Consider the following 42,835-nt stretch of genomic DNA (forward strand, 5'->3'; position numbering starts at 1 on the left):
GTGGTCGAGCTCGCCTGTACGGCGACGTCGATCACGGGTGTCACTTCGAGGCGCGGATCGGTGGGGGACGCGTACAACCGCACCGTCACCGGCCACGGGAGGTCGTTGCGCACGGCGATGGGGAGGTCGGCATTGGCCGTGAGGAGCTGGATGGTGCTGGAGTCGGGGATGCTGACGGCGCCGAGCGTCTCGGTGGTGCGCGCGCGATGGGCCGCGACCTTCTCGGTGAAGGCTTCCGCGGAGGAACCGACCGCGATGGTGCGCAGGATCCGGATCCGCTCCGGGCTCAGCAGCACGAGCGGGTCACTGAGGACGGTCGCGAAAGCGGTGAGGGAGCGCTCATCGGCGAGGAGGTTCGTGAGGTCGGACGCCCGGGTCGCCGCGGCCGTCTCCGGCAGTGTCACCGCGACGGCAGGTGCCGCCCGCACCGCCGAGAGCTCGAAGCCGATCGAGTCCGCGGTGGAGATCGCGTCACGAAGGGCCTCTGCGGGACGACTCTCGTCGCGCTCCAGGCCGATGAGGAGCGGAGCGCCAGGCGCCCGGGCACCGGCGAGGAAGAGCCGGGCTGCCGCCTCTGCCAGCAGCCCCTGGCGGGGAGCCGAGGCGGATTCGGTCGCCGCTGCGGAGAGGGCCGCCGACGTGGCCGCGTCGGTGACGAGCAGGTCCTGTCCGTCCGCCGTCGCATGAGCCGCGCTCTGACCGCCGACCGTCTCGGACGACACGACCGTCGTGGCGGTGCCCCCCAGGTAGCCGGTGAACGACGCGAGGTCAGCCTGCGTGAGGTCGCTCTCCGGCCAGACGATTCCCGGGACCGCGCCGTCGATCTCCGCGAGCTCGTCGTCGGTGGGAAGCGCGGGCCCGTCGGTCGGCGTCGCCGAGGGGTCGGCGGTGGCGGCGGGGGTGTTCGTCGGTGTCACGGCGCGCTGCTGCGGGAAGGCCGCGGGATCGAGCAGCGAGGTCAGCGGCAGCGGCGCCAGCGCCTCGGGCAGACCGGCCTGCGCCTGCACCGTGAGGTCGGCATCGCCGAACTGCAGGGCGAAGCGGGCGTTGGGGAGTTCGTCGAGCCTCTGCAGCCAGTCGCTCGCCGTGGAGGGAGCCGCGGTGCCCAGTGCGCGGATCGAGGTGAGGATGGCGGGATCGACCGCGAGCACAGCCGTCGTCCCGGCGACGCCGTCGAGCTGCGCGGTGAGGTCGCCGTCCGGGGCGGTCAGCTCCGTGAGCTCGTCAGCGCTCAGGAGGGCACCGCCGGCCGGGGTGGCGGTGATGGGCACGAGGACGCCGACCGGACTGGTCGGGCTGGAGCTGACCACGAGGACGCTCGTCGCGCTGGTGTCCCAGGTGGTGGTGCGCTCCCCCTCGGCGTCCTCCGTACCGGCATCGCTCAGGGCGGCCCGCAGCGGGTACACCCCCGGTTTCAACGGCTTCAGCGTCTCCTGCGGCACGAACACGGTGGTGGTGGCGGATCCGCCCGCCTCCGCCGGCTTGGTGGCCTCTTCGCCGAGGGGGAGGAAGGAACCGGCGGCCTGTCCCTCGTCCAGCCATTCGGTCACGGCATCGTCGTCGGTCAGTGGCGTGCTCCCGAGCTCGATCTCGACGCGACCCGCGGAGAGCTCCGCCTCGGTCTCGTTCTCGATCGTGACCACGGCCGACGTCGACGTGCCCGGCGCGACGGTGCCGCGCAGACCCGCCGTGACGTGCAGTTCGACACGGTGGTCGTCGTCCGCGGCGGGCTGGTCGGCCGCCATCGCGGGACCGGCGACACCCACCGCGCAGACGCCGGCGGCCACCACGAACGCCGCGAGCCGGCGCGCACGCGCGCGGAGGCCCGTCGGGGAAGTGATCGCGGTCATGAAGGTCTTCCTCGAACGCCGGGGAGAGGCGGATCGTGAGTACTGACCCTGTGATTCTAGGAGGCCGGACGGAGGAGAACCCTGAAGACGCGTAGAGTGACGGCCGTGTCCGACACCCCCGCCCCCCGCCCCGACCCGCTCCGCAGCGCTGCGTTCGCCGCGGATCTCGATGCCGCCGATCTCCGATCCGAGCCGCTGCGACGTCTCTGGGGCGAGGAGGCGGATGATGCACTCGCCCGTGGTCTGCGCGAGCCCATCCTTCGGGCGATCGCCGAGGATGAGGGGGTCCTCGCGACCCTCGGACGCCTCCTGGTGCTCGGCCTTCCCCAGCCGCGCGCGGCCGTGGAGCGCGCACTGCCGACGCTCGGCGTGGACGGGCTGGAGGCTCTGGGGCTGGCGACGACCGACGCCGACACCGTGACGCCGAGCGCGCTGCTGCGCCCGCAGTCGTTCGTCGACGAGGACGGAGTCGGGGAATGGTGGATCGCCAGCGACCTGGACGAGGTCGCCCTCGACGGCCCGCTGCCCGCCGACCACGTCCTCGGTGTGGGCGGAGCCTCCCGCACGCTCGCTGAGACGGTCGTCCCGCTCGCGGTGGATCGTGCCCTCGACCTCGGCACGGGCTGCGGCATCCAGGCGCTCCTCGTGGCACGACGCGCCGGCCGGGTCGTGGCCACCGACGTCTCCCGCCGCGCCCTCGCCTACGCCGCGCTGAACGCGCAACTGAACGGGGTCACGAACATCGAGTTCCGTCACGGGAGCATGTTCGCGCCGGTCGCCGGGGAGGCGTTCGACCTCATCGTCTCGAACCCGCCGTTCGTGATCACCCCGCGCACGGCGGGGGTGCCCGCCTACGAGTATCGCGACGGCGGTCTGGTCGGCGACGCACTGGTCGAGCAGTTCGTGCGCACGGCACCGGCGCACCTCACCCCGGGCGGCATCGCGCAGCTGCTGGGCAACTGGGAGTCGCGGACGGGCATCACCGGCCTCGCGCGGCTGGACGCGTGGGTGCCCGCCGACCTCGACCTGTGGGTCGTCGAGCGGGAGGAGCTGTCCCCTCTCGCCTATGCCGAGCTGTGGATCAGGGACGGCGGCATCACGCCGCGCGATGCCGCCTTCACTCCGCTGCTGACCGCGTGGCTCGACGACTTCGCGGCGCGCGGCGTGACCGCGATCGGCTTCGGCTATGTGCTGCTCCGCCGCGGGCGGGGGGAGCCGCTGCGGCGATCGGAGCGGGTGACGCAGCCCGTGGCGAACGTGGGCGCGGCGCTCGGCCTCGGGCTCGCGGCCCACGATGCGCTCGCCGCAGGGCTGCCCGACACCCTCGTCGTGGCTCCGGACGTCACCGAGGCGCGCCACCTTCTCCCCGGTAACGACGACCCGAGCGTGATCGAGCTGCGTCAGGGCGGCGGGTTCGCGCGCACCGTCGCGGTGGACCCCGCGCTCGCCGGCTTCGTCGGCGCGTGCGACGGCGAGCTCCAGGTGCTGCAGATCGTCCCCGCCCTCGCGGACCTCTTCGAGGTGCCGTTCGCGCAGCTGTGGGCGGAGCTCGAGCCGCGCATCCGCGGGCTCGTCCTCGACGGCTTCCTGCTCCCGGGGGAATAGTCCCGGCTTCCATGCGTTCGAATACACCATGAAGGCTTTCGGATTCCTCTCGTTCGGTCACTACGCCGACGTGCCCGGCTCGGCCACCCGCACGGCGGGCGACATGCTGAAGCAGACCATCGAGATCGCGGAGGGCGCCGACGAGCTCGGCGTCAACGGCGCCTACGTCCGCGTGCACCACTGGGCACGCCAGGCGGCGTCCCCGATGCCGCTGCTGACGGCCATGGCCGCGCGCACCGAGCGCATCGAGGTCGGCACCGGCGTGATCGACATGCGGTACGAGAACCCGTTCCAGTTCGCCGAGGAGGCGGCCGCACTCGACCTCATCGCCGACGGCCGTATCGCGCTCGGCGTGAGCCGCGGGTCACCCGAGACGGCGCTGCGCGGCTACGAGACCTTCGGCTTCCGCGACGAGGAGGACCCGGAGCGAGGCAGCGTGCTCGCACGGGAGAAGTTCGAGATCTTCCTCCGCGCCATCGACGGCGAGCGACTCGCTCCCGGCGACCCCCGGATGGTGGGTGCGGGACAGTACCTCGCGATCGAGCCGCAGTCCCCCACGCTGCGCGACCACATCTGGTGGGGCTCGGGTTCGCGCGCGACGGCCGAGGAGACCGGCCGCAAGGGACTCAACATGATGAGCTCGACGCTCGTGACGGAGGCCACCGGTCAGCCCTTCCACGAGCTGCAGCGCGAGCAGATCGAGCTCTTCCGCTCCGCCTACCGTGAGGCCGGCCACACCGGGACGCCTCGCGTGTCGGTCAGCCGCAGCGTGTTCCCGCTCGTGTCGGACATGGACCGCGCCTACTTCGGGCTGCGTAGCGAGGAGAACGGCGACCAGATCGGCATCATCGACGGGTTCCGCTCCACGTTCGGCAAGACCTACGCCGCGGAGCCCGATGTGCTCATCGAGCAGCTCCGGCAGGACGAGGCCGTCATGGCCGCGGACACCCTCATGCTGACGATCCCGAACCAGCTCGGGCCGGAGTACAACCTCCACGTGCTCGAGGCGTTCGCGGAGCACGTGGCGCCGGCCCTCGGGTGGAAGCCCAACACGGAGGGTCCGGTCCAGGGCGACCCCGTGGTCTGATCCGGCATGGCGGTCCGACCGATAGTGTCGGGGGCATGTCCGCAGGCAGTTCCCCGCTCACCATCCGGCCGTGCCGGGGGGAAGAGGAGTACGCGGAACTCGTCGAGATCTGGCGCAGCGCCGTTCGCGCCACCCATGACTTCCTGGAGGAGACCGACTTCGCCCGGATCGAATCGCACCTCGCGTCCGATTACTTCCCCGCGGTGACCCTCACCGTCGCCGAGCAGGACGGGGTTCCGGTCGGGTTCGCCGGCGTCCACGACGACGGGCTGGAGATGCTGTTCGTCTCCGATGCCGTTCGCGGACGCGGTGTGGGCTCTGCCCTGCTCGCCGAGGTCGTCGTCCACCAGGGCGTGGCCAGGGTCGATGTGAACGAGGACAACCCGGGCGCGCGCGGGTTCTACCGCAGCCGAGGCTTCGTGGAGGTGGGCCGGAGCGCGCTCGACGGTGACGGTCGTCCCTATCCGATCATCCACATGGCGCTTTCGGACGACCCCAAGGCCTGATCCGCGGGTGTCCGGTACGGCGGCCCGCTCTTGACACCGGCCGCGGAACGCCCGACGCTGGGGACGGCGCGCCGACCGGTGCCCGTCCCCACCGCTTCGGAGGCACCATGACCCGCGTGCGCGTCGACCTCAACATCACTCTCGACGGCTTCGCCACGACGACCGATCAGACCCCGGAGAACCCGTTCGGCGAGGACTGGGGACGACTCACCGCCGCCTACACCGCGACCCGCACCTTCCAGGAGCGCGTCTTCCACGACACCAGCGGCGCCGGCACGACCGGGGTGGACGAGAAGTACGCGGCACAGTACTTCCGGGGCATCGGTGCCGAGATCATGGGCGCCGGGATGTTCGGCCTCCACGCGAACCCGGACGACCCGGAGTGGCGCGGCTGGTGGGGCGAGGAGCCGCCGTTCGAGGTTCCGGTGTTCGTCCTCACCCACACCCCGCGCCCGCCGATCGAGTTCGCGAACGGCACGAGCTTCCGCTTCCTCACCGCGACCCCCGAGGAGGCGCTGCGGGAGGCGGTGGCGGTGGCCGGAGGGAGTGACGTGCGCGTCGGCGGCGGGGCGACCACGGTCCGGGAGTTCCTGCGCGCGGGGCTCGTCGACGACCTGCACGTGGGCATCACCCCGATCCTCACCGGCAGCGGGATCCGTCTGTGAGACGACCTGCGCGGCCTCGAGGCCGGCTATCGCGTGACCTCCGAGGTCGCGGAGTCCGGCGTGACCCACATCACGTTCTCCCGCGAGGGCTGAGGCCCGGCACGCGGTCGCAGATTCGCACCGAGCTCGCACGGATTGCCGGGAGAACCTGCGACCTCGTGCGGAAGTGCGGCTGCGCCCAGGAGAGTCGCGGCATCGGTCTGGAAGGATCGGGGCGTGCATTCCGCGCTCGCTCCCTCCGAAACCGTCCCGTTCTGGGGGCGCCGCTCCGTGGTGCTCTCGGTGTTCCTCATCCCGCTGGCTCTGGCGATATTGCTGTTCACCGTCGAGTCCGGCCCCGTCTTCCTCCTGTGTCTCGTGGCCGTCCTCCCCGCGGCGGCGGTGACGATGTTCGCCGCGCGCTGGGTCGCTCCGCGGGTCTCGCGCTCCTGGACGTCCTCCATGCTGGCGCCGGCCTGGGGCGCCGGTGCTGCTGTGCTCATCGCCACCGGGCTCGGCGCGTGGTCTTCCGAGCAGGCGCTGTACGTCGACGATCAGGGCATCCTGCGCGAGGCGATCCCCTCGACGTGGGTGCTGACGCCCATCGTGGAGGAGCTCGGGAAGGGTCTCGGGGTGCTGCTCATCCTCGTGCTCGCCCGGCGCGTCGGGCGCCGCGGCGTACTCTTCGGCGCGATGGCCGGGGCGCTGGTCGGCGTGGGCTTCGCGGCGGTGGAGGACGCCTCCGCCATCGCGGCTGACATCGCGGCGAACGATGTCGGCTACGGCGTGGTGACGTGGATCGTCCGCACGCTCACCTTCCCCACGCATGCCGCTCTCACCGTCTGGACCGGGGCGGCGCTCGGCCTCGCGCTGGATGCCCGTCGCGCCTGGTCCCGCCCGCTCGTCGCGCTCGCCGGACTCACGGTGGCCATCGGAGCCCACGCCGCGATCAACTACGGGAACCTCGCCGGCGCCACCGATCAGGCCTCGTTCTTCACAGCCTTGGGCACGGCACTTGGTTGGATCGCGGTGTCGACGGTCCTCGCCGTGACCCTCCGCCTCGTGCTGACCCGCCGCGGAGCCTGAGCCCTCGCGGATCGCGTGCACAGCTTCGGACATCTCGACCGACACGCCGACGTGGGGGCTGAACGACGGCGAGTCGAGCCCCGGCTCCGAAGCTGTGCCCGGACGGGCGGCGGCGTCGTGGGGTGCTTCAGATGTCGCTGAAGTCGTTGCCACCGGTGCTGAGGCGGCTCACGATGTCGCCGGTCATCGTGAGGTCGACGTACTCCACACCGACCTCGCCGGGGTTCACGAGCGAGGAGGTGCCGGGGACTTCCCGCACGCCGATGCTCAGGTAGTCGGCGACGCCATCGCCGTCCTCATCCCACCCGTCCACGGCCCCTGCGGCCATCGCCTCAGCGCGCGTCGAGCCGATGCCGATACCCTCCGGAGTCCGGACGATCACTCCCGGCGCGTCTGCCGACACGACGAGGTCGATGCGGGTGTCGCGGACCGTGGCCTTCGTTCCCGGCCAGTCGTAGCCGGCGTACACGGCGCCGTACGGACCCTCCACGGGTGCCTCCGTCGGCGCCGCTCCGAACGCATCGGTGAGGGCCGCGAGGGCGCCGTCGGCGTCGTCGTACGCGAGGACCGGGCCGTCATCGATCGAAAGGCCGTCAACCGAAATCTCGACGACACGGTCCGCGGGCGTCGCGGGGGGAGAGGCGATGATGGATGGCGACGGCGATGGCGACGGCACTGGTCCACCGCCCTCCGTGCTCTCGGGCGCGCAGGCGGTGAGGGCGAAGCCCAGGACTGCAGCTGCGGTGGAAGCGATCACGAGCCGAGAGGGGTGGGGCATGGCTTGAGCCTAGAGTGAGCGCGGGATCGACCGGCGGACGGAGGCTGAACCGTTATCGGTGGGGGATCCGTGCGCGAAGAGCGGGCGCCGCCCGGGGAGAACCCCGGACGACGCCCGCTGACGGGCTACACCGTTTCGATCGTCTCCACCGTGGCATCCCGGCGGCGGCGACGCAGGGCGAACAGGCCGAGGCCGGCGGCGAGCAGCACGACCGCGCCGATGACGAACGGCGTGCTGTCGGCACCGGTCGTCGCGAGGTCACCGTCCGTCGCACCACCCGAGTCGCTCTCACCGGGGACGATCGCTCCGCCACCGGCCGCCGCGGTCACGGTCAGGGAGGCCGTCACCTCTGAGCCGTCGGGGAGGATCACGGCGAGGGTGTGCGCACCCGCCGGGGTGCCCGCCGGGATGGTGACGGTGCGCGCGAACGTGCCGTCCGCCGCGACCGTGACCGTACCGAGCGAGACCGGGTCGGACCGCAGCTCGAGCGCGAGCTCGGCGCCCTCCGCGAAGCCGCTGCCCGACACGGCGAGCGTGCCGCCGGCGGTGACCGAGGACGCGCCCAGCTCGACGGTCGCGGGCTTCTCGGGCTCCGGCTCCTCCGTGACCGGTGGGGTGACGCCGGCCTCGGTCACCCACTTCTCGCCCGCGTCGGACTTGGTCACGGTGAACGTGTCGTAGACCGCGCCGACGGGGAGGTCGGTCGTGGCGTCCGGCTGCTTCTCGGCGAGGTACGACCGGTAGACGAGCTGGTTCTTCGAGACATCGATCACCTGGTAGGTCGTCACGCCCTGACCGCGCAGCACCTGGGTCGCGCCGTTGTTGGTCCAGACGTTCTTCTCCGGGGTCTCCAGGTCGTAGTGCTTGGCGCCGGAGTTCGACACGACGTACACCGGCCCCGTGGTCAGACCGGGAGTGTCCGTGGCGTCCGTGTTCACGAAACCGCGGGCATACGTGTGGTCGTGGCCCATGAGCACGAGGTCGATGTCGTTGCGCTGGAAGACGGGCAGCCACTCGGCACGGAGCACCGGCTCGTCACGACCGGCCGACGCCGAGAACACCGGCTGGTGGAACGTGACGACGTTCCACTTCGACGGGCTGTTCTGCAGCAGCAGGTCGAGCCACGCCGCCTGGAAGCGCGTCCACAGCGTGCCGATCTGCGACGACGGGCATTCCGCGCCCGTGCAGGACGGGAGCCCGGCCGGCGTGAGGAAGGTCGTGTCGCGCGTCGCGTTCAAGGTGATGAAACGGACGCCCTGGTAGTCGGTGTAGTAAGCGGTCTCTGCGGCGAACGAGCTCCAGTGGTCGAAGAACGCGCGGTACTGCTGCGCCACCTCGGAGTCGCCCTTCGCCAGGTTCGCGAGTTCCCCGATCGAGCTCGTGGACGGGTTGTTGTGCGGGTACTCGAACGCGGCCTTCCAGGCGGTGAGGAGCTTGTCCCCCGAGTACTCGTGGTTGCCGGGGGCGGCCATGACGTTGGTGCGCACGGCGGAATCCTCCATGCCCTTGAACCAGTTCAGCCACTCGTTCTCGTTGCTGGACGTGTTGATGAGGTCTCCGGCGTGCACGGAGCCGATCGATCGCGGGGCGTGAGCCTCTGCCTGCTTCACGACGCTCGGCCACGTGGTGTCGAGACCGATTTGGGCGTCGCCGTAGTAGATGAACTGGAAGTCGCTCGCCTTCGGGTCCGCGGTGCGGAACTCGTGCCAGTCGCTCCAGCTGCCGGGGAGGCCGACACGGTAACGGTACGCGCTGGCCGGGGTGAGGTCGGTGACCGTGGCCGAGAAGTGCTTGTTCGGGTTGCCGTTCACCACTCCGGCGTCATAGGCGTCGACCGTCCGGGTGGCCCCACCTGCTGCGGGGCCGATCTCGACCTGACCTGCCGTGTGCGACGGGTCGCCCGCGAGCCAGGAGAACGACTGCGACACCTCCGGCTTCTCGGTCGGGGTGAGGATGACGCGGGTCGGCGGGGCGACGACGGGAGTGCCGGGGTCGGAGGCCTTCACGAGGGTCAGCGACGACATGTCGAAGTAGATGTCGGAGCTCGACGCGCGGTCCTGGAACAGCGACACGGCGATGGTGTTCGTGCCGTCGCGGAGCAGGTCGCCCTCGGCGCTGAACGTGCTGGTCAGGGGGTCGCCGTTGGAGTCTCCGGCGTACTCGACGTTGGTGGTGTCGGTGATGCGGCCGTCGACGTAGCGGGCGACCTCCTCGCCGTTGATCCACACGATGATCGCGTCGTCGAAGGTGACGGTGCTCTGCAGGGCGGCGACCTGCTCGGCGACGCCGGCCTCCAGCTCGAAGGTCGTGCGGAAGAAGTACGTCGGCACCGTCGGTGCCTTCACCCCGTCGAGGTAGTGGTTGAGGAGTGTCTTCGGGGTCTGCGGTCCCACCGGCGCGAGGGCGCCGTTCTTGGCACCGAAGCTGCCCGGTGCGGTCTTCCAGGCGCTGTCATCGTACGCGGGCAGGGTCCAGTCGCGCAGCGCGGCCGGGGCGGGCGACGGGTCGGAGCCGTCGTCGAGGTAGTGCCAGGGGGTGTCGCCGGTGAGGAGCGAGCCGGTCGGCACTTCCGGGTCGGGCGCGGCGAGGGCCGCGGGGGCGACGACGGCGCCGCCGAGCACGGCGAGCAGCGCGACGGACGTCAGTCCGCGACGCCGCCACCGCACCGCAGGGGTGGGGGAGGTCATGTCTGTCCTTCGTGGGTGGGTGTCCGTGCTCAGCCGCACGGGGCGCCCCCAGCCCAGCGGAGCCGGATGACCGGGGTCTGACATCAAGACGACCGGGAGGTGAACGCGGGCGCGTCAGGGGGCGGCCGGTACGCTGGAACCCATGCTCAACATGGCCGACGGCCTCGCGCGTCTCGGCGCGCTCGCCGAGAATCCCGTCGTCCGTACCCTCGCGGAGGCCTTCGACGAAGCCGGTTTCGAGCTCGCCGTCGTGGGCGGTCCGGTGCGCGATGCGCTGCTCGGGCGGCAGACGCACGACCTCGACTTCACGACGAGTGCGTCGCCGGATCAGATCCTCGCGATCGTGAAGCCGGTGGCATCCGCGCACTGGGACATCGGTCGGGCCTTCGGGACCATCGGTGCCCGGGTCCGGGGCGAGCAGGTCGAGATCACGACCTATCGGGCGGACAGCTACGACGGCGTGACGCGCAAGCCGACGGTGGAGTTCGGCGACTCGATCGACGGCGACCTCGTCCGCCGCGACTTCACGGTCAACGCGATGGCCCTCCAGGTGCCCGCGGTGAAGCTCGTCGATCCGACCGGCGGGGTCGAGGACCTCGTGGCGGGGGTACTGCGGACGCCGACGGATCCTCGGGTGTCGTTCGGCGACGACCCGCTCCGGATGCTGCGGGCCGCCCGGTTCAGCGCGCAGCTCGGCTTCACGGTGGAGGAGGACACAGAGCGGGCGATCACCGAGCTCCGCGAGACGCTGAAGATCGTGAGCCCCGAGCGCGTGCAGTCCGAGCTCGTGCGCCTCATGCAGACCGACGACCCCGTCCGCGGCATCCGGGTGCTGGTGGAGACCGGACTCATCGACGAGTTCCTCCCCGAGGTGAGCGCTCTCAAGCTCGAGGTCGACGAGCACCACCACCACAAGGACGTCTACGAGCACTCCCTCACGGTGCTCAGCCAGGCCATCGCGCTCGAGCATGCCCGGAACCCCGGGGCGGCGCCGGACGTGCCGCTGCGGATCGCAGCTCTGCTCCACGACATCGGCAAACCCCGCACGCGCAAGCTCGAGCCGGGCGGTGCGGTGACGTTCCACCACCACGACGTGGTCGGCGCGCGCATGGCCCGCAAGCGGCTGCAGGCGCTGCGCTTCGACTCGGCGACCACCGATGCCGTCGCGACCCTGATCGAGCTGCATCTTCGGTTCTTCGGCTATGCGGAGGGGGCGTGGACGGATGCCGCCGTGCGCCGCTACGTCCGCGATGCCGGCGATCTGCTGGAGCGCCTGCACATCCTCACCCGCGCCGACGTCACCACGCGGAACAAGCGCAAGGCCGCCCGGCTCGCCGCCGCCTACGACGACATCGAGTCACGGATCGCGGCGCTCCGGGAGCAGGAGGAGCTCGACGCGATCCGTCCGGAGCTCGACGGCAACCGCATCCAGGAGGTCCTCGGCATCAAGCCGGGCCGGGAGGTCGGCGAGGCGTACCGGTTCCTCCTCGATCTGCGCCTCGACGAGGGTGTGCTGGGCGAGGCCGTCGCGGAGCAGCGTCTCCGGGAGTGGTGGGCGTCGCGCGGTTGACTCCTGCCGGCCCACCCCCTTCCGTGCGTCCCGGCCCCTTACGGCCGCACGCAGGGGGCCGGGAGGACCGGAGAGGGGTGGGTCGACCTCAGTTGACGATGGCGGCGGCGTCCGGGGGGAGTGTCAGGGACGTGGAGGAGCGCGTCAGGGCGGCGGTGGCGAGGAGGAGGTCGGCCGTAGCGGGGACACTGAACGTCGCGGGGGTGGGGGAGAGGTTCACGAGCACCGACACTCCTCCTCGGTCGATGCGGTAGACACGGTGCTCGGGGCGGCCGTCCGTCTCCCGGACCTCGACCGTCGTGTGCGCGGAGTCCGGGTCGGTGAGCTCCGGTAGCGCTCGCCGCAGTCGTGCCAGGTCGCGGTACAGCGACAGGAGCCGGGAGTGCTCCGGGGCCTCGGCCTCGGCCCAGTCGAGGTGCGAGCGGTGGAAGGTCTCGGGGTCCTGCGGGTCGGGCACCGCATCCGGATCCCATCCCATGCGGGCGAACTCCGCCGTGCGGCCCTCGGCCACGGCGCGTCCGAGCTCGGGTTCGGGGTGGGACGTGAAGAACTGCCAGGGGGTCGTGGCGCCCCACTCCTCACCCATGAACAGCATCGGGGTGCCCGGGGCCGTCAGGGTGAGCACGGCGGCCACCGCGAGCCGATCGGGGGACAGGGTGGCAGGGAGCCGATCCCCGGCGGCGCGGTTCCCGATCTGATCGTGATCCTGCGCGAAGGTCACCAGCCGCCAGCTCGGCACCTCGGCCGGGATCGGGGACCCGTGCGGACGGTCGCGGAAGGACGAGAAGGAGCCGTCGTGGAAGAAGCCGCCCTCCGTCACCTTGGCCACCGCCTCGTCTGCGGCGAAGTCGGTGTAGTACCCGGCGGTCTCTCCAGTGAGCGCGACGTGCACGGCGTGGTGCCAGTCGTCGGACCACTGCGCGGTGAGCCCGTAGCCCCCGGCTTCCCGCGGCAGGATGAGCGTCGGATCGTTGAGGTCTGACTCCGCGATGAGGCTCAGCGGCCGGTTCTGCTGCGCGGAGAGGGCGTCCACGCGTTCGGCGAGCTCCCGCAGCAGGTGCACCGGCCGCCGGTCGTGGAGGGCGTGCACGGCATCGAGCCGGAGTCCGTCGACGTGGAAGTCGCGCAGCCACATCAGGGCGTTGTCGAGGATGTACTCCCGCACGGCGTCCTCGTCGAGGTTCACCGAGTCGCCCCAGGTGGTGCTCTCGCCCTCGCGCAGGTACGGACCGAAGAGCGGGAGGTAGTTGCCGCTCGGGCCGAGGTGGTTGTAGACGACGTCCTGCACGACGGCGAGCCCGTGCGCGTGGGCGGCGTCGACGAAGCGCTGATAGGCCGCGGGGCCGCCGTACTCCTCCTGCACCGCATACCAGAGCACGCCGTCGTATCCCCAGTTCCAGGCGCCGTTGAAGGCGTTGACGGGCAGCAGCTCGACATGGGTGACGCCGAGGTCGACGAGATGCGCCAGGCGGCCGACCGCCGCGTCGAGCGTGCCCTCCGGTGTGAAGGTGCCGAGGTGCAGCTCGTAGATCAGCCCGCCCGCGAGCTGCCGTCCGGTCCAGGAGGCGTCGGTCCACGCGAAGGCTGCGGGGTCGAACGCCGCCGAGGCCCCGTGCACGCCGTCCGGCTGCCGCCGCGAGCGAGGGTCAGGGCGGAGGTCGTCGCCGTCGTCGAGGACGAAGCCGTAGCGCTCACCGTCCGCGAGGACGAGGTCGGTGGTCCAGCGCCCCTCTGCCCCCGCCGTGAGTGCGCGCTCCTCCACGGTGGTGCCCGCGTCGTCGAGGCGTCGTACCCGCACACGGGTCGCCCGCGGCGCCCACACCGAGATCATCGGGCCAGCTCGATCAGCGCGACGGGGTAGGTGTCGAGGAGTTCCGCCAGTCGCACGGGCCCGGGCGGGATCCGCCGGCCGGTGAGGAGGTCGGTCCCCGGCAGCTCGGGGCGCATCATGACCGTGTCGCCCCAGCCCCCGCGGCGCGCCAGCGCGACCGGCAGCCGTGTGGCCACGGCGGTTGCGCCGCCGCGGTGCACGGCGATCGCGTGGTCTGCGGCCTCACCTTCGACGACGGCCGGCCGGTAGAAGCGGAACAGCTCCGGATTGTCCCGCCGCAGTCGCAGTGCCCGCGAGGTCACCAGCAGCTTCGCGGCGCCGGAGTCGTCGATCGGTGGGACCACACCGCGGGCGTGGTCCGCGTCGAGCTCCCGCAGCATCCGGGCGCGCAGAGCGAAGTCGACGGGTCGACGGTTGTCGGGGTCGACGAGCGAGAGGTCCCACAGCTCGGTGCCCTGGTACACGTCAGGCACGCCGGGGCCGGTGAGCTGCAGCAGCTTGGCGGAGAGGGAGTTGGAGCGCCCCGCATCGACGATCTCGGCCACGAAACGGTCGAGGATCGGCGCGGCCTCTCCCTCGACGGACCGGGCGATCGCGGCCAGGCCCTCTTCGAACTCCGCATCCGGATGCTGCCAGGTCGTCCCCTCCGCGGCCTCACGCGCGGCCTTGGTGGCGTAGGCGAGTAGCCGGTCGGAGGGCAGCGGCCAGGCGCCGACCGCGGCCTGCCAGATCAGCGCGTCGAGCGGGCCGTGCCCGGTGGTCGCCACGTCGCGTAGCTCGGCCAGCACCTCGGCCCAGCGCTCCGGGATCTCCGAGAGCACCGACAGGCGCGCGCGCACGTCCTCCGAGCGCTTCGTGTCGTGCGTGGAGAGCGTCGTCATCGAGTGCGGCCACGCCGCCAGCCGCGCCCGCTGCGCGTCGTGGAACTCCTCGACCGACAGCGCGGGGAGGGACGGGTCGGCGCCGACCTCGGTCAGTGTTCCGAGGCGGGTGAACCGGTAGAACGCTGTGTCCTCCACACCCTTCGCCATCACGGCGCCGCTCACCTGCGGGAATCGCTGCGCGACCTCGAGGCGCGGATCGTTCAGCAGCGGCTCCAGCGCTGTGAACGCGGTCGCGAGGTCGGGGCGTCGGCGACGGGCCTCCGCGAAGGCGGCGCGCAGGTGTTCGCGGCCCTCCGGGAGATAGGAGCGATACACGGGGAAGCAGGCGAGGAGCTCGGCCAGCGCGTCGTCGGCGTGCACGATCCCGTGGGGGAGCGTACGCACCAGTCGGCGCACCTCGGCGGCCAGGAGGGTGTCCGCGATCATCCGCTTCGTGTCGTGGATGAGGTCGTGCCAGGGGAGCGCGTCCGGGAGACCGGTCTCCGCGCGGAGCCTGGCATCCAGCCGGTCCAGCGCCGCGACGCCCTCCGCGTCGACGAACAGGCGGTCGAGCTCGGCCAGCGCGTCGTATCCGGTGGTGCCGTCGGTCCGCCACCAGGCCGGCAGGGCCTCGCCCGGCTCCAGGATCTTCTCGACGAGCGTGTACGCGCGTCCGGTCGCGTCGGCGAGCTGCTCCAGGTACGCGCCGGGGTCGACGAGGCCGTCCGGGTGATCCACCCGCAGACCGTCCGCGAGGCCCTCCCGGATCCAGCGCAGGATCTCCCGGTGCGACTCGGCGAACACCTCGGGCCGTTCGACCCGGATGCCGGCGAGTTCGGAGACGGCGAAGAACCGGCGGTAGGTGAGGTCGGTGTTCTGGTCCTGCCAGAACCGCAGCTCGTAGTTCTGGGCGCCCAGGAGCGCCGGGAGATCATCCGCCAGTGCCGCGGTGCCGGGGGCGAGGGGCAGCTCATGCTCGAAGTAGCGCAGAACGCCGTCCGGCGCGTCGGCGGCCGGCGTGGTGTCGACCACGAGCTCGCCGTTCGCGACGACCTCGTCCGGGCTCGCGCCCAGCAGCGGCAGCAGGAGACGCCCGCCGCCCGCTGCCCAGTCGATGTCGAACGCCGCCGCATGACGGGTCTTCCGGCCCAGCCGCAGCACCTCCCACCACCACGGGTTCTGCCGCGGCACGGCCACCCCCACGTGGTTGGGCACGATGTCGACGAGGATGCCGAGGCCTCCCGCCCGTGCGGCCGCCGCGAAGCGGACGAGCCCCTCCGCGCCGCCGCGGTCGGGATCGATGCGGCCGTGGTCCACGACGTCGTAGCCGTGGTTCGAGCCGCGGGTCGCCGCCAGCAACGGTGACAGGTAGGCCCACGAGGCGCCGAGCTCGGCGACGTATCCGGTCACCCCCGCGGCCGCGTCCAGGGGGAAGTCCTCGCTGATCTGCAGGCGATACGTCGAGACCGGTCTGTCGGTCATGACGCAGCCTGCTCGCTCTGCGCGCGGAGCGAGGCATCGACGGAGTCATCCGTGTCGACGGGCTCGCCGTCGAGTTCCTGCAGCACGAGCATGGCCTTGCCCTCGAGCGGCACGCTGTCCCGCGCCCGGAGCTTCCGGTCACCGAGTTCGCCGGCGGTGTCCACGGAGACGAGCCATTCCGCGCCGTGCCGGTCGTCCGGCAGGGCGAGGTCGACGGGCTCGTCGCCGCTGTTGAAGTAGACGAGGAAGTTCACGTCCTCCACGGGACGTCCGCGGCGGTCGTTCTCGCGGATGCCGCGGCCGTTCAGGAACATGCCCACGGAGCGTCCGAAGCCCGAGTCCCAGTCCTCCGGCGTCATGCGGGCACCGTCCGGGCGCAGCCACACGACGTCGGGGATGCGCTCGCCGTCCTCGTCCTCGTCTGCGACCGGGCGTCCGTCGAAGAAGCGGCTGCGGCGGAAGGTCGGGTGCTCGTGCCGGAGCCGCGCGACCGCCGCCGTGAACTCCACGAGCGGCAGGTCGGCGGCCTCCCAGTCGATCCACGTGAGCTCGTTGTCCTGCGCGTAGCCGTTGTTGTTGCCGTGCTGCGTGCGGCCGAGTTCGTCGCCGTGGGAGATCATCGGCACGCCCTGCGAGAGCAGCAGGGTCGCCAGGAAGTTCCGCTGCTGACGCGCGCGCCGCCGGTTGATGTCGATGTCGTCGGTCGGTCCCTCCGCGCCCATGTTGTCGGAGCGGTTGTGGGATTCGCCGTCGTTGTTGTCCTCGCCGTTGTCCTCGTTGTGCTTCTCGTTGTACGACACGAGGTCCCGCAGCGTGAAGCCGTCGTGGGCGGTGACGAAGTTGATGGAGGCGACCGGGCGCCGGCCGGAGTGCTCGTACAGGTCGGCGGAGCCGGTGAGGCGGGAGGCGAACTCGCCGAGCGCCTGGGGCTCGCCGCGCCAGAAGTCGCGCACGGTGTCGCGGTACTTGCCGTTCCACTCCGTCCACTGCGGCGGGAAGTTCCCGACCTGATAGCCGCCGGGGCCGATATCCCACGGCTCGGCGATGAGCTTCACCTGCGAGACGATCGGATCCTGCTGCACGAGCTCGAAGAAGGCCGCGAGGCGGTCGACGTCGTAGAACTCGCGGGCGAGGGTCGCCGCGAGGTCGAAGCGGAAACCGTCGACGTGCATCTCGGTCACCCAGTAGCGCAGCGAGTCCATGAGCAACTGGAGCGCGTGCGGGTTGCCCGCGTTCAGGCTGTTGCCCGTGCCCGTGTAGTCCGTGTAGTACCGCTTATCCTCTTCGAGCCGGTAGTACGCCTCGTTGTCGATCCCGCGCATGGAGAGCGTCGGCCCGAGGTGGTTGCCCTCAGCGGTGTGGTTGTAGACGACGTCGAGGATGACTTCGATGCCGGCCTCGTGGAGCGCGCGCACCATGGCGCGGAACTCCTGCACCTGCTGGCCGTCCTGGCCGCCGGCGGCATAGGCGTTGTGCGGGGCGAAGAATCCGAGGGTGTTGTAGCCCCAGTAGTTCGACAGGCCCTTGTCCTGCAGCACCGAGTCATTGACGAATTGGTGCACCGGCATCAGCTCCAGGGCCGTGACGCCGAGGCGCTGGAGATGCTCGATGACCGCCGGATGCGCGATGCCGGCGTAGGTGCCGCGCAGCTCCTCCGGGACCTCGGGGTGCCGCTGGGTGAGCCCCTTGACGTGGGCCTCGTAGATGACCGTCTCCGCGTACGGGGTCTTCAGCGGACGGTCGCCGCCCCACTCGAAGAACGGGCTGACGACCACGCCCTTCGCCATCGCGGTCGCGGAGTCGTCGTCGTTGCGGGAGTCGGGGTCGCCGAAGTCGTAGCCGAAGAGGGACTGGCCCCAGTCGATCTCACCGGCGACGGCCTTCGCGTAGGGGTCGAGGAGCAGCTTGTTCGGGTTGAAGCGCTGTCCCTGCGCGGGATCGTACGGACCGTGCACACGGTAGCCATAGCGTTGCCCCGGCTGCACCGTGGGCAGGTAGCCGTGCCAGACGAACGCGTCGACCTCGGTGAGCGGCACTCGTGTCTCCGTGCCGTCCGCGTCGAAGAGGCAGAGTTCCACGCGCTCCGCGCCCTCGCTGAAGAGCGCGAAGTTGGTGCCCTGACCGTCGAAGGTGGCCCCCAGCGGGTACGCGGACCCGGGCCAGACCTCGCCGCTCATCCGGCGAGGGCGTGGTCGCGCGAACCCGCGGCCATGGCACTGACGATGCTGACGGCATGGTCGTAGTCGTACACCTGAGCGATCTCCACAGCCCGAGGATACGGGTGTCCGAGGTAGCAGACGTAGAGCGGCGGCACGACCTCGATGTATCCGACGGGAGCGTCGTGCGCGACGACGTACCGGTCGAAGTCGATCCGCTCGCAGGCCGGCTCGGTCGCGGCGGGGTGGGCCGCGTCGGCGCGCTGCGAGGAGCCAGTGCTGGTGGGGGTGTGGACGTTCATGGCGCCTCCTGACTCGTGATGGGACCACGATAGGAACCGGGAACAGATTCGAGAACGGTATTGCCATCCGGGCCTCGACCGGCTACGCACCCGATGACGGCGGGATCACTCCCTGTTGCCCTGACCACTGCCGCGGCCGCTGTTCCGCCCGGTCGATCCTGCTCGTACACTGAGGGCACGCTCTCGACTCCAGAAACGGAGAACGCGTGTCTGCGACGTGGCACGATCCGCGGGAGGCGTCGCCGACGGCGTCTCGCCTCCTCGTCGAGCGTGCGCACGAGGAGCTCATCGCCGGCAATCTCGACGACCACCGCCTCCGCGAGGTGCGGCCACTCGTGCGGGAGTCGTGGGAGCGGTCCTGGCGCCGCCGTGTCGGTCCGGAGGCGCTGCCACCGCTCGACCTGTTCGAGGACGAGCTCGACGCCTATCGTCTGACTCACCCGCTCGCCTCCGCGATGGAGATGATCCGCGCGCTGCTGCTTCCCGGCGACTCCGAGGACTCGGGGGTCGTGATCGCCGTCGGAGATCAGGCAGGGCGCCTGCTGTGGATCGAGGGCGATGCGCAGCTTCGGTCCCTCACCGAGGGCATGGGGTTCGTGGCCGGCGCGAACTGGGCGGAGGACGCCGTCGGCACGAGCGCCCCGGGCACGGCGCTCGCCCTGGAGCGGTCGGTGCAGATCCGTGGGGCCGAGCACTACAACCGCCTGGTGCACCCGTGGTCGTGCAGTGCGGCGCCCGTGCGCGACCCGGAGACGCAGCGGGTCCTCGGCGTGATCGACATCACCGGCGGACCCGAAGTGGTGACCCCGCAGGCGCGACTGCTCGTCGACGCGACGGCGCGGGCGGTCGAGTCCGAGCTCCTCGTGGCGCGGCTGCAGCGACGAGCGGAGCCTCCGGCTCGACGCCTGCCGGGCAGGACCCCGCCGGAACCCCTCGCTCGCGCGCGACTGCAGGTGCTCGGACGCGACCGTGCCCGGTTGGAGACCGCGTCGGCACACGAGGAGGCCGTCACCGAGCTCAGCGCCCGGCACGCGGCCATCCTCCTGATGCTGGCCGTGCACCGCCAGGGCCTCTCCGCCGACCGGCTCGCGGAGCTCGTCTACGGTCCCGGGGTCTCGCCGGACACCCTGCGGCCGGAGATGGTGCGCCTGCGCAAGGTCCTGGAGCGGGCGGCCCCGGATCTCGTGCCGGAGTCCCGCCCGTATCGCCTTCCGGTGCCGCTGGAGACCGATGCTCAGGACGTGCTGTCCCTCCTTGATCGCGGCGCCCACCGGGTCGCGCTGACGGCCTACCGGGGGCCGGTGCTGCCGGATTCGACTTCGCCCGGCGTCGAGGAGTTCCGCGATTCGGTCCGTGCGGCGCTGCGGGAGGTGATGCTGTCGGGGGCGAGTCTGGACGTGCTGCTCGCCTATGCGGACACCCCCGAGGGGAGCGAGGACGCGGAGGTGCTGCGGCTCGCGCTGGAGATGCTGCCGGCGCGCTCGCCGCGTCGTGCCGGTCTCGTGACGCGGATCGAGCGCCTCGGCTGATTCGAATCGCCCGATTGGTGCCATTTCGGCCGCGGATGCAGCCAGGTGAGCGATTCGAACGGGGCGCAACCGGCTGCAACGTTGCGCATCGGGAGTGCAACGGGGAGCGGCCTAGCGTCGAGGGAACACCGCGGCATCGACGCCGCGGCGCCCCCGTCGAAGGAGACCCCATGACCATCGTCGAAGAAGACGTGTCCCTCGCCTACGCCGCCCCCGGACAGCCCGGAGCGGTCGCGAACTACCGGCCCCGCTACGGTCACTACATCGGCGGCGAGTTCGTCGAGCCCGCCAAGGGCCAATACTTCGAGAACATCAGTCCCGTCAACGGCAAGCCCTTCACCGAGGTCGGCCGCGGCACCGTCGAGGACATCGACCGCGCCGTCGACGTCGCCTGGAAGGCCTTCAGCGCCTGGGGCAAGACCAGCCCCGCGGAGCGCTCCGTGATCCTGAACCGCATCGCCGACCGGATGGAGCAGCACCTCGAGGAGATCGCGGTCGCGGAGACGTGGGAGAACGGCAAGCCCGTGCGGGAGACCCTCGCCGCCGACATCCCGCTCGCGATCGACCACTTCCGCTACTTCGCGGGGGTGCTCCGCGCGCAGGAGGGCGGCATCAGCCAGCTCGACGAGAACACCGTCGCGTACCACTTCCATGAGCCGCTCGGCGTGGTCGGGCAGATCATCCCCTGGAACTTCCCGATCCTCATGGCCGTGTGGAAGCTGGCGCCGGCGCTCGCCGCGGGCAACTGCATCGTCATCAAGCCCGCGGAGCAGACCCCCGCGTCGATCCTGTTCCTGTTCGACATCATCGGCGACCTGCTGCCGGCCGGGGTCGTGAACATCGTGAACGGCTTCGGGATCGAGGCCGGCGCGCCGCTCGCGCAGCACAAGCGCATCCGCAAGGTCGCCTTCACCGGCGAGACCACGACCGGCCGCCTCATCATGCAGTACGCCTCGCAGAACCTCATCCCGGTCACCCTGGAGCTCGGCGGCAAGAGCCCGAACGTCTTCTTCGAGGACGTCGCCCGCTCCACGAGCGACCCGTTCTACGACAAGGCGCTCGAAGGCTTCACGATGTTCGCGCTCAACCAGGGCGAGGTCTGCACCTGCCCGTCACGCGCCCTCATCCAGCGCTCGATCTACGACGGCTTCCTCGCCGACGGCCTCGAGCGTGTGGAGAAGGTCGTGCAGGGCAATCCGCTCGACCCTGCGACGATGATCGGCGCGCAGGCCTCGAACGATCAGCTGGAGAAGATCCTCAGCTACATCGACATCGGCAAGCAGGGCGGGGCCCGGCTGCTCACGGGAGGCGAGCGCGCCGACCTCGGCGGCGACCTCAGCGAGGGCTTCTACGTGCAGCCGACCGTGTTCGAGGGGACGAACGACATGCGGATCTTCCAGGAGGAGATCTTCGGTCCTGTGCTCTCGGTCACCTCGTTCGACGACTTCGACGACGCGATCTCGATCGCGAACGACACCCTGTACGGGCTGGGGGCCGGTGTATGGAGTCGCAGCGGCGACACCGCGTACCGCGCGGGCCGGGCGATCGAGGCTGGTCGCGTGTGGACGAACACCTACCACCAGTACCCGGCGCATGCCGCGTTCGGCGGGTACAAGCAGTCGGGGGTGGGCCGCGAGAACCACAAGATGATGCTCGACCACTACCAGCAGACGAAGAACCTCCTCGTCTCGTACGCGGAGGGCCCGATGGGCTTCTTCTGATCCGCCCGAGCCCGAGTGTCGGGCGGCGCGCGCCGCGCCGTCCGGCACTCGGCATTCCGGAAGGAGTCCCATGGCCAGTCAAACCACGCCCGCCCGCGTCGCGGTGACCGACCCCGCCGCCGCGCTCGTCCGCGAACTCACCGCGCAGCACGGGCCGCTCATGTTCCACCAGTCCGGCGGCTGCTGCGACGGCTCCGCCCCCATGTGCTACCCCGTGGGGATGTTCCTCACCGGTCCCGGCGACGTGCTCCTCGGCACCCTCGACGTCGGGCTCGACGATCCGGTCGAGGTCTACATGTCGGCCTCGCAGTTCGAGTACTGGAAGTTCACGCACCTCACCATCGATGTCGTGCCGGGACGCGGCGCCGGGTTCAGCGTCGAGGGCCCGACGGGGATGCGGTTCCTCATCCGGTCGCGAATGCTCGACCCCGCCGAGCTGGCGGGCCTCGGCCTGGCCTGAGGGCCTTCGAATCGCCCGATTGGTCCCATTTCGGCCGGAGATGCAGCTAATCAAGCGACTCGAACGGGATACGCTGGCCCCATCGTGAACGCACCACACCGACCCTCCGTCCTCTTCGTCTGCGTGCACAACGCGGGGCGCTCGCAGATGGCCGCCGGCTTCCTCCGGCACCTCGCCGGCGACCGCATCGAGGTGCGCTCCGCCGGGTCGATGCCCGCTGCCGAGATCAACCCCGTCGCGGTGGCGGCGATGGGGGAGCTCGGCATCGACATCACGGCCGAGCAGCCGAAGGTGCTCACGACCGAGGCCGTGCAGGCGTCGGACGTCGTGATCACGATGGGCTGCGGTGACGCGTGCCCGTTCTTCCCCGGCACGCGCTATGAGGACTGGGTGCTCGATGACCCCGCCGGTCAGGGAATCGATGCCGTCCGGCCGATCCGCGACGATATCCGCGGCCGCATCGAGACCCTCGTGGCCGAGCTGCTCTGACCCGCGCTCAGCCCGCCCCGTCGAGCACCTGTCAGGGGGAGAGCTTCGGCCTGGAGCTCTCTGGCAGCGACGGCACCGGAGTGCCCTGGACCCGGACTGCGGAGTTCAGGTAGAGAGCTGCCACTGCGAGCGCCACCAGGCCACCGATCACGGCCAGCACCGGACTCGGTGAAGCGAATGCTCCGGAGGAGGCCATGATCCCTTGGATCAAGAACATTGCGCTGAGGAGGATTCCGCTCCCTCGTGTGCTGGTCATCTTCCACCAGGGGCGTGGGGCGTCCGACTCTCCGGGGCTACGGAACGTTCGTGCCGCCACGACGACGGCCGCCACGATAACCACGGTGGCCCACACGAATCCGAGTTCGAACCTGAGGACCGTGAGCGGTACGACGGTGAGCACGATCCCGACGATGACGACGAGCAGATACCCGACCTTGGCGGTCAGTGTCTTGATGCGCATGAGTAGCACGTTACGCGTTGGTTGACGAATCGGTCAACGAATGTCCTCGCCGACCTCGTCGTCACGCCGACGGAGAGGCCGCGGCGAGCACAGCACTCCGCAGCCAGGAGCGGTAGCGGTCCGGCGACCAGCCGGACTGCACGACGAGCTGCTGGTGGCTCTCGGGCGAGAGCAGGAACGAGAGCACGTCGGCGAGGGTGTCGCCGTCGCGGTCGGAGGCGACGATGCCCCGGCGCTGCAGTTCCGCCGCGAACCCCCGGTAGTCCGCCGCCCGGTTCGCGAGGATGCGCTGGAGGGCGGCATCGACGACCGGGTCGGAGAGCGCCGCACCCAGGAGGACCGTCCAGAGGGCATGCCCGCGCTCGTTCGCGGCGCCGATCTGCGTGATGACGGCGTCCAGGAAGACGTCGTCGGGCAGGGCCGTCAGTCCCGAACCGGCCTCGGTGTCGGCGAGGGTCTCGGCGGCTTCCGAGCCGGAGAAGGTGACCTCGAAGGCGGCGATGAGCAGTTCCGCCTTCGCCGCCGTGGTCTTCACCGTCTCCGCGGACACCCCGGCCTCCTTGGCGATCGCGGAGATCGTCGTCGCCTGGTATCCCTGCGCGGCGAAGAGGCGGGCGGCCGCCGCGACGATGCGCGCACGGGTCTCCTCGGCCTGGCGGGTCCGCAGGGCGGAGCGGTAGGGGCGCACACTCGACGTCATTGACTTTCCTCAAAGGGTGATGAATACTTCAACGGTACAACCAACCCTATCGAGAGAGCCGCCATGTCCCGTTACCTCCTCACCTGCACTCCCGCTCACGGGCACGTGCTCCCGCTGCTGCAGGTCGCCAGGCACCTGGTCGCGGGCGGGCACGAGGTCCTCTTCCTCACGAGCAGCCGATACGAGGAGCGGGTGACAGCGGCCGGTGCGCTGTTCCGCCCGCTGCCCGCGGAGGCCGACGTCGATCTCGACGACGCGAACGGCGCGTTCCCCGAGCGCGAAGGTCTCACCGGGGCGGCCGCGCTCCGTTTTGATATGAGCACCCTCTTCATCCGCCCGGGTCGGGCTCAGCTCGAGGCCGTGCGCGTCGAGCTGGCGCGGAACCGCATCGACGCGGTCCTCACCGAACCGCTGTTCGTCGGTGCGGCGCTGCTGCAGCGGTTGCCGAAGGCCGAGCGGCCCCCGGTCGTGGTCCTCGGGATCTTCCCGCTCGGCGCTCGCAGCGTCGACACGGCCCCGTTCGGGCTCGGAGTCACGCCGATGCCCGGGCCGTTCGGACGCGTGCGCAACGCCTTCCTGCGTCTGGTGGCGGAGCGCGTGATCTTCGGGGGCGTGCAGAAGGAGGCCGATGCCATGGCGCGCGAGGCCGTCGGCCGCGATCTCGGCGGATTCGTGCTCGACTGGGCGGGCCGCGCCGACGCGTACGTGCAGTTCTCGGTTTCCGCGTTCGAATACCCACGGTCCGACCTCCCGGCGTCCGTGCATTTCGCCGGGCCCCTTCCGGCCGCGCCGTCGACGGCACCGCTGCCGGACTGGTGGTCCGACCTTGACGGTCGGCGGCCCGTGATCCACGTCAGTCAGGGCACCATCGCCAACGCGGACTTCGGTCAGCTCGTGCTTCCCACGATCGCCGGGCTCGCCGCGACCGACGCCCTCGTGGTGGTATCCACCGGCGGCCGTCCTGTCGACGCGCTCCCGGCGGAGCTGCCGGCGAACGTCCGGGTCGCCGAGTACTTGCCCTACGACCGGCTGCTGCCGGAGATCGACGTGTTCGTCACCAACGGCGGCTTCGGCGGGGTGCAGCAGGCCCTGGCCCAGGGCGTCCCGCTGGTGGTCGCGGGTCAGACGGAGGACAAGGTCGAGGTCTCCGCCCGAGTCGGGTGGACCGGCGTCGGCGTCAACCTGCGGACGAATGCGCCGAAGCCGGGACAGGTCGCCGCGGCCGTGCACCGGGTGCTGGTCGAGCCGGCGTTCCGCGACCGCGCACGGCAGGTCGGAGAGGCGATGCGCGCTGCGGACGCCTGGCAGACGCTCGACGCGGTCCTGGCGGGGGAGGCCACTCGGGCCGCACCAGACAGCGCGATGCACCGCTGACTGCCGCGCGGGAAAGTGCATTCCCGCGCATGAACGCAACCGGGTGCAACGTCCGCCGGTATACCATCCGGGTATCGCCACGCAGCGTCAGTCCCCAGCTGACCACGGGCGGGACGGTCGAACCGTCAATGCGGAGGGAACGTCGAATTCCTTTCGATCCCGAGGGGGGATGGGGTGGGCGTCGGTTCCCCAGAACGACACCCACCCCCACATCGGACCGTCGTCAGTTCCAGCGGCTGAGCATCCAGAAGACCGCGAAGCCGATCACCACGAGGATCGGCACCCACGTGCCCGTGCGCTTGAGGCGCCGACCCTGCGGCGCGACCCCCGGCGGTGGGGTGATCATCCCCGCCGGCGGAGCGAACGGGAGAGCGTGGCCCCCGGGCGCCGCCGCGGCAGCGAGGCGGTCGTCGCGCCACCGCGCCCACTGGTCGAGCTTGGTCAGCAACGCGCCCACCGTCCCGAACAGCCAGGCCCACGTCGCCGGATCGAGTGTGGAGGCCCGGCGGGGCGTGTAGAGGAACAGCCAGTCGTCGACGATCTCGACGTCGAGCTGCGCGGCGTTGTCGATGAAGCGCGCCATGATGTCGGGCGTGAAGAGGTAGAGCGCGTCCTGCTCGTAGCCTTCGGGGCAGTAGAGGGTGAAGTGCTGATCGAAGTCGCCCTCGAGCGACAGACGCTGCGCCCGCTGGAACGATGCCGGCAGGTTGGAGCCGAAGCCGTTGTTGCCCTTCGCGTCGAGCACGATGTTCGGCAGGGGCACATCCAGCTTCACGGCGACGTAGCCCCAGCGATACGTCGTCGAGTTCTTCCCGGACTGCACCGTGTACTGGTAGTTGCCGAACTCCACGAACCGCGGGTGGGTTCCGCGGACGAGGTCGGTGGCCAGGCGCGAACGGCCGAGGTGGAAGATCATTCCGGGGAGCGGCGGATCGTCCACGCGGGGCTCGTACGTCATGCCGTTGGCCTGGGCGAACCGGTGCAGGCGGTACCGAGCGGTGCGCGCGTTGCGGACGCCCATCCAGACGAGCACACCCACTCCCGCCGCCACCAGGAGCAGGAGGACGAGCGGGATCGCCGCGGAGGCGGGGGACCCACTGCCCGCTGCCAGCGCCACCACCACGGAGGCGAGGATCGGGAGCAGCACGACTCCGGCGATCGCCACGGCTACGACGGCGATGATCGACGACACCGCCATGCCGGTCGTCCGCCGGGACCGGAGCTCCGCCGTGAAGGCGCGGACGGCGGCCGGGTCGACCGGATCGGTGAGGGGACGCGCGTCGAACGACGCCGACGCCTGCGGAGACGTCATCGGTTGACCTCGTCGGCGTCCCAGGTGAGGTCGGCGCCCTCGCGAAGCGCCTTCGCCTCCAGACGTTCGTCCGTGCAGATCGCGCGGACGAGGTCGGGCGAGCCCGCGACGATCGTGGAGTCGTAGTCGATCTCCGAGACCATCACCCACGTGCGATCCTTCGGCCACAGGATGTTCGGGCTCTGCGCGGAGGGCGGGAAGCCGTGCTCCTCGCCCACCCGGTCGCGCCACGGCACGCCGAGCACCCAGGCCGGATCGATGAAGTCCCTGGCGCCGCCGGAGAACAGCACGTAGTCGCGCCCGGGGAGCTGCAGCCGCGGCCCTTCGGAGATCTCCCGCGAGAGGATGCCGTCCTGCCAGGTGGGCTTCCGGAAGACGTTGTTGAACGGGTCGTGGATGCTCCGGTCGAGCATCGCCTGATGGTTCGGGTCGTCGCTGAACGTGAGGAACGCGCGGGACGGGCCGTCGCCGAAGAACCCGACGAGGGCGCCGAACCCGTCCCAGAGCGCGACGACCCCGTCGTCCGGGGTCGTGGTGTGGGCGGCGAGGTGCCCGGCCAGGATCGACACGAGGTCGCTGTCGAGCGCACCCTCGAGCGGCGCCGTGAACTCGCGGCCGTCCGGAGCGATGCGGGTCCGCCAATCGGCGTCGACGGGAGTCCGCACGATCCGGTGCCACTGCGCCTCCGCGTGCATCGTCGTGCCGAAGGCGGCGGCGGTCTGCGCCCAGCTGACGCGTACCTCGGAATCCGCTGCCGTGGGACTCTCCCGCACGGTGGCGGGATGGAAGACCCGGGCGTACGCGGGGAAGCCGCGGGGGACGACCGCGTGCATGCTGCCCAGACCGTCGTCGAGGGTCTCGCGCAGCCACGCGCCGACGCCGGGGTCTGCGATCCACTCCATGCGACCACGGTACCGGCCGTGTCCGACGACGCGAGCCGCGGCCGTGGATCCCTCATAATCGAGGGGTGACTGCCACCGCGACCCTCCCTTCCCTCGACGGCCGACGCTTCCGCATGGTCTCGTCCACGACCTCCGCCGTCGATCCCGACGCCCCCAGCGTCTTCGAGTACTTCGAACGCGACGGCGCGATCTGGGGCGGCTACGAGGGCGACACGGTCACCTTCGGGAAGTTCGTGGGCACGCGTACCGGCGACACGATCTGGGTCTCGTTCGTCCACGTGCTCAAGGCCGACGGCACCGTCGTCACCGGGGACGGCGAGAGCGAGCTGGAGCTCACCGACGACGGCCGCATCCGTCTGGTCGAGCACTACGAGATGCACGGCCTTCCGCAGCTGAGCGTCGTCGAGGAGATCCCCGCCGCCTGACCTCAGCGCGGCGGGAGTGCGTCCCGACCGGGGGAGGCCGGCGTCCACCGGGTCATCCCCAGCGGGACCTCGGTCTGCCGCTCCGGCAGGTCGCCGGGCAGCAGGTAGGGCCGCCGGATCACTTCGTCGAGCACGACGACGCTGACCACGGTCCGCACCTCCGGAAGCTGCGCGATGACCCCCGTCGAGAACTCGTGCACGCCGCTCACGTCGACGGCGCGGATGAGCAGCATCGCGTCGTGCTCCCCGGTCGTGATCGCGCACCACTCCACGTCCGGCATCTCGATGATGCGCTCCCGGAACGAGGCCCAGGCCTGCGGCATCACCGTGACGAAGACGAGCGCCCCGATCGACAGCCCGGCCTTCGCCTGATCCACGCGCGCGCTGAATCCGGTGATGACGCCGTCGTGCACGAGCGACTCGACCCGCGTGTAGGCGCTGGCCCGCGAGATGCCGACCTTCTCGGCCAGCGCGGCGATCGAGACGCGACCGTTATCGCGCAGCACATCGAGGATTCTGTACGCCGTCTCATCCAAAGGGGCGGCACTTCGTCCAGATTGCTTCGACGGATCCGCGTCCTTGCTGGACATATTGCTCCTCACATCCGAGGTTCTCGACAATGCGTGCCTGTGTGACGCGCACTTGCTGGACACATCGTCGCATATGATGCGAATCTGATCCCCGGTCGTCCACATCGGTGGCGACCGGACCCGAATGTACTCCTCGCCCTTGGAGGCCCTGATGTCGTCACGCCGTATCACGCCGGTCATCGCGCTCGGAGCCGTCGCGCTCCTGGCGCTCGCAGGTTGCTCGGGAGGGAACTCGGCGAACAACTCCGAGTCGTCCCAGGGCTCCGACTCCCTCGTCATCGACACCGCGTTCTCGATCGAGACGACCGACCCGGGTCACACCTACGACCCGACCGGCAACATGATCGCGAAGGCGCTGTACGAGACCCTCGTCGACTTCGAGGGCTCCGACGTCTCCACTCCGGTCCCTGGCCTGGCGTCGTGGGAGCAGAACGACGAGGCGACCGAGTTCACCTTCACGCTCGACGGCGACCGCGTGTTCTCCGACGGCTCGCCCATCGAGGCGAAGGACGTCGTGTTCTCGCTGCAGCGCATCCAGGGCATGGCAGACGCCAAGCCCAACTTCCTGCTCGGCGGCCTGACGATCGAGGAGGTCGACGACAAGACCATCCGGTTCACCTCGGAGACCCCGCTGCTGCAGCTCCCCGCGATCCTCGCGAACCCGGCGCTCGGCATCGTCAACGCCGACGTCGTCATGGAGAACGGCGGGACCACCGACGGCTCCGACAGCGCCCAGGGCTTCCTCGACGGCGAGTCCGCCGGATCCGGCCCCTTCGTGCTGGACACCCTCGACCTCAGCTCGCAGGTCGTCCTCACCCGCAACGACGAGTACAACGGCGACGAGGAGTCGGCCTACAGCCGCGTCGTCGTGCGCAACGTCTCGGAGAGCGCGACCCAGCTCGCCAACCTCAAGGGCGGCGACTCGATGGTCGCGATGGACCTCAACGGCGACCAGGTCGCGGGCCTCGGCGACGACATCAGCGTCGACTCGGTCCCTTCCGGCCAGACCATCTTCCTGCTGCTCAACCAGGGCGAGGCCGGCGGTGACCTCGCGAACGTGAAGATCGCGGAGGCCATCCGCTACGCGCTCGACTACGACGCGCTGCTCGAGCTCGCGGGCGCCGGCGCCGTGCAGGCCACCGGCGTCATCCCGCCCGGGTTCGAGGGTGCCCTCGACAGCGGCGTGGAGCAGGACCTCGACAAGGCGAAGGCCGCGCTGGAGGAGGCCGGCTACACCGGTCAGACCCTCAAGCTCCAGTTCCCGAACGACTACCCGGTCGGCGGCGTGGAGTTCACGCCGCTCGCAGAGCGCATCCAGGCGCAGCTCGAGGACGCCGGCATCGCCGTCGACCTCGCTCCTGCACCGTTCGCGACCGAGCTCGACGCGTACGTCAACGGCACTGAGGGCTTCGGCCTCTGGTTCTGGGGTCCGGACTACGCCGACTCCGCGAACTTCCTGCCCTTCGCGCCCGGTCTGAAGGTCGGCCTCCGCGCCGGCTGGGCGGCCGAGGCGAACCCGGAGATCGCGGGCATCGCCGCCGGTGCGGCCGCCGCGACCGACGCCGAGCAGCGCACCGAGGCCTTCACGGAGTTCGCCGAGGCCATGCAGGCCGAGGGCCCGTTCGTGCCGCTGATCGTCCCCGGTCGCAACATCTCCTCCGCCTCCAGCGTGTCCGGCGCCGTCTACAACTCCGTGTGGGAGATGGACATCGCCGAGATCACGCCCGCCGGCTGATCGGACGACTCATGACGACAGTGGCCGTGCAGAGGCAGGCGCAGCGGCGCCGCTCGCCTCTCGTCGGGTACCTGCTGCGGCGGGCCGGGACCTCCCTGCTCCTGTTGGTGGGCGTGACCATCGTCACGTTCGCGCTCACCAACCTGGTGCCGGGAGACCCGGTCTCGGCCGCGCTCGGCGAGGGCGCGTCGCAGAACCCCGCGACGCGCGAGGCGTTCATCACGGCGAACGGTCTCGACCAGCCACTGTTCGTGCAGTACTTCATCTATATGGGGAACCTGCTCCGCGGGGACCTCGGCACGGGGGGGGGGGGGGGGGCCCCCCCGCCCCCCCCCCCCCCCCCCCCCCCGGGCCGCCCCCCCCCCCCCCCCCCGCGACGGGGTCAGTTGCCTTCGAGCGCCTGCCGCGGCGCGCTGCCGCCGGCCTTCAGCTCGGCGAGGCGCGCCTCGACCTCGGTGAGCTCCCCGAGGTCCTCGAGGCTCTCGAACTGGGCGTCGAGGCTCGAGGCGGCCAGTTCCGCCTTGCCCTGGGCGAGAGCCTCCTGGCGGCGGACCTTGTCCTCGAACCGTCCCAGCTCGCTGGTGGGGTCGAGCACGTTGATCGAGCTGACCGCGTCCTGCACCTTGGTCTGCGCCTCGGCGACCTTGGCGCGGGCGAGGAGCTCGCTGCGCTTGTTCTTGAGCTCGTTGAGCTTGTCCTTCATGCCGTTCAGGCCGCTCTTGAGCTTGTCGACGATCTCGGTCTGAGCCGCGATCTGCGGCTCGGCGCTCGTCGCCTCCCGCTCGGCGCTGATCTGGCGCTGCAGGGCGATCTTCGCGAGGTTGTCGAACTTGTCGGCGTCAGCGCTGTTGCCCGAGCCGCGCATCTCGTCGGCCTTGCGGCTGGCGGCGAGGGCCTTGTTGCCCCACTCGGTGGCCGCCTGCACGTCTTCCTCGTGGTCGCGCTCCAGCAGCCGCAGGTTGCCGATGGTCTCCGCGATGGCGGACTCGGCGTCGGCGATGCTGTTGGTGTAGTCGCGGACGAGCTGGTCGAGCATCTTCTGCGGGTCTTCCGCAGAGTCCAGGAGGGCGTTGATGTTCGCGCGGACGAGGGTGGAGATCCGTCCGAAGATGGACTGCTTGGTCATGCGTGGTTCCTTTCAGAGGGGCGTCTTCGAGAGCTTGGCGTATGTGTCTGTGCGAGGGATCAGAAGCGTCGACCTCCGGACCGTCCTCGTCCGCCACCGCGGGATCCGCCGCCGCCGAACCCGGAGCTGCGGAAGCCGCCCGAGGAGCGCCAGCCGCTGCTGCGCCGCGAGGAGCCGCCGCCCCCGCCGCCGGCGAGCAGTCCGCCGATGATCCCGCCGAGGATGTCCCCGCCGATGCCGGAGCCGGTGGAGCGGGACCCGGAGCCGCCGAAGACTCCGCCCCAGCCGTCGTCCGCGTAGGCGCCGGGGGAGTACGCGCGCAGGTCGGCCTCCGCCGCGGATGTGGCCTCGCGCGCGAGACCGAGGGCGCGCTGCGCCTCGGCGAGGGCGCGCTCCACCTCGGTCGTGCGCAGGGTGAGCGCCAGGGTGAGGGCGGCGTCCGCCGCAGCGAGCCGGGTGCGGGCGGTGGAACCCACCGTCCCCCGACGCGTTTCGATGAAGTCGCGCGCAGCGCGGATCTCCGACCCGGCCTGGGCGAGCGTCTGCTCGAGGAGCTGCTGTGCGCGACGCGCGCGGTCCACGGCTTCCCGCCCCTGGGCGATCGCGCCGTCGATCTGGGCGTTCGCAGCGGTGAGCGCGTCCAGGGCCCGCTGCGGGTTCCGCGGCGTGCCGAGGAGATCCTGGTGCGCCGCCCGCACCTGCGCGGTGACAGCGCCGGACGCGGCGGCCAGAGCGCCGGTCGGATCGGGGAGCTGCGAGGCTGCGGTGACATCGGCCTCCAGCTCCGCCACGAGGGCCTGCGCCTGCGCTTCGATGGCGGACAGCTCGGCGCCGAGGGCGGTGATCGCCTGGACGAGCTGCGCGGCCTGTGCGACCGCCTGTTCGGCGGTGCGGATCGCGAAGGCGGCCTCTCCGCTGCGGCCGGCGGCCAGGGCCTGAGCCGCCGCATCGATCGAGCGATCCGCCAGTGCCGCACGTTCCTGAGCCTGCGCGGGGTTGTCCGCCACGGTGGCCAGCGTGCTCTGGTCGTACGTTCCGGAGAGAGCAGCGAGCGCGGGTGCGGCGGAGGTGAGGAGCGGCATCAGCTGGTCGCGCTCCCGACGCACGCGCTCCAGCTCCTGCGGCGCGTTCTCCTGCAGCTTGCGCAGTTCGTCGAAGGCCTCGGTGTTGTCGTCGAGGATGTCGTCGATCTCGTCCGCCAGCCGGATGATGCGGATGTGCCACGCGCGCCGGTCGTGGATGGAATCCTCGATCTCGTCGTCGAGCTTCTGCCGGAGGTCGAACGCCTCGGCGATCTTCGCCTTCGCCTCGTCGACGGCGCGGGAGAACTCCGCGGTCGCGCCCTCGCCGTACTGCGCCACGGCGAATCCCAGCTCCTCCCGGCTCGAGGTGATGGCGTCGTCGGCGCGGACGAGCGCGGCGCCGGCCTGCTGCTCCACCTGCGCATCGGTGAGCGTGGAGAACGGATCGGCGGGGTCCGGGGTCTCCGGCATGGCGCCCCGTTCGCGGATGGCCGCGTTGCGGCGCGAGCGACGGACCAGGGCCACGACGAGCCAGATCAGCAGGGCGGCCGCGACCACCCCGACGACGATCAGCGTGACGCGGAGCGCTCCGGCTCCGCCGTCCCCCTGGATCTCGTCCGCGGCCAGTGTGACGGCGCCGACCCAGTCGCCGCTGCCGGCGAGCGGGGCGATGGCGTCCTCGATGGCGGCGAGCTGCCCGTCGCTCAACGGTCCGGAGGAGTCCGCGGAGATGTAGAGGCTGCGGCCCTCGACGGCGATCGCGAGCAGGTACTGTTCGGGGCCGAGCCGGTTGTCGTTCGCGACCTGATCGGCCCAGTCGACGCTGTCGCTCGGGTCGGTGAAGTCGTCGACGAGGACGACGAAGAGGTCGGCGGAGGAGTTGTCGGTGAGCTCCTGCAGGCGCGACTCGACCTGTTCCTCCTCGGCGGGGGAGAGGACGTCGGCCTGATCGGTGACGTACCCGGAGTCGAGCGTGAGCGGATCGGTCGCGGACGCCGCCGAGGCGGACAGCGCACCCGTCGCGACCGCGAGGGCCAGAGCACCCAGCGTCAGCCACCGTTTCGTCATCGTGTTCCCTCCGACCGGCAGCCGAGCCCCATGTGTCGAGTCTATGCACTGGGTACGACACGCGACAGCACTCGCGCGCGTCTCGGCGTTCGCCCTCAGCGGAGGCACATACGCTGGAAGGCATGGACGACAGGTACGGATCGGACGTGCTGGCGGCGGGCTGGCGCGAGCGCGGCGCGAAGCCGGTGCCGCAGGTGCCCGCGGAGGTCGATCTCGTGGTCGAGGTCGCGGCGGACGGGTTCTGCGGCGCCGTGACCAAGGTGCAGGGCGGCACCGTGGAGCTCGAGGACCGGCTCGGGCGGCGGCGCCTGTTCCCCCTCGGCGGCGGCTTCCTCATCGACGGAGCTCCGGTCCGCCTCGCCGCCCCGGCGGCGTCCGCACAGGGACCCCGTCGCACGGCCTCCGGATCTTTCGCGGTGGCGGATCAGCGGGCGCGGACGGCGCTGCCCAGCCGCATCCTCGTCGAGGGGCGGCACGACGCCGAGCTCGTCGAGAAGGTGTGGGGCGCCGACCTGCGCGTCGAGGGCGTCGTCGTCGAGTACCTGCAGGGCGTGGATCTGCTCGACGAGCTCCTCGCCGCTGAGCCCCCGAGTGCGCGACGGCGGTACGGAGTCCTCGTCGACCACCTCGTGCCGGGGTCGAAGGAGTCCCGCATCGCCGAGGCGGTCGCCCGCGGCCCGCACGGCCGGCACGTCCGCATCGTGGGCCACCCGTTCGTGGACGTCTGGCAGTGCGTCACCCCTCGGGCACTCGGCATCGCGGCATGGCCCGAGATCCCGCGCGGCGTCGACTGGAAGACCGGCATCTGCCGCGCGTTCGGCTGGCCGCACGAGACCCAGGCCGACACGGCGAGGGCCTGGCAGCACATCCTGTCGAAGGTCACGACCTACCGCGACCTCGAGCCCGCGCTCCTCGGGCGGGTGGAGGAGTTGATCGACTTCGTCACCGCGCCCGCGGGGTGACCGCGTCCGGCCGCGGGACCGCCGGCGACTACCCTGGATCCATGCCCGAACCGCGTACCTTCCGCGACGAACCGGTGTCCTTCGTGCGTCGGAGCGGCCGGATGTCCGAGGCGCAGGAGCGCGCCTTCACCGATCTCGCCCCGCACTATCTGCTGGATGTCCCGCGCGCGGTGGCATGGACCTCCGTGCACCCCGAGGCGCGGCTGGACGTCGCCGCCGAGTACGGCCGGGAGGCCGATCTCTTCGTCGAGATCGGGTCCGGCCAGGGGCATGCCATCGTCGCCGCCGCGTCGAGCCGTCCGCACGACGACTTCCTCGCGGTGGAGGTCTTCCGTGCGGGGCTCGCCCGGACCATGCTCGACGCCGACCGCGCGGGTGCACAGAACCTCCGCGTCGTGGAGGCCAATGCGCCGGAGGTGCTCTCCTCGTACCTGCCGGAGGCAGCGGCGGCCGAGGTGTGGATCTTCTTCCCCGATCCCTGGCACAAGAAGCGCCACACGAAGCGTCGCCTGGTGCGCCCGGGATTCGGGGACACGGCCGCCAGGGCGCTGCGCGACGGCGGCCTCCTCCGGCTCGCGACCGACTGGGAGGACTACGCACTGCAGATGCGGGAGGTGCTCGACGCCGAGCCTCTGTTCGAGCGGGCCTTCGAGGGCGACTGGGCCGAGCGGTTCGACGGCCGCGTCATGACCGCGTTCGAGCGGAAGGGCCGTGCGAAGGGCCGCGACATCCGCGATCTCGTGTACCGCCGACGGGATCGTGCATGACGGAGGCCTCTCCGAGTGCGCCCATGGGGGTGCGCCTCGTCCCCGCGGCGCTGGTGTGCGCGGCCGCCCCGGCCTTCTTCGTCGTGGCGCTGCCCTGGCTCGGCTGGCTGCTGCTGGCGCTGGGCGTCGGTGCCGCCCTGCTCGTGGAGCGCCGCGGCGAGCCGCTGACCGGGGCCGACGGATCCCGGCGGCCCTCGCTCACCCGTGACCTCTCGCTGATCGCGCTCGGCATGCTCATCGTGAGCGTCATCCCGCTCGCGGCGGAGCTCGACAACCTGGCCATGCTGCGCTTCACCCTCGCGCTCGGCTGTGCGGTGCTCGTGCCGTATCTGCTCTCGCGGTTCGCCTTCCGCGACCGGGCGATCCGGTTCCCCTGGCGGACCGGGCAGCGCTGGGGACTGCTCCACTGGGGCTGGCTCGTCGCGGTGCTGGTGCTCGGCTGGCTGATCCTGCCCTTCTACTTCATCACCAGCGGCGTCTATCAGAACTGGCCCGTGGTGGACACGCCCGATCTCATCGCGCGGCTGTTCGTCGGCGTCGGCGCGGTCGGCATCTGGGATGAGCTGTTCTTCATCTGCACCGTCTTCGCGCTGCTGCGTCGCCATTTCCCCGATGCGCTGGCGAACGTGCTGCAGGCCGTCGTCTTCGTCTCCTTCCTCTGGGAGCTCGGCTACCGGGAGTGGGGGCCGCTGCTGACCATCCCGTTCGCGCTGCTGCAGGGGTTCATCTTCCTCCGCACCCATTCGCTGGCCTACGTCGTCACGGTGCACCTCCTCTTCGATGCGGTGGTCTTCGCCGTCCTCGTCCACGCCCACAACCCCGGGCTCCTGCCGATCTTCCTGGTCTGACGGGGTGACTTCGCGGTCGTCAGCGGTCACACTCGATGCATGACCGAGTGGGTGCTGCACGTCGACATGGATCAGTTCATCGCGGCAGTCGAGGTGCGGCGCCGTCCGGAGCTGGCCGGCCGTCCTGTCATCGTCGGGGGACGCGGTGATCCGACCGAGCGGGCCGTCGTCTCGACGGCGTCGTACGAGGCCCGCGCGTTCGGCATCGGGTCGGGCATGCCGCTGAAGATCGCGGCGCGGAAGGCGCCGGAGGACGCGGTGTTCCTGGCCGTCGATCACGCGGAGTACGAGCGGGCGTCGGACGAGGTGATGGCCGCGCTGCGTGCACTGCCGGACGTGGTGCTCGAGGTGGTGGGGTGGGACGAGTGCTTCCTCGGAGTCGCGACCGATGATCCGGAGGGCGTCGCGCGGGCCGCCCAGCGGGCGGTGGAGGAGGCCACCGGCCTGCACTGCTCGGTGGGCATCGGCGACAACAAGGTGCGGGCGAAGATCGCGACCGAGTTCGGCAAACCGCGGGGGGTCTTCCGGCTGACCGCCGACAACTGGTTCGCGGTGATGGGCGACCGGCCGACGCGTGACCTGTGGGGCGTGGGACCGAAGGTGCAGAAGCGGCTGGCGACCCACGGTATCGCGACGGTGCGCGAGCTGGCGGCCGCGGACGAGGAGACGCTGGTCGCGGAGTTCGGTCCGAAGATGGGGCGGTGGTATCTGGGTCTGGGCTCGGGGCTGGGGCCACGGATCGTCGACGACACCCCGTGGGTGGCCCGGAGCCACAGTCGAGAGACCACGTATCAGCAGAACCTCACGACACGAGACGCGGTACAGGATGCGCTGCGCGAGCTCGCGGGGCACGCGTTCGACGACTGCGCCGTCGAAGGGCGTCCGGTCACCCGGGTGCACCTCAAGGTGCGGTATGCGCCGTTCGAGACGAAGACCTTCGGCCGGAAGCTCCCGGACCCCACGACGGAACGAGAGGACGTGGTCGCGATGGCACTCGCTCTCGGCGAGACCCTCGACGCCGACCGGGAAGTGCGGCTGCTCGGTGTCCGTGCCGAGATGACCATGCCCGACGAGCCGGACGGCGCGGAACGCACCCCCGTGCGCGGTCGCATCTGACTCAGTCGCGGACCATTGCGGCGATCGCGCTCACCTCGATGAGCGCTCCGGGCACGCCGAGGCCCGCCACCCGTGCGGCGGTCACCAGGGGCGGGGCGCCTTCTCTGGCGAGCGTGGCGGCCACGGCGCCGTACGCCGCGCGCAGATCTGCCTCCTGATCGATGAGGATGGTCCAGCTCACGACCTCGTCGAGCGTCGCCCCCGCGGACTCCAGTGCGACTCGGGCGTTGTCGAGAGCGCGGAGGGACTGCGCGGCCACGTCGGGGGAGACGACGGCACCGGAGGCATCGACGCCGTTCTGCCCTCCGATGTAGACGGTGGTCGCCCCGGGCGGGACGACAGCGGCGTGACTGAAGGCAGGGCTGCGGACGAGGCCGTCCGGTTGCAGGAAGGTGATGTCCATGCGCAGATCATGCCCGAGGGCACCGACATCGCGCACCCCTGGTCTCACACGGGGTCGGACGGGACGAGCGGTGGTGGGGCCGGGACGCTGGTCACCGTGCCGGTCGTGCCGAGGTTGCCGAGGGCATCGAAGACCGCGATCACGACCGCGGCACTCACCACGGCACCGTGCAGCGGGTGGTGCCAGAACTGCAGCCGCGCGGTCAGCCGGTCTGCGCTCACGCTGACCACGAGTGCCCGCACCCCTTCGTGCCGGTGCACGCCCTCCGCCGTCCCGGCCGCGTCGACGAGCGGCGCGAGCAGATCATCGATCCCGGTCGTCCCGTCCCGCCGGACCCGCACCTCCACCTCGCTGCGCCGGGCGCCATGGGTGGAGTCGTTGACGACGGGATCCGAGAGCAGGCGCGCATTGGGGATGTGGAGGGTGCGCCCGTCGACGGTGTGCAGGATCACCGCGCGGGCGTTGAGCTCGGTCACGGTCCCGGCGATGACCGAATCCAGGGCCTCCACGACGATCTCGTCGCCGATGCGGACCGTCTGCCGTGCCTGCAGCAGCACACCGGCCGCGAAATTGTCGGCGACGCCGCGGAGGACGAGGATCGCCACGATGCCGAGGATGACGACGATCGCGAGCAGAGGCTGGACGTTGGCGCCGAGCATCGCGAGCGCGATGCCGAAGCCCAGCAGGAGGATGGCGTAGCCGACGAACTGCGCGATCGCCGTCCCGACGGCGGCGGAGATCCCGGGGGCACGCCGGAGCAGGGCTGTGGTGCCCCGGCGTGCGAACCGCGAGATGATCCAGGTCGCGAGGGCGACGAGCAGGGCGAGCAGCAGCTGCCACCAGTCGATGTCGGTGGGCAGCAGATCCTGCAGGTCCATGCCGCGGGCTCCTCGCGATGGTGGGGGTCGGCCGCGGCCTACTGCAGCGCCTTCGCCTTGATGAGGGAGTACTCGTCCGGCGTGATGGTGCCGGCGTCGAGGAGTGCCTTGGCCTTAGCGATCTCCTCGCTCGGACTGCTGCCGGCGACCTGCTGGATGTAGGCGTTCGCGGCCTCCTGCGCCCGACGCGCCTCGGCGCTGCTGCGTTCGGCCATGCCGTTGCCGCGGGCGATGAGGTAGACGAGGGCGGTGAGGAACGGCACGAAGATCAGGAAGAGGATCCACACGGCCTTCCACCAGCCGCTCAGCTTGTGATCGCGGAACAGGTCTCCGATGATCGCGAACAGAGCGAAGAGGTACGCGGTGAAGGCGAAGATCCACAGGAACCACCAGATGATGTCCCAGAACGATGCCCAAAATCCCATGACTGCTCCTTTCTCGGTGCCGCCGTCGCCGGGGCACGCTCGGAACATACCGGCGGCCGTGACCCTCCGCACCGGTTCCGTGGGGAGTTCACCCGGGTGACTCGGGTCCGCGACGCGTCCTCGGCCGGACGCCGCCGGAGCGTCGGCAGTACGCTTCCCTCGACGGCGGAGGGAGCCCCGATGAGCGCAGTGCGCAGACCGTCCTGGCTGCTGAGCACTCTGGACGGCTACCAGCGCCAGTGGATCGTGCGGGACGTCCTCGCCGGCCTCTCCGCGGGTGCGGTGGTGGTGCCGCAGGCCATGGCCTACGCGACGATCGCCGACCTCCCGGTGCAGGTCGGCCTCTACACGTGCATCGTGCCGATGCTCGTCTACGCTCTTCTGGGCGGCAGCAGGGCGATGAGTGTCTCGACGACCTCGACCATCGCCACCCTCACCGCGACGACGCTGGTCTCGGCGGGCGTCGCTGCGGGGTCGGACGACGCTCTCGGCGCGCTCATGATGCTCACCCTCCTGGTGGGGGCGGTGCTGCTGCTCGCGCGGGCGTGCCGCCTGGGCTCGCTCGTCGAGAACATCAGCGGAGCCACCGTGCTCGGACTGAAGATCGGGGTCGGGGCGACGGTGGCCGTGGGCCAGCTGCCGAAGCTCCTCGGAGAGTCGTTCGACTTCTCCGGCCACGGCTTCCTCCGGTCCCTGGTCGCCGTGGGAGGGGCGTTCGACAGCGTCAACGTGCCCACGCTGCTCCTCTCGACCGGATCCATCGCCACCCTCCTGCTCCTCAAGCGCTTCGCTCCGCGGGTGCCGGGCACCCTCGTCGTCGTCGCGGCCGGCATGCTGCTCGTCGGGGTCGGCGGGATCGATGAACTCGGGGTCGACCTCATCGCCCCGGTGGCCGGTGGTCTGCCCGTTCCGGGCATCCCTGACCTGTCCGAGGCCGCGGCCCTCGTGCCGGGAGCGCTCGCCATCGCCGTCATGGCCTTCCTCGAGTCCGCTGCCGTCGCGCGCAGCCTGCGCCAGGCGACGGAGCCGCAGATCGACAGCGACCAGGAGCTCTTCGCGACCGGGGCGGCGAACACCGTCGGCGCATTCTTCGCGGCCATGCCCGCAGCAGGCGGATTCTCGCAGAGCGCGGTCAACCAGGGAGCCGGCGCCCGCTCCCAGCTGGCGACGCTGACGACGGTCGCGCTGGCCGTCCTGGTCGCGCTCTTCCTCGCTCCTGTGCTCAGCCTGCTGCCGGAGGCGACGCTGGCCGCCATGGTCTTCACGGCGGTGGCCGGACTCATCAACATCCCCGAGCTCGTGCGGTGGGCGCGCATCAGCAGAGTGGACTTCTGGGTCGCGACCGCGGTCGCGTCGATCGGCCTCACGGCGGGACTCCTTCCTGCGGTGGCCGTCGGGGTCGTGGTGACCCTCGTCCTCGTCTTGCGGGAGCTCAACATCCCCCGGGTCCGGGTCGTGGGGCGGAGGGGGAGTGCTCTCGGTCTGGAACCGGAACGGGGGCTGTACACCGCGAACGCGCTCGCCAACCAGCGGCTCATCGTCCAGACGGTCGCGGCTCAGGCCGAGCCGGTGCGGACGCTCGTGCTCGGGCTGCCGCAGCAGGTGGTGATGTCCATCACCGTGCTCGACACCCTGGAGGCGCTCGACCGGGAGCTGGCTCAACTCGGTGTGCAGCTCGACCTCGCGGCTCTGCCGGAGGAGGCGTCCGTCGTCGCGGCGCGGACCCCTTGGTACGCCGGGCTGGTGGAGGCGGGCCGCGTGCACCCTGCCGTCGATGTCGGGCTCCGGGCCGCGGCGGATCGGGAGGAGCGCGGGGGCGTTCACCCGGGTGAAGTGCCCGACGAGCGGTGACGCGCGGTCATCGCCTGCCTAGGCTGACGGCACGAGGGATCCGTGGGGCGATCGATACCGGGGAGAGCATGCCCGACCGCAGCCGGAACCGGAGAGCGAGACGATGATGGCGGCGCGCGGGGGACTGACGTGGCGGTGGTCGCGGTTCGGTCTCGGCGTCCTGTACGCCGTGCCTCCGATCGCGGTCGCACCGTTCGACCCCGCTCTCGCGCTGGCGCTGAGCATCGGGGTACTGCCCGCGGCCGTCATCGGACTGCCCCCGCGGCGGCGGGCCCGCTCGGCGATCCCGGTGCTGGGGGCGCTGGTGGCGCTGGGGCTCCTGCTCGGCGCCGCCCTCTCCCTCGTACCGATCTTCGCCGTGCTCGCCCTGGCCGTGCTGGCGGTGCTGGCCAGCATGCTCGCCGCGCGGGAGCGCGCCGGACAGCTCGCTCTGACCCTTGTCCTGCCCATGGTCGGGATCGGTCTGAGCTTCCCCCTGTCTTCGACGACGCTCCTTCTGGCGGGCGCGATCGTCACGGGTTCGATCTACGCGTGGCTCATCGCGCTGCTGTGGCCGGAGCACGGGGCGGGTACGCGCGCCCCGGCGGCCATGCCCAAGGGGCGAGCCCTGCTGATCTACGGGATTCTCCTGGGCGCCGCCGCGGGGACGGCGGCCGCCATCGGCTTCGCGACCGGGGTCGAGCACGTGGGCTGGGCGACGGGCGCCGTGCTGCTCGTGATGCGTCCCGTGCGCGGGCAGCTCGTCCTCCGCAGCGTCGGTCGGGCGGCGTCGGTGCTCATCGGAGCGCTGGCGGCCGCCGGTTTCGCGTTGCTGTCTCCGAGTGGTGCGGTGATCGGCCTCGCGATCGGCGTCGTGCTGGGGTGTCTCGGCGCGGTGCAGGAGAGCCGGTGGTATGTCGCCCCCGCCTTCACGACCTTCCTCGTCCTCACCCTGCTGCTGTCGACATCGGTCGAGTCGCCGACCGCGCGCTTCCTGGAGCGGACCCTCGAGACGTTCCTGGGCGTGGCCCTCGCGCTGTTCTTCGGGGCGCTGGTGCCGGCGTTGTTGGCGATCCGACGGCCGGTGCGCGCCGGCGTCACCGAGTGAGCCCGGTCCGCGATACCTCTTGCGGGACCGCTCCCACCTTGCAATAGACTGCCCGCGAGGGGGAGCAAGATCGAAATCGGGGGGTTTCGAGTGCTGCACGATGTACGGAGGGCGGGAACGGACGAGAGTCCCCTACCTGCTGCGGTGAAGGGCGAGGTCCGTCGAGAGCGCCTGCTCTCGCGATTGACGGCCGCGATGGACGGGCCGTGGACGCTCACGCTCGTGAGCGCGCCGGCAGGATCAGGGAAGACCAGGCTGCTGTTGCAGTGGGCGCAGGATCTCCGCGCCGATGCGGAGATCGCGCTCGTGTGGGTGGCGCTGGAGCGCGGGGAGGCGGACCTGCCGCTCGTGCGTGCGGCACTCGAGCGGATCGACGATCCCGGCTTGCAGGACGCGCTGTCCCAGGTGTCCTCCCTGCGGTCCGCGGCCACGGCGCGGGCGCTCGCCCGGGCCCTCAGCGAGGCGAGGGGGCGCATCGTCGTCGTCGTCGACGACGTGCACCGTGTGGAGGACGAGGAGACCGCGCAGCTGATCTCGACGTTCGTGCAGAACGCCCCGGGCAACGTGCACGTGGTGCTCTCCGGACGAGGGACGAGAGCCATCCCTCTGGCGCGTCGACGCATCGCGGGGGTGGCGCTCGAACTGGACGCCCGCGCGCTCGCGTTCGACCCGACCGAGGTCAGGGCGTTCTTCCGCACGCGGGGTATCCGGCTCTCCCAGGGGGAGATCAGCTCCGTGCTCTCCCGAACCGAGGGATGGGCGACCGGCCTGCAGCTCATGATGCTCGACGCCGCGGGGGCGCAGACCGTGCTCTCCCGTCCGCTCCGCGGAGACGCCCCCGAAGTCGCGGACTACTTCGTCGAGGAGGTCCTCGGCGACCTGGACGGCGAGCTCCGGTCTTTCCTGGAGGCGACGGCGGTCGTGGAGACCTTCACCGCCGAACTCGCCGCAGTGCTCTCGGAAGCCGGGGCCGTGACGGCCCTGATCGACCGGCTGCTCCGCCTCACCGTGCTCGCGGGACCCGACGCCGCGGACCCGCCCCGCTACCACTATCCGCCACTGCTGCGGGAGTTCCTCCTCGGCCGGCTGCGGGAAGGCGGCCCCGACCGAGAGGAGCAGCTCCACCGTCGGGGGGCGG

36 protein-coding genes and 2 pseudogenes (1 of these 38 running past the window's edge) are annotated in these 42,835 nt (G+C 71.1%); 21 read left to right on the top strand and 17 right to left on the bottom strand.

What is annotated here, in order from left to right; translation table 11 throughout:
- Positions 1 to 1,850, bottom strand: partial view of a DUF6049 family protein gene (locus M4D53_RS09800; RefSeq protein WP_259953745.1) — the 5' portion only. The gene continues 346 nt to the left of window position 1, outside the view; the window shows 1,850 of its 2,196 coding nt (coding positions 1-1,850); the start codon lies at positions 1,848 to 1,850; its stop codon lies beyond the left edge, outside the window.
- 96 nt (positions 1,851 to 1,946) lie between these two features.
- Between M4D53_RS09800 and M4D53_RS09805 the strand changes: the two genes are divergently transcribed.
- From M4D53_RS09805 to M4D53_RS09825, 5 genes and pseudogenes are all read left to right on the top strand, one after another.
- Complete coding sequence (locus M4D53_RS09805) at positions 1,947 to 3,455, top strand: DUF7059 domain-containing protein (RefSeq protein ID WP_396817903.1); 1,509 nt, start codon at positions 1,947 to 1,949, stop codon at positions 3,453 to 3,455.
- A 28-nt stretch (positions 3,456 to 3,483) separates the two neighbouring features.
- Positions 3,484 to 4,542: an LLM class flavin-dependent oxidoreductase gene (locus tag M4D53_RS09810; protein WP_259953747.1), complete on the top strand. Its 1,059-nt coding sequence runs from the start codon at positions 3,484 to 3,486 to the stop codon at positions 4,540 to 4,542.
- A 35-nt stretch (positions 4,543 to 4,577) separates the two neighbouring features.
- Positions 4,578 to 5,048: a GNAT family N-acetyltransferase gene (locus M4D53_RS09815; protein WP_187662772.1), complete on the top strand. Its 471-nt coding sequence runs from the start codon at positions 4,578 to 4,580 to the stop codon at positions 5,046 to 5,048.
- A gap of 107 nt (positions 5,049 to 5,155) precedes the next feature.
- Positions 5,156 to 5,806: pseudogene (locus M4D53_RS09820) on the top strand (dihydrofolate reductase family protein).
- A gap of 123 nt (positions 5,807 to 5,929) precedes the next feature.
- Complete coding sequence (locus M4D53_RS09825) at positions 5,930 to 6,778, top strand: PrsW family glutamic-type intramembrane protease (protein WP_259953748.1); 849 nt, start codon at positions 5,930 to 5,932, stop codon at positions 6,776 to 6,778.
- A 127-nt stretch (positions 6,779 to 6,905) separates the two neighbouring features.
- Here M4D53_RS09825 and M4D53_RS09830 read toward each other — a convergent pair whose 3' ends face one another.
- Positions 6,906 to 7,556 carry a hypothetical protein gene (locus M4D53_RS09830; protein WP_187662769.1) on the bottom strand — a complete coding sequence of 217 codons (651 nt, stop codon included), beginning with the start codon at positions 7,554 to 7,556 and terminating at the stop codon, positions 6,906 to 6,908.
- Positions 7,557 to 7,681: 125 nt separating this feature from the next.
- Positions 7,682 to 10,243: a purple acid phosphatase family protein gene (locus M4D53_RS09835; RefSeq protein ID WP_259953749.1), complete on the bottom strand. Its 2,562-nt coding sequence runs from the start codon at positions 10,241 to 10,243 to the stop codon at positions 7,682 to 7,684.
- Positions 10,244 to 10,385: 142 nt separating this feature from the next.
- On the opposite strand from M4D53_RS09835, the gene M4D53_RS09840 reads away from it, so the two are divergent.
- Entirely contained in the window at positions 10,386 to 11,813 is a 1,428-nt protein-coding gene (locus tag M4D53_RS09840; RefSeq protein WP_259953750.1) for a CCA tRNA nucleotidyltransferase, read from the top strand.
- 88 nt (positions 11,814 to 11,901) lie between these two features.
- Here the strand turns inward: M4D53_RS09840 and treZ are convergent, their stop codons facing one another.
- The 4 genes from treZ to M4D53_RS09860 are packed head-to-tail and all read right to left on the bottom strand — an operon-like array spanning position 11,902 to position 18,447.
- The gene (gene treZ / locus M4D53_RS09845; RefSeq protein WP_259953752.1) at positions 11,902 to 13,644 is read right to left on the bottom strand and encodes a malto-oligosyltrehalose trehalohydrolase; all 1,743 of its coding nucleotides are present in this window, start codon (positions 13,642 to 13,644) and stop codon (positions 11,902 to 11,904) included.
- Positions 13,641 to 15,989, bottom strand: a complete 2,349-nt coding sequence (treY, locus tag M4D53_RS09850) for a malto-oligosyltrehalose synthase (RefSeq protein ID WP_259953755.1) — start codon at positions 15,987 to 15,989, stop codon at positions 13,641 to 13,643. Before treY ends, treZ begins: the two co-directional genes overlap by 4 nt.
- Complete coding sequence (glgX, locus tag M4D53_RS09855) at positions 15,986 to 18,166, bottom strand: glycogen debranching protein GlgX (RefSeq protein ID WP_259953756.1); 2,181 nt, start codon at positions 18,164 to 18,166, stop codon at positions 15,986 to 15,988. Before glgX ends, treY begins: the two co-directional genes overlap by 4 nt.
- Complete coding sequence (locus M4D53_RS09860) at positions 18,163 to 18,447, bottom strand: hypothetical protein (protein WP_060922071.1); 285 nt, start codon at positions 18,445 to 18,447, stop codon at positions 18,163 to 18,165. Before M4D53_RS09860 ends, glgX begins: the two co-directional genes overlap by 4 nt.
- A 206-nt stretch (positions 18,448 to 18,653) precedes the next feature.
- On the opposite strand from M4D53_RS09860, the gene M4D53_RS09865 reads away from it, so the two are divergent.
- The 4 genes from M4D53_RS09865 to M4D53_RS09880 all read left to right on the top strand — a co-directional run bounded on the left by M4D53_RS09865 (position 18,654) and on the right by M4D53_RS09880 (position 22,646).
- A complete protein-coding gene (locus tag M4D53_RS09865) occupies positions 18,654 to 19,976 on the top strand; it encodes a GAF domain-containing protein (protein ID WP_259953759.1) in 1,323 nt (440 codons plus the stop codon).
- A gap of 170 nt (positions 19,977 to 20,146) precedes the next feature.
- On the top strand, positions 20,147 to 21,697 hold the full coding sequence (exaC, locus tag M4D53_RS09870) for an acetaldehyde dehydrogenase ExaC (protein WP_187662760.1): 1,551 nt from the start codon (positions 20,147 to 20,149) through the stop codon (positions 21,695 to 21,697).
- A gap of 70 nt (positions 21,698 to 21,767) precedes the next feature.
- The gene (locus tag M4D53_RS09875) at positions 21,768 to 22,157 is read left to right on the top strand and encodes a DUF779 domain-containing protein (RefSeq protein ID WP_259953760.1); all 390 of its coding nucleotides are present in this window, start codon (positions 21,768 to 21,770) and stop codon (positions 22,155 to 22,157) included.
- Between the two features lie 84 nt (positions 22,158 to 22,241).
- Positions 22,242 to 22,646, top strand: a complete 405-nt coding sequence (locus M4D53_RS09880) for an arsenate reductase ArsC (RefSeq protein WP_370428222.1) — start codon at positions 22,242 to 22,244, stop codon at positions 22,644 to 22,646.
- Between the two features lie 31 nt (positions 22,647 to 22,677).
- Here M4D53_RS09880 and M4D53_RS09885 read toward each other — a convergent pair whose 3' ends face one another.
- Both M4D53_RS09885 and M4D53_RS09890 read right to left on the bottom strand, forming a co-directional pair.
- Positions 22,678 to 23,106, bottom strand: coding sequence for a hypothetical protein (locus tag M4D53_RS09885; RefSeq protein ID WP_259953761.1), 429 nt, complete (start codon positions 23,104 to 23,106; stop codon positions 22,678 to 22,680).
- A gap of 61 nt (positions 23,107 to 23,167) precedes the next feature.
- Positions 23,168 to 23,806 carry a TetR/AcrR family transcriptional regulator gene (locus M4D53_RS09890; protein WP_259953765.1) on the bottom strand — a complete coding sequence of 213 codons (639 nt, stop codon included), beginning with the start codon at positions 23,804 to 23,806 and terminating at the stop codon, positions 23,168 to 23,170.
- A gap of 63 nt (positions 23,807 to 23,869) precedes the next feature.
- Here M4D53_RS09890 and M4D53_RS09895 point away from each other — a divergent pair, with 63 nt between their 5' ends.
- Positions 23,870 to 25,180, top strand: coding sequence for a glycosyltransferase (locus tag M4D53_RS09895; RefSeq protein ID WP_259953767.1), 1,311 nt, complete (start codon positions 23,870 to 23,872; stop codon positions 25,178 to 25,180).
- 223 nt (positions 25,181 to 25,403) lie between these two features.
- Here the strand turns inward: M4D53_RS09895 and M4D53_RS09900 are convergent, their stop codons facing one another.
- Positions 25,404 to 26,492, bottom strand: a complete 1,089-nt coding sequence (locus M4D53_RS09900) for a DUF3137 domain-containing protein (protein ID WP_259953769.1) — start codon at positions 26,490 to 26,492, stop codon at positions 25,404 to 25,406.
- A complete protein-coding gene (locus tag M4D53_RS09905) occupies positions 26,489 to 27,394 on the bottom strand; it encodes a hypothetical protein (protein ID WP_187662752.1) in 906 nt (301 codons plus the stop codon). The genes M4D53_RS09900 and M4D53_RS09905 overlap by 4 nt, the downstream gene beginning before the upstream one ends.
- A 65-nt stretch (positions 27,395 to 27,459) precedes the next feature.
- Here M4D53_RS09905 and M4D53_RS09910 point away from each other — a divergent pair, with 65 nt between their 5' ends.
- The gene (locus M4D53_RS09910; RefSeq protein WP_231729533.1) at positions 27,460 to 27,819 is read left to right on the top strand and encodes an avidin-fold protein; all 360 of its coding nucleotides are present in this window, start codon (positions 27,460 to 27,462) and stop codon (positions 27,817 to 27,819) included.
- A 2-nt stretch (positions 27,820 to 27,821) separates the two neighbouring features.
- Here M4D53_RS09910 and M4D53_RS09915 read toward each other — a convergent pair whose 3' ends face one another.
- Positions 27,822 to 28,409: an Lrp/AsnC family transcriptional regulator gene (locus M4D53_RS09915; RefSeq protein ID WP_234024180.1), complete on the bottom strand. Its 588-nt coding sequence runs from the start codon at positions 28,407 to 28,409 to the stop codon at positions 27,822 to 27,824.
- Between the two features lie 151 nt (positions 28,410 to 28,560).
- Here M4D53_RS09915 and M4D53_RS09920 point away from each other — a divergent pair, with 151 nt between their 5' ends.
- The gene (locus M4D53_RS09920) at positions 28,561 to 30,144 is read left to right on the top strand and encodes an ABC transporter substrate-binding protein (protein WP_259953775.1); all 1,584 of its coding nucleotides are present in this window, start codon (positions 28,561 to 28,563) and stop codon (positions 30,142 to 30,144) included.
- 11 nt (positions 30,145 to 30,155) lie between these two features.
- Positions 30,156 to 30,425, top strand: a pseudogene (locus M4D53_RS09925) (ABC transporter permease); the annotation flags it as partial.
- Positions 30,426 to 30,526: 101 nt separating this feature from the next.
- On the opposite strand, the gene M4D53_RS09930 reads toward M4D53_RS09925, so the two are convergent.
- Positions 30,527 to 31,270, bottom strand: a complete 744-nt coding sequence (locus tag M4D53_RS09930; RefSeq protein ID WP_187663768.1) for a PspA/IM30 family protein — start codon at positions 31,268 to 31,270, stop codon at positions 30,527 to 30,529.
- Positions 31,271 to 31,329: 59 nt separating this feature from the next.
- A complete protein-coding gene (locus M4D53_RS09935; RefSeq protein WP_259953777.1) occupies positions 31,330 to 33,360 on the bottom strand; it encodes a TPM domain-containing protein in 2,031 nt (676 codons plus the stop codon).
- Positions 33,361 to 33,482: 122 nt separating this feature from the next.
- Between M4D53_RS09935 and M4D53_RS09940 the strand changes: the two genes are divergently transcribed.
- Genes M4D53_RS09940 through M4D53_RS09955 form a run of 4 tightly spaced genes read left to right on the top strand, consistent with a single transcriptional unit; the run spans position 33,483 to position 37,053 of the window.
- Positions 33,483 to 34,322 carry a DUF3097 domain-containing protein gene (locus M4D53_RS09940; protein ID WP_187663770.1) on the top strand — a complete coding sequence of 280 codons (840 nt, stop codon included), beginning with the start codon at positions 33,483 to 33,485 and terminating at the stop codon, positions 34,320 to 34,322.
- A 41-nt stretch (positions 34,323 to 34,363) separates the two neighbouring features.
- Positions 34,364 to 35,089, top strand: coding sequence for a tRNA (guanosine(46)-N7)-methyltransferase TrmB (trmB, locus tag M4D53_RS09945; RefSeq protein ID WP_187663771.1), 726 nt, complete (start codon positions 34,364 to 34,366; stop codon positions 35,087 to 35,089).
- Positions 35,086 to 35,937: a CPBP family intramembrane glutamic endopeptidase gene (locus tag M4D53_RS09950; protein ID WP_259953780.1), complete on the top strand. Its 852-nt coding sequence runs from the start codon at positions 35,086 to 35,088 to the stop codon at positions 35,935 to 35,937. The genes trmB and M4D53_RS09950 overlap by 4 nt, the downstream gene beginning before the upstream one ends.
- Positions 35,938 to 35,976: 39 nt before the next feature.
- Complete coding sequence (locus M4D53_RS09955) at positions 35,977 to 37,053, top strand: DNA polymerase IV (RefSeq protein WP_259953781.1); 1,077 nt, start codon at positions 35,977 to 35,979, stop codon at positions 37,051 to 37,053.
- Between the two features lies 1 nt (position 37,054).
- Here M4D53_RS09955 and M4D53_RS09960 read toward each other — a convergent pair whose 3' ends face one another.
- Genes M4D53_RS09960 through M4D53_RS09970 form a run of 3 tightly spaced genes read right to left on the bottom strand, consistent with a single transcriptional unit; the run spans position 37,055 to position 38,759 of the window.
- Positions 37,055 to 37,456 carry a RidA family protein gene (locus M4D53_RS09960; RefSeq protein ID WP_259953782.1) on the bottom strand — a complete coding sequence of 134 codons (402 nt, stop codon included), beginning with the start codon at positions 37,454 to 37,456 and terminating at the stop codon, positions 37,055 to 37,057.
- Between the two features lie 44 nt (positions 37,457 to 37,500).
- Positions 37,501 to 38,334, bottom strand: coding sequence for a mechanosensitive ion channel family protein (locus M4D53_RS09965; protein ID WP_259953783.1), 834 nt, complete (start codon positions 38,332 to 38,334; stop codon positions 37,501 to 37,503).
- 38 nt (positions 38,335 to 38,372) lie between these two features.
- Positions 38,373 to 38,759 (bottom strand): SHOCT domain-containing protein, encoded by a 387-nt coding sequence (locus tag M4D53_RS09970; protein ID WP_187663776.1) that lies wholly within the window; start codon positions 38,757 to 38,759, stop codon positions 38,373 to 38,375.
- Between the two features lie 180 nt (positions 38,760 to 38,939).
- Between M4D53_RS09970 and M4D53_RS09975 the strand changes: the two genes are divergently transcribed.
- The 3 genes from M4D53_RS09975 to M4D53_RS09985 form a co-directional block, all read left to right on the top strand.
- Positions 38,940 to 40,610 (top strand): SulP family inorganic anion transporter, encoded by a 1,671-nt coding sequence (locus M4D53_RS09975; protein WP_259953784.1) that lies wholly within the window; start codon positions 38,940 to 38,942, stop codon positions 40,608 to 40,610.
- A 103-nt stretch (positions 40,611 to 40,713) separates the two neighbouring features.
- Positions 40,714 to 41,697: an FUSC family protein gene (locus tag M4D53_RS09980; RefSeq protein WP_259953785.1), complete on the top strand. Its 984-nt coding sequence runs from the start codon at positions 40,714 to 40,716 to the stop codon at positions 41,695 to 41,697.
- Between the two features lie 144 nt (positions 41,698 to 41,841).
- Positions 41,842 to 42,835: winged helix-turn-helix domain-containing protein (locus M4D53_RS09985; RefSeq protein WP_259953786.1), on the top strand; the 994-nt coding region annotated here is incomplete at its 3' end.

Source organism: Microbacterium meiriae (assembly GCF_025143875.1).
Classification (GTDB): Bacteria; Actinomycetota; Actinomycetes; order Actinomycetales; family Microbacteriaceae; genus Microbacterium; species Microbacterium meiriae.

Excerpts from the sequence above, each read along its gene's own strand:
- M4D53_RS09905 (WP_187662752.1), bottom strand. The coding sequence starts at position 27,394 with ATGGAGTGGATCGCAGACCCCGGCGTCGGCGCGTGGCTGCGCGAGACC.
- M4D53_RS09915 (WP_234024180.1), bottom strand. The coding sequence starts at position 28,409 with ATGTCCAGCAAGGACGCGGATCCGTCGAAGCAATCTGGACGAAGTGCC.
- M4D53_RS09885 (WP_259953761.1), bottom strand. The coding sequence starts at position 23,106 with ATGCGCATCAAGACACTGACCGCCAAGGTCGGGTATCTGCTCGTCGTC.
- M4D53_RS09975 (WP_259953784.1), top strand. The coding sequence starts at position 38,940 with ATGAGCGCAGTGCGCAGACCGTCCTGGCTGCTGAGCACTCTGGACGGC.
- M4D53_RS09930 (WP_187663768.1), bottom strand. The coding sequence starts at position 31,270 with ATGACCAAGCAGTCCATCTTCGGACGGATCTCCACCCTCGTCCGCGCG.
- M4D53_RS09940 (WP_187663770.1), top strand. The coding sequence starts at position 33,483 with ATGGACGACAGGTACGGATCGGACGTGCTGGCGGCGGGCTGGCGCGAG.
- M4D53_RS09970 (WP_187663776.1), bottom strand. The coding sequence starts at position 38,759 with ATGGGATTTTGGGCATCGTTCTGGGACATCATCTGGTGGTTCCTGTGG.
- M4D53_RS09830 (WP_187662769.1), bottom strand. The coding sequence starts at position 7,556 with ATGCCCCACCCCTCTCGGCTCGTGATCGCTTCCACCGCAGCTGCAGTC.
- M4D53_RS09860 (WP_060922071.1), bottom strand. The coding sequence starts at position 18,447 with ATGAACGTCCACACCCCCACCAGCACTGGCTCCTCGCAGCGCGCCGAC.
- exaC (WP_187662760.1), top strand. The coding sequence starts at position 20,147 with ATGACCATCGTCGAAGAAGACGTGTCCCTCGCCTACGCCGCCCCCGGA.
- M4D53_RS09875 (WP_259953760.1), top strand. The coding sequence starts at position 21,768 with ATGGCCAGTCAAACCACGCCCGCCCGCGTCGCGGTGACCGACCCCGCC.
- trmB (WP_187663771.1), top strand. The coding sequence starts at position 34,364 with ATGCCCGAACCGCGTACCTTCCGCGACGAACCGGTGTCCTTCGTGCGT.
- M4D53_RS09810 (WP_259953747.1), top strand. The coding sequence starts at position 3,484 with ATGAAGGCTTTCGGATTCCTCTCGTTCGGTCACTACGCCGACGTGCCC.
- M4D53_RS09935 (WP_259953777.1), bottom strand. The coding sequence starts at position 33,360 with ATGACGAAACGGTGGCTGACGCTGGGTGCTCTGGCCCTCGCGGTCGCG.
- M4D53_RS09955 (WP_259953781.1), top strand. The coding sequence starts at position 35,977 with ATGACCGAGTGGGTGCTGCACGTCGACATGGATCAGTTCATCGCGGCA.
- M4D53_RS09980 (WP_259953785.1), top strand. The coding sequence starts at position 40,714 with ATGATGGCGGCGCGCGGGGGACTGACGTGGCGGTGGTCGCGGTTCGGT.
- M4D53_RS09920 (WP_259953775.1), top strand. The coding sequence starts at position 28,561 with ATGTCGTCACGCCGTATCACGCCGGTCATCGCGCTCGGAGCCGTCGCG.
- M4D53_RS09815 (WP_187662772.1), top strand. The coding sequence starts at position 4,578 with ATGTCCGCAGGCAGTTCCCCGCTCACCATCCGGCCGTGCCGGGGGGAA.
- M4D53_RS09835 (WP_259953749.1), bottom strand. The coding sequence starts at position 10,243 with ATGACCTCCCCCACCCCTGCGGTGCGGTGGCGGCGTCGCGGACTGACG.
- M4D53_RS09895 (WP_259953767.1), top strand. The coding sequence starts at position 23,870 with ATGTCCCGTTACCTCCTCACCTGCACTCCCGCTCACGGGCACGTGCTC.
- M4D53_RS09890 (WP_259953765.1), bottom strand. The coding sequence starts at position 23,806 with ATGACGTCGAGTGTGCGCCCCTACCGCTCCGCCCTGCGGACCCGCCAG.
- glgX (WP_259953756.1), bottom strand. The coding sequence starts at position 18,166 with ATGAGCGGCGAGGTCTGGCCCGGGTCCGCGTACCCGCTGGGGGCCACC.
- treZ (WP_259953752.1), bottom strand. The coding sequence starts at position 13,644 with ATGATCTCGGTGTGGGCGCCGCGGGCGACCCGTGTGCGGGTACGACGC.
- M4D53_RS09950 (WP_259953780.1), top strand. The coding sequence starts at position 35,086 with ATGACGGAGGCCTCTCCGAGTGCGCCCATGGGGGTGCGCCTCGTCCCC.
- M4D53_RS09900 (WP_259953769.1), bottom strand. The coding sequence starts at position 26,492 with ATGACGTCTCCGCAGGCGTCGGCGTCGTTCGACGCGCGTCCCCTCACC.
- treY (WP_259953755.1), bottom strand. The coding sequence starts at position 15,989 with ATGACCGACAGACCGGTCTCGACGTATCGCCTGCAGATCAGCGAGGAC.
- M4D53_RS09840 (WP_259953750.1), top strand. The coding sequence starts at position 10,386 with ATGCTCAACATGGCCGACGGCCTCGCGCGTCTCGGCGCGCTCGCCGAG.
- M4D53_RS09960 (WP_259953782.1), bottom strand. The coding sequence starts at position 37,456 with ATGGACATCACCTTCCTGCAACCGGACGGCCTCGTCCGCAGCCCTGCC.
- M4D53_RS09965 (WP_259953783.1), bottom strand. The coding sequence starts at position 38,334 with ATGGACCTGCAGGATCTGCTGCCCACCGACATCGACTGGTGGCAGCTG.